45 protein-coding genes and 2 pseudogenes (1 of these 47 running past the window's edge) are annotated in these 56,987 nt (G+C 72.7%); 20 read left to right on the forward strand and 27 right to left on the reverse strand.

The window, feature by feature from the left end; all coding sequences use genetic code 11:
* Positions 1-683 (reverse strand): annotated as a pseudogene (locus ACIF6F_RS24445) (glutamine--fructose-6-phosphate aminotransferase); the annotation flags it as partial.
* Between the two features lie 53 nt (positions 684-736).
* The gene (locus tag ACIF6F_RS24450) at positions 737-1,012 is read right to left on the reverse strand and encodes a hypothetical protein (protein WP_399950237.1); all 276 of its coding nucleotides are present in this window, start codon (positions 1,010-1,012) and stop codon (positions 737-739) included.
* A gap of 151 nt (positions 1,013-1,163) precedes the next feature.
* On the opposite strand from ACIF6F_RS24450, the gene ACIF6F_RS24455 reads away from it, so the two are divergent.
* Positions 1,164-2,750, forward strand: a complete 1,587-nt coding sequence (locus ACIF6F_RS24455; RefSeq protein WP_399950240.1) for a beta-N-acetylhexosaminidase — start codon at positions 1,164-1,166, stop codon at positions 2,748-2,750.
* 114 nt (positions 2,751-2,864) lie between these two features.
* Here ACIF6F_RS24455 and ACIF6F_RS24460 read toward each other — a convergent pair whose 3' ends face one another.
* The 11 genes from ACIF6F_RS24460 to ACIF6F_RS24510 all read right to left on the reverse strand — a co-directional run bounded on the left by ACIF6F_RS24460 (position 2,865) and on the right by ACIF6F_RS24510 (position 18,098).
* The gene (locus ACIF6F_RS24460) at positions 2,865-4,646 is read right to left on the reverse strand and encodes an IucA/IucC family protein (RefSeq protein WP_399950243.1); all 1,782 of its coding nucleotides are present in this window, start codon (positions 4,644-4,646) and stop codon (positions 2,865-2,867) included.
* A complete protein-coding gene (locus ACIF6F_RS24465) occupies positions 4,643-5,233 on the reverse strand; it encodes a GNAT family N-acetyltransferase (RefSeq protein WP_399950246.1) in 591 nt (196 codons plus the stop codon). Before ACIF6F_RS24465 ends, ACIF6F_RS24460 begins: the two co-directional genes overlap by 4 nt.
* Positions 5,233-6,540, reverse strand: a complete 1,308-nt coding sequence (locus ACIF6F_RS24470; RefSeq protein WP_399950249.1) for a lysine N(6)-hydroxylase/L-ornithine N(5)-oxygenase family protein — start codon at positions 6,538-6,540, stop codon at positions 5,233-5,235. The genes ACIF6F_RS24465 and ACIF6F_RS24470 overlap by 1 nt, the downstream gene beginning before the upstream one ends.
* Positions 6,524-8,011 (reverse strand): pyridoxal phosphate-dependent decarboxylase family protein, encoded by a 1,488-nt coding sequence (locus ACIF6F_RS24475; RefSeq protein ID WP_399950783.1) that lies wholly within the window; start codon positions 8,009-8,011, stop codon positions 6,524-6,526. The genes ACIF6F_RS24470 and ACIF6F_RS24475 overlap by 17 nt, the downstream gene beginning before the upstream one ends.
* A gap of 160 nt (positions 8,012-8,171) precedes the next feature.
* A complete protein-coding gene (locus ACIF6F_RS24480; protein WP_399950252.1) occupies positions 8,172-9,038 on the reverse strand; it encodes a siderophore-interacting protein in 867 nt (288 codons plus the stop codon).
* A 27-nt stretch (positions 9,039-9,065) separates the two neighbouring features.
* A complete protein-coding gene (locus ACIF6F_RS24485) occupies positions 9,066-10,094 on the reverse strand; it encodes an ABC transporter substrate-binding protein (RefSeq protein ID WP_399950255.1) in 1,029 nt (342 codons plus the stop codon).
* A 184-nt stretch (positions 10,095-10,278) separates the two neighbouring features.
* Positions 10,279-12,180, reverse strand: a complete 1,902-nt coding sequence (locus ACIF6F_RS24490; protein WP_399950258.1) for a hypothetical protein — start codon at positions 12,178-12,180, stop codon at positions 10,279-10,281.
* A 164-nt stretch (positions 12,181-12,344) separates the two neighbouring features.
* Positions 12,345-13,505 carry an acyl-CoA dehydrogenase family protein gene (locus ACIF6F_RS24495; protein WP_399950261.1) on the reverse strand — a complete coding sequence of 387 codons (1,161 nt, stop codon included), beginning with the start codon at positions 13,503-13,505 and terminating at the stop codon, positions 12,345-12,347.
* A gap of 8 nt (positions 13,506-13,513) precedes the next feature.
* Positions 13,514-14,434, reverse strand: coding sequence for a hydroxymethylglutaryl-CoA lyase (locus ACIF6F_RS24500; protein WP_399950786.1), 921 nt, complete (start codon positions 14,432-14,434; stop codon positions 13,514-13,516).
* A 17-nt stretch (positions 14,435-14,451) separates the two neighbouring features.
* Positions 14,452-16,461: an acetyl-CoA carboxylase biotin carboxylase subunit gene (locus ACIF6F_RS24505; RefSeq protein ID WP_399950264.1), complete on the reverse strand. Its 2,010-nt coding sequence runs from the start codon at positions 16,459-16,461 to the stop codon at positions 14,452-14,454.
* Between the two features lie 20 nt (positions 16,462-16,481).
* Positions 16,482-18,098 carry a carboxyl transferase domain-containing protein gene (locus ACIF6F_RS24510; protein WP_399950267.1) on the reverse strand — a complete coding sequence of 539 codons (1,617 nt, stop codon included), beginning with the start codon at positions 18,096-18,098 and terminating at the stop codon, positions 16,482-16,484.
* A gap of 89 nt (positions 18,099-18,187) precedes the next feature.
* On the opposite strand from ACIF6F_RS24510, the gene ACIF6F_RS24515 reads away from it, so the two are divergent.
* The 4 genes from ACIF6F_RS24515 to ACIF6F_RS24530 all read left to right on the forward strand — a co-directional run bounded on the left by ACIF6F_RS24515 (position 18,188) and on the right by ACIF6F_RS24530 (position 20,402).
* A complete protein-coding gene (locus ACIF6F_RS24515; protein ID WP_399950270.1) occupies positions 18,188-18,766 on the forward strand; it encodes a TetR/AcrR family transcriptional regulator in 579 nt (192 codons plus the stop codon).
* Positions 18,767-18,897: 131 nt separating this feature from the next.
* The gene (locus ACIF6F_RS24520; protein WP_399950274.1) at positions 18,898-19,683 is read left to right on the forward strand and encodes a phosphatase; all 786 of its coding nucleotides are present in this window, start codon (positions 18,898-18,900) and stop codon (positions 19,681-19,683) included.
* Positions 19,684-19,773: 90 nt separating this feature from the next.
* Positions 19,774-19,983: a type II toxin-antitoxin system VapB family antitoxin gene (locus tag ACIF6F_RS24525; RefSeq protein WP_399950789.1), complete on the forward strand. Its 210-nt coding sequence runs from the start codon at positions 19,774-19,776 to the stop codon at positions 19,981-19,983.
* Positions 19,980-20,402, forward strand: coding sequence for a PIN domain nuclease (locus tag ACIF6F_RS24530; protein ID WP_399950277.1), 423 nt, complete (start codon positions 19,980-19,982; stop codon positions 20,400-20,402). Before ACIF6F_RS24525 ends, ACIF6F_RS24530 begins: the two co-directional genes overlap by 4 nt.
* Here ACIF6F_RS24530 and tesB read toward each other — a convergent pair whose 3' ends face one another.
* Positions 20,403-21,275, reverse strand: a complete 873-nt coding sequence (gene tesB, locus ACIF6F_RS24535; RefSeq protein ID WP_399950792.1) for an acyl-CoA thioesterase II — start codon at positions 21,273-21,275, stop codon at positions 20,403-20,405.
* A 20-nt stretch (positions 21,276-21,295) separates the two neighbouring features.
* Positions 21,296-22,453, reverse strand: a complete 1,158-nt coding sequence (locus ACIF6F_RS24540) for an acyl-CoA dehydrogenase family protein (RefSeq protein ID WP_399950280.1) — start codon at positions 22,451-22,453, stop codon at positions 21,296-21,298.
* Between the two features lie 296 nt (positions 22,454-22,749).
* Between ACIF6F_RS24540 and ACIF6F_RS24545 the strand changes: the two genes are divergently transcribed.
* Entirely contained in the window at positions 22,750-23,448 is a 699-nt protein-coding gene (locus ACIF6F_RS24545) for an IclR family transcriptional regulator (protein ID WP_399950283.1), read from the forward strand.
* Between the two features lie 39 nt (positions 23,449-23,487).
* Here the strand turns inward: ACIF6F_RS24545 and ACIF6F_RS24550 are convergent, their stop codons facing one another.
* On the reverse strand, positions 23,488-23,883 hold the full coding sequence (locus ACIF6F_RS24550) for a GNAT family N-acetyltransferase (RefSeq protein ID WP_399950286.1): 396 nt from the start codon (positions 23,881-23,883) through the stop codon (positions 23,488-23,490).
* A gap of 139 nt (positions 23,884-24,022) precedes the next feature.
* On the opposite strand from ACIF6F_RS24550, the gene ACIF6F_RS24555 reads away from it, so the two are divergent.
* A complete protein-coding gene (locus tag ACIF6F_RS24555) occupies positions 24,023-24,526 on the forward strand; it encodes a hypothetical protein (protein ID WP_399950289.1) in 504 nt (167 codons plus the stop codon).
* Positions 24,527-24,659: 133 nt separating this feature from the next.
* Here the strand turns inward: ACIF6F_RS24555 and ACIF6F_RS24560 are convergent, their stop codons facing one another.
* The gene (locus tag ACIF6F_RS24560; RefSeq protein WP_399950292.1) at positions 24,660-26,465 is read right to left on the reverse strand and encodes a helix-turn-helix domain-containing protein; all 1,806 of its coding nucleotides are present in this window, start codon (positions 26,463-26,465) and stop codon (positions 24,660-24,662) included.
* A 132-nt stretch (positions 26,466-26,597) separates the two neighbouring features.
* Here ACIF6F_RS24560 and speB point away from each other — a divergent pair, with 132 nt between their 5' ends.
* The 5 genes from speB to ACIF6F_RS24585 all read left to right on the forward strand — a co-directional run bounded on the left by speB (position 26,598) and on the right by ACIF6F_RS24585 (position 35,668).
* Positions 26,598-27,566: an agmatinase gene (gene speB / locus ACIF6F_RS24565; protein WP_399950295.1), complete on the forward strand. Its 969-nt coding sequence runs from the start codon at positions 26,598-26,600 to the stop codon at positions 27,564-27,566.
* A 24-nt stretch (positions 27,567-27,590) separates the two neighbouring features.
* A complete protein-coding gene (locus tag ACIF6F_RS24570; RefSeq protein WP_399950297.1) occupies positions 27,591-29,276 on the forward strand; it encodes a thiamine pyrophosphate-binding protein in 1,686 nt (561 codons plus the stop codon).
* Positions 29,277-29,708: 432 nt separating this feature from the next.
* Positions 29,709-33,587, forward strand: a complete 3,879-nt coding sequence (locus ACIF6F_RS24575; RefSeq protein ID WP_399950795.1) for an ABC transporter ATP-binding protein — start codon at positions 29,709-29,711, stop codon at positions 33,585-33,587.
* Positions 33,588-33,715: 128 nt separating this feature from the next.
* Entirely contained in the window at positions 33,716-34,111 is a 396-nt protein-coding gene (locus ACIF6F_RS24580; RefSeq protein WP_399950300.1) for a hypothetical protein, read from the forward strand.
* Between the two features lie 123 nt (positions 34,112-34,234).
* Positions 34,235-35,668 (forward strand): S28 family serine protease, encoded by a 1,434-nt coding sequence (locus ACIF6F_RS24585; RefSeq protein ID WP_399950303.1) that lies wholly within the window; start codon positions 34,235-34,237, stop codon positions 35,666-35,668.
* A 115-nt stretch (positions 35,669-35,783) separates the two neighbouring features.
* Here ACIF6F_RS24585 and ACIF6F_RS24590 read toward each other — a convergent pair whose 3' ends face one another.
* Both ACIF6F_RS24590 and ACIF6F_RS24595 read right to left on the reverse strand, forming a co-directional pair.
* The gene (locus tag ACIF6F_RS24590) at positions 35,784-37,574 is read right to left on the reverse strand and encodes a glycoside hydrolase family 3 protein (protein WP_399950306.1); all 1,791 of its coding nucleotides are present in this window, start codon (positions 37,572-37,574) and stop codon (positions 35,784-35,786) included.
* Positions 37,575-37,583: 9 nt separating this feature from the next.
* Positions 37,584-38,528, reverse strand: a complete 945-nt coding sequence (locus tag ACIF6F_RS24595) for a LysR substrate-binding domain-containing protein (protein WP_399950309.1) — start codon at positions 38,526-38,528, stop codon at positions 37,584-37,586.
* Positions 38,529-38,609: 81 nt separating this feature from the next.
* On the opposite strand from ACIF6F_RS24595, the gene ACIF6F_RS24600 reads away from it, so the two are divergent.
* Positions 38,610-39,563 carry an EamA family transporter gene (locus ACIF6F_RS24600; protein ID WP_399950312.1) on the forward strand — a complete coding sequence of 318 codons (954 nt, stop codon included), beginning with the start codon at positions 38,610-38,612 and terminating at the stop codon, positions 39,561-39,563.
* Here the strand turns inward: ACIF6F_RS24600 and ACIF6F_RS24605 are convergent.
* Both ACIF6F_RS24605 and ACIF6F_RS24610 read right to left on the reverse strand, forming a co-directional pair.
* Positions 39,475-39,975: pseudogene (locus ACIF6F_RS24605) on the reverse strand (GNAT family N-acetyltransferase); the annotation flags it as partial. The gene ACIF6F_RS24600 and the pseudogene ACIF6F_RS24605 overlap by 89 nt on opposite strands.
* 71 nt (positions 39,976-40,046) lie before the next feature.
* Positions 40,047-40,520: a DUF937 domain-containing protein gene (locus ACIF6F_RS24610; protein WP_399950314.1), complete on the reverse strand. Its 474-nt coding sequence runs from the start codon at positions 40,518-40,520 to the stop codon at positions 40,047-40,049.
* 292 nt (positions 40,521-40,812) lie between these two features.
* Between ACIF6F_RS24610 and ACIF6F_RS24615 the strand changes: the two genes are divergently transcribed.
* Both ACIF6F_RS24615 and ACIF6F_RS24620 read left to right on the forward strand, forming a co-directional pair.
* Positions 40,813-43,047, forward strand: coding sequence for an ATP-dependent RecD-like DNA helicase (locus ACIF6F_RS24615; RefSeq protein ID WP_399950317.1), 2,235 nt, complete (start codon positions 40,813-40,815; stop codon positions 43,045-43,047).
* Positions 43,048-43,225: 178 nt separating this feature from the next.
* Positions 43,226-44,515 (forward strand): citrate synthase, encoded by a 1,290-nt coding sequence (locus tag ACIF6F_RS24620; protein ID WP_399950320.1) that lies wholly within the window; start codon positions 43,226-43,228, stop codon positions 44,513-44,515.
* A gap of 377 nt (positions 44,516-44,892) precedes the next feature.
* On the opposite strand, the gene ACIF6F_RS24625 is transcribed toward ACIF6F_RS24620, so the two are convergent.
* Both ACIF6F_RS24625 and ACIF6F_RS24630 read right to left on the reverse strand, forming a co-directional pair.
* Positions 44,893-47,181 carry a heavy metal translocating P-type ATPase gene (locus tag ACIF6F_RS24625; protein ID WP_399950324.1) on the reverse strand — a complete coding sequence of 763 codons (2,289 nt, stop codon included), beginning with the start codon at positions 47,179-47,181 and terminating at the stop codon, positions 44,893-44,895.
* A 127-nt stretch (positions 47,182-47,308) separates the two neighbouring features.
* Positions 47,309-47,608 carry a heavy-metal-associated domain-containing protein gene (locus ACIF6F_RS24630; protein ID WP_399950327.1) on the reverse strand — a complete coding sequence of 100 codons (300 nt, stop codon included), beginning with the start codon at positions 47,606-47,608 and terminating at the stop codon, positions 47,309-47,311.
* 201 nt (positions 47,609-47,809) lie between these two features.
* On the opposite strand from ACIF6F_RS24630, the gene ACIF6F_RS24635 reads away from it, so the two are divergent.
* Complete coding sequence (locus tag ACIF6F_RS24635) at positions 47,810-49,024, forward strand: cation:proton antiporter (RefSeq protein WP_399950330.1); 1,215 nt, start codon at positions 47,810-47,812, stop codon at positions 49,022-49,024.
* 71 nt (positions 49,025-49,095) lie between these two features.
* On the opposite strand, the gene ACIF6F_RS24640 is transcribed toward ACIF6F_RS24635, so the two are convergent.
* The gene (locus ACIF6F_RS24640) at positions 49,096-49,755 is read right to left on the reverse strand and encodes a TetR/AcrR family transcriptional regulator (RefSeq protein ID WP_399950333.1); all 660 of its coding nucleotides are present in this window, start codon (positions 49,753-49,755) and stop codon (positions 49,096-49,098) included.
* A gap of 332 nt (positions 49,756-50,087) precedes the next feature.
* On the opposite strand from ACIF6F_RS24640, the gene ACIF6F_RS24645 reads away from it, so the two are divergent.
* A complete protein-coding gene (locus ACIF6F_RS24645; protein ID WP_399950336.1) occupies positions 50,088-52,301 on the forward strand; it encodes an MMPL family transporter in 2,214 nt (737 codons plus the stop codon).
* Positions 52,302-52,309: 8 nt separating this feature from the next.
* On the opposite strand, the gene ACIF6F_RS24650 is transcribed toward ACIF6F_RS24645, so the two are convergent.
* The 3 genes from ACIF6F_RS24650 to ACIF6F_RS24660 all read right to left on the reverse strand — a co-directional run bounded on the left by ACIF6F_RS24650 (position 52,310) and on the right by ACIF6F_RS24660 (position 54,737).
* Positions 52,310-52,510 (reverse strand): helix-turn-helix transcriptional regulator, encoded by a 201-nt coding sequence (locus ACIF6F_RS24650; protein WP_399950339.1) that lies wholly within the window; start codon positions 52,508-52,510, stop codon positions 52,310-52,312.
* A gap of 264 nt (positions 52,511-52,774) precedes the next feature.
* Positions 52,775-53,788 (reverse strand): Gfo/Idh/MocA family protein, encoded by a 1,014-nt coding sequence (locus ACIF6F_RS24655; protein WP_399950342.1) that lies wholly within the window; start codon positions 53,786-53,788, stop codon positions 52,775-52,777.
* A 34-nt stretch (positions 53,789-53,822) separates the two neighbouring features.
* Positions 53,823-54,737, reverse strand: coding sequence for a sugar phosphate isomerase/epimerase family protein (locus ACIF6F_RS24660; RefSeq protein WP_399950345.1), 915 nt, complete (start codon positions 54,735-54,737; stop codon positions 53,823-53,825).
* 28 nt (positions 54,738-54,765) lie between these two features.
* Here ACIF6F_RS24660 and iolC point away from each other — a divergent pair, with 28 nt between their 5' ends.
* The 3 genes from iolC to iolD form a co-directional block, all read left to right on the forward strand.
* Positions 54,766-55,737, forward strand: coding sequence for a 5-dehydro-2-deoxygluconokinase (gene iolC / locus ACIF6F_RS24665; RefSeq protein WP_399950348.1), 972 nt, complete (start codon positions 54,766-54,768; stop codon positions 55,735-55,737).
* A 391-nt stretch (positions 55,738-56,128) separates the two neighbouring features.
* Positions 56,129-56,983, forward strand: coding sequence for a 5-deoxy-glucuronate isomerase (iolB, locus tag ACIF6F_RS24670; RefSeq protein ID WP_399950798.1), 855 nt, complete (start codon positions 56,129-56,131; stop codon positions 56,981-56,983).
* Positions 56,980-56,987: the 5' portion of a 3D-(3,5/4)-trihydroxycyclohexane-1,2-dione acylhydrolase (decyclizing) gene (iolD, locus tag ACIF6F_RS24675; RefSeq protein ID WP_399950351.1), read on the forward strand. The gene runs 1,888 nt beyond the window's last position; the window shows 8 of its 1,896 coding nt (coding positions 1-8); it begins with the start codon at positions 56,980-56,982; the stop codon falls past the right edge of the window. Before iolB ends, iolD begins: the two co-directional genes overlap by 4 nt.

A 56,987-nucleotide genomic window follows, 5' to 3' on the forward strand; every position in this document is an offset into this window, starting at 1 on the left:
GTGCCGGAGGTCGTGTAGGTGCGGAAGTCGTCGGCCTTCAGGGTGGCCATCTCGCCGTCTTCGAGGGTGACGACCTGGCGGGTGTGGGCGATCAGTGCGGCCACGTCGGAGGCGACCAGCATCTCCTTCTCGCCGATGCCGAGGATGACGGGGGAGCCGTTGCGGGCCACGACGATGCGGTCGGCGAAGTCGGCGTGCATGACGGCGATGCCGTAGGTGCCCTCGATCTGCTTGACGGCCTCGCGGACCTTCTCCTCCAGGGAGTCGGCCGGGGAGCGGGCGATGAGGTGGGTGATGACCTCGGTGTCGGTCTCGGAGGCGAAGACCACGCCCTCGGACTCCAGCTTCGCGCGCAGCTCGGCGGCGTTGTCGACGATGCCGTTGTGGACGACGGCGACCTTGTTCTCCGGGTCCAGGTGCGGGTGGGAGTTGACGTCGCTGGGCGCGCCGTGGGTGGCCCAGCGGGTGTGTGCGATGCCGGTGGTGCCCGCGAACCGCTTGGGCACGCGGGACTCCAGCTCACGGACGCGGCCCTTGGCCTTGACGACCTTCAGGGCCGTCGCCTTGGGGCTGTTGACGACGATGCCCGCCGAGTCGTAGCCCCGGTACTCCAGCCGCTGCAGTCCTTCGAGCAGCAGCGGAGCCACGTCGCGCTTGCCGATGTAACCGACGATTCCGCACATGAAGTGTTAACCCCTCCGAAGTTCTGGGTGTGCCCGCTGGTGGCAGGGACGTTTCAGCCGTAGACGATGCGGCGCAGCTGCCGGAGCGACAGCTCCGGTGGCGCCACGGCGCGGTGTGGGAGCTCGCCCGCGATCCGTTCGAAGATCTCCGCGTTCACCGAGCCGCCGGCCTGCAGCTCGCGGTGGCGGCGGCGGACGAACTCCTCCGTCGTCTCGTCGAAGTACGCCAGCACGTCGAGCACCACCCGGGCGGCCTCCCCGCGCTGGAGCGCGGTGCTGCGCACCAGGTGGTCGACGAGGTCGTCATGCGACGGGCGGCGATCGAGCACCCGTAGATATTGGAGGCTGGAGGGGGTGGAACGCAATATTCCTGCCCGATTTCGGGCAGGGGGCGGCAGGTATGGACCAAGTGGATGGACTCGACGCGTCCGTCCGGGGTCCTTCCCGGGCACCGCGGGCCCGTGCCCTATACCTGGTCGGATGAGATTCCTGCGTGCCCTCGGCGCCCTGCTGGCCTGCGCGGCCCTGTCGGTCTCCTGCACGGATGCCCGGGCGGGCTCGGGGGCCGGGGCGCCGGGCCCGCCGGCCGAGCTGTCGGCGTACGAGCGGATCGTCCCGGCGCCGGCCCGTACCGCCCCCGGCGGCCCCGGGTACCGCCTGACCGCCGCCACCGTGATCCGCACCACCGCGGGCTCCCCCGAGGCGCGGGGCGTCGGGGAGCTGCTGGCCGCGGCGCTGCGGCCGGCGACCGGACTGCCCCTGCGGGTCAGCGGCACCGACGCGGCCGGGGCGGCCGGCGGGGTGCGGCTGCGGCTGGACCCGGGAGCGGGCGCGTACGGGGAGGAGGGGTACCGGCTCCAGGCGGACGGGGAGGGCGTGACCGTCAGCGCGTACCGGCCCGCCGGGCTGTTCCGCGGGGCGCAGACGCTGCGGCAGCTGGTGCCGGCCGAGGGGGCGCCGGTGGTGGCGGGCGGCTCGGTCTCGGACGCCCCGAGGTTCGGGTACCGGGGGGCGATGGTCGACATCGCGCGGCACTTCTTCACCGTCGCGCAGGTCAAGCGGTACGTGGACCAGCTGGCCCTGTACAAGATCAACGTCCTGCACCTGCACCTCACCGACGACCAGGGCTGGCGGCTGGCCGTCGACTCCTGGCCGCGGCTGGCCGCGTACGGCGGGGCCAGTGAGGTGGGCGGCGGCCCCGGCGGCCACTGGACCAAGGAGGAGTACCGGGACCTGGTCCGCTACGCGGGCGAGCGGTACATGGAGGTGGTCCCGGAGATCGACATGCCCGGCCACACGAACGCCGCCCTGGCCTCGTACGCCGAGCTGAACTGCTCCGGCGTCGCGCCCGCCCGCTACACCGGCATCAAGGTGGGCTTCAGCTCGCTCTGCGTCGGCAAGGAACGGACGTACGAGTTCGTGGCCGACGTGCTGCGCGAGGTGGCCGCCCTGACGCCCGGCCGCTGGCTGCACATCGGCGGCGACGAGGCCCACTCCACCCCGCACGACCAGTACGCGTCCTTCATGGCCCGGGCCCAGGCGGCCGTGGGGGACACCGGCAAGAAGGTGATGGCCTGGCACCAGCTGGCGGGCGCGGAGCCGGTGCAGGGCGCGGTGCTCCAGTGGTGGGGCACGGACAAGACGAAGGCCGCCGAGAAGGAGCAGGTCGCGGCCGCCGTGCGGAAGGGCGCGAAGCTCGTGGTCTCGCCCGCGGACCGCGCGTACCTCGACATCAAGTACGACGCCGCCACGAAGCCGGGACTGAGCTGGCCGGGCTACGTGCCGGTGAAGCGGGCGTACGAGTGGGACCCGGGCACGCACCTGCCGGGTGTGCCGGAGTCGGCGGTGCTGGGGGTGGAGGCCCCGCTGTGGACGGAGGTCATCGCGACCCCGGCCGAGCTGGACCACATGGCGTTCCCGCGGGTGATCGGGGTGGCGGAGCTGGGCTGGTCACCGGCCACCGCCCTCTCCTGGGACGCGTACCGCCTCCGCCTGGCCGCCCAGGGCCCCGCCCTGGCCAGGCTGGGCATCGCCTTCTACCGCTCGCCGGACGTGCCGTGGCTGTAGGGCGGGGCCGGTCCGGTCGTTCCCCGGGCCGGGGGACCGTACCCCGGCCCGGGCGACGCACGGGGGCGGGCCCGCGGAGAGGGCCGGTGGACTCCGCGGGCCCGCCCCCCGCTCTCAGCGGCGCGCGAAGGGCGCCACGGGGTTGGGCAGCGTGCCGACCAGCTGGAGCGCGGCCGACGGGTCGGACAGGTCGACCATCTGCTTGTTGTTGCGCAGCTGGAGGCGGTTGAGGCAGGAGAGCTGGAACTCCGCCGCGAAGAAGTCGTACCGCTCGAACTTCTCGGCCAGGGCCGGCACGGACTCCTGGTAGTCGTGGGCGCAGTCGGCCACGGCCCGCCAGAACGTCTCCTCGGTGCAGATTCCCTCGGTGACGAGGATCGAGGAGAGGAAGCGGAAGAAGCAGTCGAAGACGTCCGTGAAGATGGAGAGGAGCTTCATGTCCTCCGGGACGTCCGCGCGGATCCGCTCCACCTGCGGCGGCAGCACGGCCTCCGCGTCCATGACGACGATCTCCTCGGCTATGTCCTTGAAGATCGCCCGCTGCACCACGCCGTCCTTGATCACCAGGATGGTGTTCTCACCGTGCGGCATGTACGCGAGGTCGTACCGGTAGAAGCAGTGGACCAGCGGGAGGAGGTAGGCCCGCAGGTAGGGCTTCAGCCACTCCGCCGGGGTGAGGCCGGACTCCTCGATGAGGGCGCCGACGAAGGACCTGCCCTCCGAGTCGACGTGCAGCAGCGAGGCCATCGTGGCCAGCCGCTCGCCGTCCGCCAGCGAGTTCACGGGTGACTCGCGCCAGAGCGCGGCCAGCATCTTGCGGTACGGCGAGTAGCGGTCGGTGGCGCGCTCGTACTGGAGGTGCCGGTAGCCGATGGCGGCCCGCTCGCGGATGATCGAGAAGTCGACCGACCGCAGCACCTCGTCCGACTCGATCAGCGCGTGCAGCCAGTCGTTGATCGCCGGGGTGGCCTCCATGTAGGCCGCCGACAGGCCCCGCATGAAGCCCATGTTCAGGACGGAGATGGCCGTCTTGACGTAGTGCTTGGTGGGGGTGGTGGTGTTGAAGAAGGTACGGATCGACTGCTGCGGCAGGTACGCGTCCTCGCCCTCGCCCAGCAGGACCAGGCGGCGGTTGGCGATCTCCGCGGCGAAGGTGACCGTGGTCTTGTTCCACCACTGCCAGGGGTGTACCGGGAACAGGTGGTAGTCCGCCGGGTCGAGCCCCAGGGACGTCAGTTTCGCCGCGAACAGGTCCACCGCGGCGTCGCCCAGCTCCGCGCGCATGAAGCTGTCGTGCTCCAGGCCGGCGCCCGCGGTGAAGGTGGAGACGTCCTTGTGCGCCGCAGCCCAGATCAGGTGGACCGGGCTCGCGGCCTCCGGGGCGTACGAGTGGTACTCGTGCACGCCGAAGCCGAGCCGGCCGTTGTTGGCGACGAAGCAGGGGTGGCCCTCGGTCATGCCGGTCTCGATGTCCTGGAAGGAGGACTTGGCGAGGACGGTCGAGGAGACCTGCGGCTTGGCGTACTTGTAGGCGGAGCCGGCCAGGGTGGAGGAGATCTCCTCCAGGTAGACCGGGAGGACCTCCGCGCTCAGGCCAAGCGTCTGCTGGAACTCGATGTGGAAGTCGAGGGCGTCCAGCGGCTGCGGCTCGCCGTCGCGCAGGCGGGTGACCGTGGCCTCGTCCACCGCCCAGTGGTCCAGGGCCTGCCGGTCGGCCCGGAAGTGGTACTCGACCGTGCCGTCGTCGGAGACCACCGAGTAGCGGTCGTCTCCCAGGGACTCCGGGGTCAGCAGGCGCTCGTGGGAGAACTCGGCGAGGGCCTTGCGGACCAGGGCGCGGTTGGCGCGCAGCCACAGCTCGGGGGAGAGGTGGGTGATCGCGTCGGCGGGGCTCATCGGGACACCTCCGCGAAGATGCCGGTGGCGGACTCGAAGCGGGCGCGGGTGCAGAAGGACAGCAGGGCCGTCTTCTCCGGCTTCTCGACCTCGCGCTCGGGGACGAACCCGACCGCCTCGTTGAGGGCGTGGACGGCCTTGTTGCGGACGTCCGGCTCCACGACGACCCGGCGGGTGGCGGCGTCGTCGAAGAGGGCGGCCATGACCGTGGTGATGACGGCCCGCGTGAAGCCGGACCGCGGGGTGTCGGTCGGGGCGACGAGGAAGTGCATGCCGACGTCGCCGGGCTCGGCGTCGTACAGGCCGACCAGCTCCAGCTCGCTCGGGTCGTACCGCTCCATGAGGAAGGCCGGCTCGCCGTCGTGGAGGCCGATGAAGGCGTCGTGGTGCTCGGCCGCGGCGATCCGCATGTACTCGCGCTCGACGTCCGGCAGGGAGGAGTCCTGCATCATCCAGAACGCGGCCTTGGGGTGGGTGACCCAGCCGTGCAGCAGCTCGGCGTCCGCGAACGGGTCGAGCGGGCGGATCGAGAACGTGCCGAGGGCGTCGTCCGTCCGCGAGAAGAGGATCTCGGGGGTGGTGCTCATCAGAGGGTGCCTTCCGGGGCGGTGAACTGCTGGAACGCGATGGACTTCTCGACCTTGTAGTGCTCGCGGCCGAGCAGCTCTCCGACGATGTACGCGTTGCGGTACGCCGCCATGCCCAGGTCGGGCGAGGTGAGGGAGTGGTTGTGGGTGGTGCCGTTCTGCAGGTAGACGCCGCGGCCGGTGGTGTCCACGCTGTAGTTGCGGGCGGCGTCCAGGCGGCCGCGGCCGTCGAAGTTCAGGCGGTCCCGGACGGGGTCCAGGAACTCCGGGGTGGCGTACTTGTAGCCGGTGGCCAGCACCAGGCCCTCCGTGGCCAGGGAGAAGTCGCGCTCCTGCTCCTCCTGGCGCAGCCCCAGCGTGTACGTGCCCCTGGTGGTGTCGTACGCGGCGCTGTTGAGGGAGGTGTTGGTGAGCAGGGTCGTCGGGACGGGGCCCGGCATGGAGACCTTCTTCTGGTAGAGCAGGTCGAAGATCTCGTTGATGAGGTCGCCGTCGATGCCCTTGAAGAGGTTCTTCTGCTGGGTCTCCAGGCGGTAGCGGGTGTCCTCGGGGAGGGCGTGGAAGTAGTCCACGTACTCCGGGGAGGTCATCTCCAGGGTGAGCTTGGTGTACTCCAGCGGGAAGAACCGCGGGGACCGGGTCACCCAGTTGAGCTGGTAGCCGTGGGAGTCGATCTCCGAGAGGAGGTCGTAGTAGATCTCCGCCGCGCTCTGGCCCGAGCCGATCAGGGTGATCGACTTCTTCTTCTGGAGCTCCGCCTTGTTCTGGACGTAGACGGAGTTGTGGATGAAGTCGCCGCCCAGGCCCTCGCAGGCGTCGGGGACGTGCGGCGGGGTGCCGGTGCCGAGGACCAGGCGGCGGGCCGTGTAGGTGTCGCCCTGGTCCGTGTGGACCTCGTACAGCTCCGCGGCCTCGTCGTAGGTGACCTCGGTGACCGAGGTGGAGTACAGGACGTTGTCCAGGCGGTCGGCGGCCCAGCGGCAGTAGTCGTTGTACTCCGTGCGCAGCGGGTAGAAGTTCTCCCGGATGTAGAAGGAGTACAGCCGGTCCTTGTCCTTCAGGTAGTTGAGGAAGGAGAAGGGGGAGGTCGGGTCGGCCAGCGTGACCAGGTCCGACATGAACGGCGTCTGCAGGTGCGCGCCGTCCAGGAACATCCCGGCGTGCCACTCGAAGTGCGGCTTCGACTCGATGAACAGGCCGTTCAGCTCGTCGAGGGGAGCCGTCAGGCAGGCGAGGCCCAGGTTGAACGGGCCGAGGCCGATGCCGACGAAGTCGAGGGGCCGGCGGGGCTCACGAGGCGTGGACAAGGGATTCTCCCAGGTACTGCTCGGCGTGGGACGCGAGGAGGTCGAGGACGGCCGAGATGTCGGCCGTCGTGGTCTGCGGGTTGAGGAGGGTGAACTTCAGGTACTGGGCGCCGTCGACCTTGGTGCCGGCGACGACGGCCTCGCCGGAGGCGAACAGGGCCTTGCGGGCGTGCAGGTTGGCCTCGTCGATCTGCTCGGCGGTGAAGGCGCTGCGGTCGGCCGGCAGGTAGCGGTAGACCAGGGTGGACAGCTGGGGCCGTACGACGACCTCGAAGCGGGGGTCGGTGGCGAGCAGCTCGTAGCCCTCGGAGGCGAGCGAGACGACCTGGTCGAAGAGCTCGCCGACGCCGTCGGCGCCCATGGTGCGCAGGGTCATCCACAGCTTGAGGGCGTCGAACCGGCGGGTGGTCTGGATGGACTTGTCGACCTGGTTCGGGATCCGCTCCTCGGCCATGCGGCGCGGGTTGAGGTAGTCCGCGTAGAACGTGGCGTGCTGGAGGGTGTCGCGGTCGCGGACCAGCATCGCGCTGGAGGACACCGGCTGGAAGAAGGACTTGTGGTAGTCCACGGTGACCGAGTCGGCGAGCTCGATGCCGTCGAGGAGGTGCCGGCGGGTGGGGGAGACCAGCAGTCCGCAGCCGTACGCGGCGTCCACGTGCATCCAGGTGGCGTGCTCGGCGGCCAGGCGGGCGATCTCGGGGAGCGGGTCGATGGACCCGAAGTCGGTGGTGCCGGCGGTGGCGACGACGGCCATCGGGTACAGCCCGTCGCGGCGGCAGTTCTCCAGCTCCAGGGCGAGGGCCGCGGTGTTCATCCGCTTGTCGGCGTCGACCGGGACGGGGATGACGGCCTCGTAGCCCAGGCCGAGCATGGCGGCCGACTTCTTCACGCTGAAGTGGCTGACCTCGGAGGTGAAGATGCGCAGTTTCGGCAGCAGTTCCCCCTTGGGGAGCGGGACGTCGCTGTTCTGCATCGCGATCCGGCAGGCCTCGTCGCGGGCCAGCAGCAGGGCGTGGAAGTTGGACTGGCTGCCGCCGGAGGTGAACACGCCGTCGCCGGACGGGCCGAAGCCGATGCGGCCGGCGGTCCAGTCGATCAGGCGGCGCTCGATGAGCGTGCCGCCGATGGACTGGTCCCAGGTGTCCAGCGAGGAGTTGACGGCGGAGAGGATCGCCTCGCCGAGCACGGCGGGGATGACCACCGGGCAGTTGAGGTGGCCCAGGTAGCGCGGGTGGTGGAAGTACACCGCGTCCCGCAGGTAGACGTCCTCCAGCTCGTCCAGCACGGCGGCCGGGTCGGCGAGGGGGCGGTCCAGGTCGATGCCCGCGATGACCGGGGTGAGTTCGTCGACGGAGATGCCGGTGTGGGGCTTCTCGGTGGACGCGAGTTTCGCGGCCACGCGTTCGACGCCCTCGGTCACGGAACGCCGGTAGTCAGCGGCGGTCGTCTCGTTGAGCAGATGCTGGCGCATCGACATCGAACTGGTCCTCCGGGGCAGGGGGGCGGGGGCGGTGATGCGTGACTAAGGTTAGCCTAACCTTAGTTGTATGCAAAACACGCAGGGCCCCGGTGAAAACCGGGGCCCTGCGTGTGAACCGCCTTGGTGAGGTGGGGAGTTGCCGGGTCTTCTGCTACAGCGCGGACTCGGGGTCCTCGCTGGGTGCCTGGCCCGCGTAGGCCTCCGCCAGCAGCTGCTCCTCGCTCGCGCCGAGGCGCCAGTAGCCCGTGAAGCGCACGGACTTGCGGTCGACGGAACGTTCCTGCACGAAGTGCCGGCGGACCGACCGCACGGTGCCCGCCTCTCCGGCGAGCCAGACGTACGGCGTGCCCGCGGGGAGGTCGGCCTTCCGTGCCGCGGCCAGGACGTGCTCCGCGCGCCCGGAGCCCTGGTCCTCCCGCACCACCCAGGTGATCTCGGTGTCCGCGGGGGCGGGCAGCGCGAGCCGGTCGTCCTCGTGCGGGACCTCGAACCAGGCGCGCACGCGAACGTCCGCGGGCAGCCGCTCCAGGATGGCCGCGGCCGCCGGGAGGGCGGTCTCGTCGGCGTACATCAGCACCAGGTCCGCGTCCGCCGGGCGCTGGAAGCGCACCGACTTGTTCTCCGCGACCAGCGGCCCGATCGCCATGATCCGGCTGCCCGGCACGGCGCGGCCCGCCCAGTGGGAGGCGGGGGAGGAGTCCCCGTGGAGGACGAAGTCGATGTCGACCTCGTCCACGCCGTCGGGGGTGCGACGCTGCTCGCGCACCGTGTACGAGCGCATCACCGGCCGCTCCTCCTCCGGCATCCCGCGCCAGTCGCCGAACCAGGTGTCCTCGGCGGTGGAGGGGAGTTCGGTGTGCTCCCGGTGCGGCTGCGGGAGGAAGAGCGAGAGGCTCTGGTCGAAGCCCCCGGAGCGGAAGTCCCGGAGGGACTCACCGCCGAACGTGACGCGCAGGAACGAGTGTCCGAGCCTGCGCGTGCGCAGCACCTCGAACTCGAAGAAGCCGAAGTCGGTCATGGCGGTGGGTCCCCCTCAGAGCTCGGGTCAGCCGACCTTCTTGGACTTCTCGATCGCGGCGGCCAGGTCCTCCAGGATCGGGGCGCACTTGTCGTACGAGAAGATCGGCTCGGTCACGCGCGGGAAGACCTGGCCGGCCTTGACGGCGGGCAGCTGGGCCCAGGTGGGCTTGGCCTTCAGGTCGTTCGGCTGGAGGGTGCCGGTGCGGTTGTCCAGGATGATGATGTCGGCCTTGTACTTGCCGGCGTTCTCCCAGGACAGCTCCTCGAAGAAGCCCTCCTTGTTGACCTTCGGCTCGATGAAGGTCAGGCCCAGCTCCTGGAAGTAGCGGGTGTCGGCGTTCGGGCCGGCGGCCGAGACGTAGAACAGGTCGGCGCTGCCGGAACCGATGAGGATCTTCAGGCCGGGGTTGGCCTTGGCGGCGGAGCGCAGGCGCTCGGCGGCCTTCTCGAAGCGGGCCTTGGCGTCGGTGACGTTCTTGGCCTTCAGGTCGGCGCCCAGGCTGGCGGCGAGCTGCGCGTGGCGGTCGATGACCTTCGGGATGGTGGTGTCCGCGGCCCACAGGGCGACGCTCGGGGCCAGCTTGAGGATCTTGTCCTTGGACTCGTCCGGCACGTACCAGAGCTGGTCCTTGATCCACATGTTGGTGACGAGCAGCTCGGGCTTGAGGGCCGCGTACTTCTCGACGTTGAACTCGCCCCAGACGTTGCCCAGGATCTCGACCTTGGAGATGTCCATGGTGCCGGCCTGCACGTCGGGCTTGCCGTCGGCGGTCTTGGTCGGGCCGAAGACGCCCTTGACCTGGATGCCGAAGTCGTGGAGCGCGGCGGCGGTGCCGGTGAAGGCGACGATGTTCTTCGGGGTGGCCTTCGAGGTCACGTTCGTGCCGCGGTCGTCCTTAAAGGACCAGGGGCCCTTGTCGGACGTGGTGGCGCCGTTGCCCTTGTCCTTTTTGTCGCCGTCCCCGCATGCGGCCAGCACGGCACCGAGGCCGAGGACGCCGCCCGCGGCGAGGATGCCGCGGCGGGAGAGGTGAGCAGCTCGGGACTGGGGCATGTCGGTGTCCGCTTTCGTACGTGTCCTTGCGACCTGATGGCCGGTTCGGGACGTAGGTTAGCCTAACCTCAGCCGTTGTGGGTAAGGGGGGCCTAACTTTTTCGCGGAACGCGGAGAGGGCCCTCCACTCGGGGTGGAGGGCCCTCTCGCGGTTCAGCTCTTGAGGGTCGGGTTCCGGCCGGTACTACGGGTGGTCGATGACCTCGAGGGTCGAGTGCTCCGTGGCACACGGGCTGGCGGCCGGCTCGTGGTTGGCGTCACCGGAGTAGATGACGCGCCAGGCGTAGTCGCCGTCGTTGGCGGTGTCGATGCTGAACGTGGTGTTGTTCGTGGCCGCCTGACCGTTCACCAGCGGCACGTTCTCCTCCTCGTACGCCGGGACCGGCGCGGAGCAGGTGAGGTCGCCGGGGCCGAAGAGGCGGAAGGTGACCGTGCCGGTCGGCGTGCCGCCCGCGGAGGCGCTGACGGTGACCGAGTCCTGCGGGAAGAACTCCTGTGCGGTGGCGACGGTCGCGCCGGCGCGGCCCACGACGAGCTGCTCGGAGGCGCACAGGCTCATCGCGGCCTCGTTGTTGGCGTCACCGCTGTAGACGGCCTGCCAGTAGAAGGTGCCCACGGTGTTGAACTGCAGCGAGTTCGAGTCCGGGATGACGCCGTTGGTGACGTTCACGGTGCCGGCGGCACGGGCGCCCTGCGTGCACGCCATGTCCGTGTACACGGTGTAGGTGACGGTGCCGCCCGCGTTGGCGCTGGCGCCGTTCAGGGTGGCGGAGTCGGTCACCGAGTCGCCGATGGTGACCGTCTCGTCGGACAGCACGGTCGTGAGCGTCGGCCGGGCCTTGTCGACCACGCTGGTCTCGTTGGCGTCACCGCAGGAGGTGGCGGCCGGGGAGTTGTTGGCGTCGCCGCTGTACGAGGCGGTCCAGTAGTACGAGCCCACGGCGGTGGGGGTGAACTCCGGCGAGTGGTACGTGCCGGGGCCGTTCACCGTCTCCACGGAGCCGCCGGTGAAGACCTGGTTCGTGCACTGGGCGTCGCTGTAGGCGCGGAAGGTGAGGGTGCCGCCCGCGTTGGCGCTGACGCCGCCCAGGACGGCGGTGTCGCTGATCGCGCTGCCGACCGTCACGGGGCCCGAGGCGGTGGTGATCAGCGAGGCGCAGTTCGTGATCTGGACCGGGGTCGGGTCGATGAAGTCCTTCAGCTCGGAGTTGAAGGAGTCCGAGGAGCGGCTCTTCACGTACGCCGAACCGAAGGTGGTGCAGGCGCTGCCGGGGGGGAAGATCGCGTCGAACGAGATGGCCGCCTCACCGAAGGTGAAGGGGTCCAGCTGACCGAGGGATCCGGCCTGGTTCGCGGGGATCGTGCTGCTGTTGACGGAGCCCACCGCGAGGGGGTTCGAGCCACCGGTGATGACCGTCGGGCCGCCCCAGGCGGTGCCGCTCCAGGTCCGGATGGAGATGGTCGGGACCGTGCCGCCCTGGGAGAGGTCGTACGTGATCAGCTTGTCGCCCTGGGTGCGGACCGGGGTCGCGGTCTCGCTGGGCCCGTTGTTCGCGCAGTTGGTGGGCGTGGCGTTCGGGCTGCAGAACTTCTGGTTGAGCTCGAAGTCCATGTTCGTGGTGCCCTGGGGGCTGTTGATCCGGCGCCAGAACAGCTCCAGGAACTTCGGAGTCGTGTCCGCCTCCGTGAACACGCCGAAGTTCAGCAGGTCGCTCTTGTTGGGCGGGATCGAGCCGAAGACGATCGTCGGGTTCGGGTCGTCCTCCTTCGAACCCTGGCCGAACGAGTTGTCGTTGCGACCGCTGGGGCGGTCGTTCTTCACGATGACGCCGGACCGGAACGCGGTGCCGGTGCCGCCGCTGAGCCAGTCGATGCAGTTGGCGCCGTTGACGATGAGGTTGGCGTTGACGTCGATCTCGAAATGGCTCCCGGCGAGCACGTTCGCCGTCGTACAGGTCTGGAGCGCGGCCGCGTTGGCGGCCACCGTCGCGGGGACGGCGAAGGAGGTGAAGAGGGAGGCGGCGACTACCGCGGTCCTGAGCCGGTTCCTGCGGGGGGACCGGGACGGCAGCACGGATCTGATCACTACGGGTTCTCCTCGGATGTGAGGCCGGTGCGCGCCGAGGAACGTAGCAAGTCAAAACCCCCAAATCGCGTGACACACTACGGTCACGAAATGGCGATATTGGTCATTGATATGCAGAAACGGCCCGTGTGGGGGACACGGGCCGTTCCGGAGAGCGGGCGGGATCAGGCGGTGAAGCCCAGCTCCCGGGCGATCAGCATGCGCTGCACCTCACTGGTGCCCTCGCCGATCTCCAGGATCTTCGAGTCGCGCCACATGCGGGCCACCGGGTACTCGTTCATGAAGCCGTAGCCGCCGTGGATCTGCGTGGCGTCCCGGGCGTTGTCCACGGCGACCGTGGAGGAGTACAGCTTCGCGATGGCCGCCTCCTTCTTGAACGGCTCGCCGGCCACCAGCCGGGAGGCCGCGTCACGCCAGCCGATGCGGGCCATGTGGGCGCGCATCTCCATGTCGGCCAGCTTGAACTGGATGGCCTGGTTGTCGCCGATCGGCTTGCCGAAGGCGTGCCGCTCCTTGGCGTACTTCACCGACTCGTCGACGCAGCCCTGCGCCAGACCGGTGGCCAGCGCCGCGATGGCGATCCGGCCCTCGTCGAGGATGCGCAGGAACTGGGCGTAGCCGCGGCCCTCCTCGCCCACCAGGTTGGCCACCGGCACCCGGACGTCGTCGAAGGACAGCTCACGGGTGTCCGAGGCGTTCCAGCCGACCTTCGAGTACGGGGCCGCGACGGTGAAGCCCGGGGTGCCGGACGGGACGATGATCGAGGAGATCAGCGGGCGGCCGTCGGGCTTCCGGCCGGTCACCGCGGTGACCGTCACCAGGCCCGTGATGTCCGTGCCGGAGTTGGTGATGAAGCACTTCGAGCCGTTGATGACCCACTCGTCGCCGTCCCGGACGGCGGTGGTGCGGGTGCCGCCCGCGTCGCTGCCCGCGCCGGGCTCGGTCAGGCCGAACGCGCCCAGTGCCTCACCGGAGCACAGCTTCGGCAGCCACTCGCGCTTCTGCTCGTCCGTGCCGAAGAGGTAGAGGGGCATGGCGCCCAGCGAGACGCCGGCCTCCAGCGTGATGGCGACCGAGGAGTCGACCCGGGCCAGCTCCTCCAGGGCGATGCCCAGCGCGAGGTAGTCGCCGCCCATGCCGCCGTACTCCTCCGGGAAGGGCAGGCCGAACAGGCCCATGCGCCCCATCTCGCGGACGATCTCGTACGGGAACTCGTGGCGCTCGTAGAAGTCGCCGATCTTGGGGGCGACGACGTCGTGGGCGAACTCCTCCACCGTGCGGCGGAGTTCCTCGTGCTCGGGGGTGAGCCGGTGATCGAGGGACATGGCGTGGGTCACTCCTTGTGGGAGAGGGCGCGGACGGTACGGGAGGGGCTGGGCCGGCCCAGCCGGTCTGCCATCCACACGCTCGTGGCGGTGAGCTTGGCGAGGTCGACACCGGTCTCGACGCCGAGGCCGTCGAGCATCCAGACCAGGTCCTCGGTCGCGAGGTTCCCGGTCGCGCTCTTCGCGTACGGGCAGCCGCCCAGGCCGCCCGCGGAGGAGTCGACCGTGGTGACGCCGTGCTGGAGGGCGGCGAGGGTGTTCGACAGGGCCTGGCCGTAGGTGTCGTGGAAGTGCACACCGATGCGCTCGGTGCCGACGCCGGCCGCGTTGAGCTCCCCGAGGAGGGCGCGTACGTGGCCGGGGGTGGCGACGCCGATGGTGTCGCCCAGGCTCAGCTCGTCGCAGCCCAGGTCGAGCAGGGCCTTGGCGACGCGGACGACCTGCGGGACGGGCACGGCGCCCTCCCAGGGGTCGCCGAAGCACATCGAGAGGTACCCGCGGACGTGCATCCCGTCGGCCTTGGCCCGGCTGACGACGGGCTCGAACATGGCCAGGGAGTCCGCGACGGTGCGGTTGAGGTTGCGCTGCGCGAAGGTCTCCGTGGCCGAGCCGAAGACCGCGATGCGGGTGGCGCCCAGTTCGCGGGCGCGGTCCAGGCCGCGCTCGTTGGGCACCAGCACCGGCAGGGCCACGCCGTCGAGGTCCGCGAGCTGCGGGAACAGCTGCTCGGCGTCGGCCAGCTGGGGCACCCACTTGGGGTGCACGAAGCTGGTGGCCTCGACGGTGGTCAGCCCCGCGTCGGCGAGCCGGCGGATGAACTCCGCCTTCACCTCCGTGGGGACGGTGCCCTTCTCGTTCTGCAGCCCGTCCCGGGCGCCGACCTCGTGGATCCGCACCCGCGGGGGCAGGCCGGGGTCCGGCACGGCCATGGGCAGTCCGGTGGCGGTCACCGCTCCTCCTCCGCCTCGTCGGGGGTGACCACGGCCAGGACCTGGTCCATGGCGACCGTGGTGCCGGGCGTGACGTCCAGTTCGGTGACGGTTCCGGCGTGCGGGGCGGAGATGGCGTGCTCCATCTTCATCGCCTCGACGACCAGCAGGGTCTGGCCGGCGGCCACCTGGTCGCCGACGGCGACCTTGACCACCGTGACCGTGCCGGGCATGGGGGCGGCCAGGGTGTCGGCGCCCGCGTGGGCACGGCCGCTGAGGCTCGCCTCGACCGGGTCGTGGGCGATGAGGTGCCAGGAGTCGCCGTCGCGGCCGAGCCACGTCCCCTCGGGGGAGGCGGCGTACGCGAACCTGTGCGTGACGCCGTCCAGTTCCAGGGTGACGTGGTCCGGGGCGAGTCGGACGGTGCGGGCGGTGACCGGAGCGGCGTCCGGCAGGAGGACCTCGGTGCCGCCGGACGCGGACGGGCGGGTGCGGACCTCGGCCGGGTCCTGGCCCGGGATGCGGAAGTGGCGGACGGTCCAGGCGGGGGTGCCGCCCATCCGCCAGCCGTTGGCCGTGCCGAACGGGTCGACCCAGCCCGTGCCGTCCTGCCGGGAGGCCTCGCCGCTCAGCAGGGCCGCGGCCGCGTACACCTCCGGCGGGACGCCCTCCGGCAGGAGCCCCGACAGGTCGCGCTCCACCAGGCCGGTGTCCATGTCGCCCGAGACCACCGACGGGTGGGCCAGCAGGCGGCGCAGGAAGCCGGTGTTCGTCGGGACGCCCAGGATGACCGTTTCCGCGAGTGCGGCCCGCAGCGAGCGGATGGCCGCGGCGCGGTCCGCGCCCCAGGCGATCACCTTGGAGAGCATCGGGTCGTACGTGCTGCCCACGTCCACCCCGGCCGTCAGGCCGGAGTCGGTACGGACCGTGCCGCCCGAGGGCTCGGCCAGCGAGAGCACCCGGCCGCCCGACGGGAGGAAGCCCCGGGAGGGGTCCTCCGCGCAGACCCGGGCCTCGATGGCGTGGCCGGTGAGGACCACCTCGTCCTGGGTGAGGCCGAGCCGCCCGCCCGCCGCCACCCGGAGCTGCTGCTCGACCAGGTCGAGGCCGGTGACCAGCTCGGTGACAGGGTGCTCGACCTGGAGACGGGTGTTCATCTCCATGAAGTAGTACGAGGAGGGGTCCCCGCCCGGGACGATGAACTCCACCGTGCCCGCGCCGACGTACCCGCAGGAGCGGGCCGCGGAGACCGCCGCCTCGCCCATCGCGGCCCGGATCTCCGGGGTCAGCAGCACCGAGGGCGCCTCCTCGACCACCTTCTGGTGCCGGCGCTGCAGCGAGCACTCGCGCTCGCCGAGGTGCACCACGTTCCCGTGGCCGTCGGCCAGCACCTGGATCTCGATGTGCCGGGGGCGGTCGATCCACCGCTCGACCAGCAGCGTGTCGTCCCCGAAGGAGGAGCGGGCCTCGCGGCGCGCCGCGGCGATCTCCTCGCCCAGCACCGCCTCGTCCCGCACCAGCCGCATGCCCTTGCCGCCGCCGCCCGCTGAGGGCTTGAGCAGCACCGGCATGCCGATCTCCCGCGCGGCGTCGGTCAGTTCGGCGTCGGTGAGCCCGCTGCCCGAGGAGCCGGGCACCACGGGGACGCCCGCGGCCTTCACCGTCTCCTTGGCCCGGATCTTGTCGCCCATCAGGGAGATCGCCTCGGCCGGCGGCCCGATGAAGGCGAGGCCCGCCTCGGCGCAGGCCGCCGCGAAGACGGCGTTCTCCGCGAGGAAGCCGTACCCCGGGTGGACCGCCTGGGCGCCCGTACGCCGGGCCGCGTCGATCAGCTTCGGGACCGAGAGGTAGCTCTCGGCGGCCGCGGCCGGGCCGATGCGGACGGCCGTGTCGGCCTCGCGCACGTGCTTCGCGTCGGCGTCGGCGTCGCTGAACACGGCCACCGACCGCACGCCCAGCTCCCGCAGGGTGCGGATGACGCGGACGGCGATCTCGCCGCGGTTGGCGACGAGAACGGTGGAAAACATGCTGCTCGTGGTCACGGTCCTCACATCCGGAAGATGCCGAAGCCGGGCTCACCCAGCGGGGCGTTGGCGCAGGCGGTCAGGGCGAGTCCCAGCACCTGCCGGGTCTCCATGGGGTCGATCACGCCGTCGTCCCACAGGCGGGCGGTGGCGTAGTAGGCGTTGCCCTGCTCCTCGTACTGGGCGCGGACGGGGTCCTTGAAGGTCTCCTCGTCGTCCTGCGACCAGTACTCGCCGCGGGCCTCCAGCTGGTCGCGCTTGACCGTGGCCAGCACGGACGCGGCCTGCTCGCCGCCCATCACGGAGATCTTGGCGTTGGGCCACATCCACAGGAAGCGGGGCGAGTACGCGCGGCCGCACATCGAGTAGTTGCCCGCGCCGTAGGAGCCGCCGACGACGACCGTCAGCTTCGGCACGCGGGTGCAGGCCACGGCCGTCACCATCTTGGCGCCGTGCTTGGCGATGCCGCCCGCCTCGTAGTCGCGGCCGACCATGAATCCGGAGATGTTCTGGAGGAACAGCAGCGGGATGCCGCGCTGGTCGCACAGCTCGATGAAGTGCGCGCCCTTCTGGGCGGACTCGGAGAACAGGATGCCGTTGTTCGCGACGATGCCGACCGGGTGGCCGTGGATCCGGGCGAAGCCGGTGACCAGGGTCTGGCCGTACTCGGCCTTGAACTCCTGGAAGCGGGAGCCGTCCACGATCCGCGCGATGATCTCGCGGGCGTCGTACGGGGTGCGGGAGTCCACCGGAACCGCGCCGTACAGCCCGGCCGGGTCGACCTTCGGCTCCTCGGGGGTCTCGACCGGCCAGGGCAGCGGGCCGCGCTCGGGGAGGGTGGCCACGATGTTGCGCACGATCCGCAGCGCGTGGGCGTCGTCCTCGGCCAGGTGGTCGGTGACGCCGGAGGTGCGCGAGTGGACCTCGCCGCCGCCCAGCTCCTCGGCCGTGACCACCTCGCCGGTGGCGGCCTTCACCAGCGGCGGGCCGCCCAGGAAGATCGTGCCCTGGTTGCGGACGATCACGGCCTCGTCGCTCATGGCCGGGACGTACGCGCCGCCCGCGGTGCAGGAGCCGAGCACGGCCGCGATCTGCGGGATGCCGGCGCCGGACATGCGGGCCTGGTTGTAGAAGATCCGCCCGAAGTGCTCGCGGTCCGGGAAGACCTCGTCCTGCATGGGCAGGAAGGCGCCGCCGGAGTCGACGAGGTAGAGGCAGGGCAGCCGGTTCTCCAGCGCCACCTCCTGCGCGCGCAGGTGCTTCTTGACGGTCATCGGGTAGTACGTGCCGCCCTTGACCGTGGCGTCGTTCGCGACGATCACGCACTCGCGGCCGCTGACCCGCCCGATGCCGGCGATCACGCCGGCGGCCGGGGCGGCCCCGCCGTACATCTCCTCGGCGGCCAGCGGGGCCAGCTCCAGGAAGGGCGAACCGGGGTCGAGGAGGGTGTCCACCCGGTCGCGCGGCAGGAGCTTCCCGCGCGCGGTGTGCTTGGCGCGGGCCTTCTCGCCGCCGCCTTCCCTGGCGGCCGCGAGCCGGGCCCGCAGGCCCTCCGTCAGCTCCTGGTGGGCGGCCTCGTTGGTCCGCCAGGCTTCGGACGCCGGATCGGCGGCGCTCGCCAGCACTGGTGCCTGCTGCATCCCTCGAGCTCCCTTGCTCGGTTAATGAGCGTTAACGCGTTTCCCCAAAGGTTAACGAGCGCTAACAGCCCTGTCTAGAATGAATTCCCATGAGCACCCGAGCCGCCGCCCCGACCCGTCGCGAGCAGATCCTCAAAGAGGCCGCTCGCCTCTTCGCCGAGCGCGGGTTCCACGGCGTCGGCGTGGACGAGATAGGGGCCGCCGTGGGCATCTCCGGCCCCGGCCTCTACCGCCACTTCGCGGGCAAGGACGCGATGCTCGCCGAGCTGCTGGTGGGCATCAGCGAGCGGCTGCTGACCGGCGGCCGCTACCGGGTGGCCGAGGCGGACGGGGACCCGGGCCTCGTACTCGCCTCCCTCATCGACGGGCACATCGACTTCGCACTCGACGACCGGCCGCTGATCACCCTGCACGACCGGGAGCTGGACCGGCTGCGCGACACCGACCGCAAGCTGGTCCGCCAGCTCCAGCGCCAGTACGTCGAGCTGTGGGTCGAGGTCGTCAGCAAGCTGCACCCCCAGGTCGCCGAGGCGGAGGTCCGGGTGGCCGTCCACGCCGTCTTCGGCCTGCTGAACTCCACGCCCCACCTGGGGCCGCTCGGCCGCGAGGCGACCGAATCGCTGCTGCGCCGGCTCGCGCACGGGGCCTTCGCCGCACTGTCCGGCTGACGTCGCCGGGCACCGCGTCCTGCGCACGGGGCCGCCGTCGCACCGTTCGGCCGCCCCGGCCGGCAGCGGCGCCCGTCCGCCTGGCGGAACTCCGCCCGCGCGGGCGCCCCGGCGGCGGCAGAATGATCCCCATGCCGATACCCAGCCGAGCCGAACTCGTCGACCACCTCGTCCGCACGCGGATCGCCGGTGACGTCGCCACGCCCCGCGACAACAACCTCAGCCACTACCGCAAGCTCGCCAACGGCGACCGCCACTACTGGCTGGGCCTGGAGCTGGGGGACCGCTGGACGGACGAGCAGGACGTACTGGCCGTGATGGCGGAGCGGTGCGGCGTCGTCGACGACCCCGGGCACCGGTACGGGCAGGACACCATCGACCCCGAGCTGACCGTCGACGCCCTCGACCGGCTGGCCGCGCGGCTGCGCAAGGCCGCCGTCGACCGGCAGAGCGTCCTGCTCGCCACCGGGCACCCCGGCGGCCTGCTCGACGTCCACCGGGCCACGGCCGCCGCGCTGCGCGCCGCGGGCTGCGAGATCGTGGTGATCCCCTCGGGGCTGCACGCGGACGAGGCGCAGGTGTGGCAGTTCGCCGACGTCGCGGTCCTGGAGCGCGGGGCCACCCTGTGGCACACCCACTCGCCGGAGCCGATGGCCGCGATCCTCGACGGCCTGGCCGCCGAGGGGCGCCCGCAGCCGGACCTGGTCGTCGCGGACCACGGCTGGGCGGGCTGCGCGGGACAGCGCGGGCTCGACTCCGTCGGGTACGCGGACTGCAACGACCCGGCGCTCTTCCTCGGCGAGGCGGAGGGCACCCTCCAGGTCGTGGTCCCCCTGGACGACCACGTGCGCGACCCGCGCTACTACGACCCGATGGTGGCGTACCTCCTGGACGTGGCGGGGCTGTCGGAGGCGTAGCCCGTCCGGGTGGAGGCGCTTGTCCCCCGCTTCGGCGCCGCCATATCCTTCATATGGAGATGCCTCAAGGAGGATATGGCGATGCCGAAGATGTCCAACCTTTACGTGGAGGTCGACGACGAAGCGCTGAGCGAGGCCGCCTCGATACTGGGGACCAAGACGAAGAAGGACACCGTCAACGCCGCCCTGCGCGAGGTGGCCAAGCGCCACCGACGGCTCCGGGCTCTCGAGCGGCTGGTGGAGATGGGCGAGCGGGGCGACTTCGACGTCCTCCTGGACAAGAGGAACTACCGGCGGTGAGTCCGGTCACGTATCTGGTCGACACCTCCGCGGCGGCCCGCCTCATGACCAACAAGCAGGCGAGAGCCGAATGGAGCGATCACCTCGCGGAGGGCGTCGTCGCGCTGTGCGACATCACTGAGCTTGAGCTCCTGTTTTCGGCGCGGTCCCTTGGCGACCGGTTGGAGAAGGAGGAACTCCTGGGTGAGCTCTTCAACTGGGTGCCCATACAAGACGAAGTGTTCCGGCGTGCCAAACGCGTCCAGAGGTTGCTCACGGATCGGGGAGAGCACCGCAGCGCCGGGCCCGTCGATCTCCTCGTGGCAGCTGCCGCGGAGCTGAACGGTCTCACCGTGCTGCACTACGACGCCGACTTCGAGACGGTGGCCCGGGCCACCGGGCAGCCCACCATGTGGGTCGCGCCGCCCGGCAGCCTCTAGTCAGCGCGGGACGCGGACGACGCCCTCCTGGATGACCGTGACGGCCAGCTGCCCGTCCTGGGTGTAGATGCGGGCCTGGCCCAGGCCGCGGCCGCCGTGGGCCGAGGGCGACTCCTGGTCGTAGAGCAGCCACTCGTCGGCCCGGAACGGCCGGTGGAACCACATCGCGTGGTCCAGCGAGGCCCCGACCACGTCGCCGACGGCCCAGCCGCCGCGGCCGTGCGCGAGCAGCACCGAGTCGAGCAGCGTCATGTCCGACACGTAGGTGGCCAGGCAGATGTGCAGCATCGGGTCGTCCGCCAGCTTGCCGGCCGTGCGGAACCACACCTGGGAGTGCGGGTCGAGGGGTTCGCCGACGGTGCCCCAGGGCGGGGTGGTCGCGTACCGGAGGTCCACCGCGCCGCGCGCCTCCAGCAGCCGCTCCACCGTGCCGGAGTCGCGGAAGACCTCGCGGTAGTGCGGGAGCGCCTCGGCGGCCGTGGGCAGGGTCTCCGGATCCGGGGCGGGCGGCATCGGCGCCTGGTGCTCCAGCCCCTCCTCGTACGTCTGGAAGGACGCGGAGAGGTGGAAGATCGGGTTGCCGTGCTGGACGGCGACCACCCGGCGGGTGGTGAAGGACCGCCCGTCACGGATCCGGTCCACCGAGTAGACGATGGGCGCGCCGGGGTCGCCGGGGCGCAGGAAGTACGAGTGCAGCGAGTGCGCCGTACGGTCGGCGGGCACCGTGCGGCCGGCCGCGACCAGCGCCTGCGCCGCGACCTGGCCGCCGAACACGCGCGGCACCAGGGAGGTCCGGCTGGTGCCGCGGAAGATGTTCTCCTCGATCTGCTCGAGGTCGAGCAGATCGAGGAGATCGGCGAGTGCCGCGTTCATATCGGACTCGGCCAAGTGGGTTACAGGCCCATCGACTTGGCGATGATCGACTTCATGATCTCGCTGGTGCCGCCGTAGATGCGGTTGACGCGGTTGTCGGCGTACAGGCGGGCGATCGGGTACTCGTTCATGTAGCCGTAGCCGCCGTGCAGCTGGAGGCAGCGGTCGATGACGCGGTGCGCGACCTCGGTGCAGAACAGCTTGGCGGAGGCGGCCTCGGCCGGGGTCAGCTCGTGGGCGTCCAGCGCCTCCAGGGCGCGGTCGGCGACGGCCTGGGCGGCGTCCGCCTCGGCCTGGCAGGCGGCCAGCTCGAACTTGGTGTTCTGGAAGTGGGCGACCGGCTTGCCGAAGACGGTGCGGTCGGTCACGTACTGCTGGGCGAACCGGATGGCGGCCTGGGCCTGGGCGTAGGCGCCGAAGGCGATGCCCCAGCGCTCGGAGGCCAGGTTGTGGCCGAGGTAGTAGAAGCCCTTGCCTTCCTCGCCGAGCAGGTCCTCGACCGGGACCTTGACGTCGACGAAGGCCAGCTCGGCGGTGTCGGAGGTGCGCAGGCCGAGCTTGTCGAGCTTGCGGCCGATCGAGTAGCCCTCGGACTTGGTGTCCACGGCGAAGAGGGAGATGCCGAAGCGGCGGTCGTCCTCGCGCGGGGCGGAGGTGCGGGCGCAGACGATCACGCGGTCGGCGTGGACGCCACCGGTGATGAAGGTCTTGGCGCCGTTGAGGACGTAGTGCGTGCCGTCCTCGGAGAGCTTGGCGGTGGTCTTCATGCCCGCGACGTCGGAGCCGGTGCCCGGCTCGGTCATCGCGAGGGCCCACATCTCCTCGCCGGAGACGAAGTTCGGCAGGTAGCGCTTCTTCTGCTCGTCGGAGGCGAGCATCTTGATGTACGGGAGGGCGAGCAGCACGTGCACGCCGGAGCCGCCGAAGTTCACGCCCGCGCGGGCGGTCTCCTCGTACAGGACGGCCTCGAACTTGTGGGTGTCCAGGCCCGCGCCGCCGAACTCCTCGGGGACGTTGATGCCGAAGATGCCGAGCTCGCCGAGCTTGTAGTAGAAGTCGCGCGGCGCCTGGCCGGCCGCGAACCACTCGTCGTAGACCGGGACGACCTCGGCCTCGATGAAGGCCCGGATGGTCTCCCGGAATGCCTCGTGGTCCTCGTTGAACACCGTACGGCGCACGGCCGCCTCCCTCCGTCGGGGCGGTCCGCCGCCCGTGGCTAAGCGCTTGCTCAGATCCTCAGATTAAGTTACCGGCGAGTTGTCCGCCCTGTCCAGAGCCGCGCCGGGAGGGGCCGGCGGGGCGGGACGTGACGTGCGGTACAGGCGGGCCGGCGGGGGGAGGCACCGGATCCGCATGGCTTCCGGGACACGGCCCGAAAGCTTTCGCCGCCGGGCGGGGGGCCCGGCATCCTGCTGCGGTGCCTGCGGGCCGGGGGCCCGGGGGCGAGCCGTACGACGTGATCGGGGGGACTGACATGGGGACGGACACGGTGGGCAGAGCCGGCACCTCCACGCCGGGCCGCGGGGTGCTGGAGGGGGCGTTCGCGCTGCTGGAGGCGCTGCGCCTGCACGGGGACGAGGCCGGGGTGACGGAGCTGGCGGTGACCTGCGGGGTGCCGAAGGGCACCGTGCACCGGCTGCTGGACCAGCTGGTGGCGGTCGGCGCGGTGGAGCGGCGGGGTGCGCGGTACCGGGTGGGGCCGCAGATGTTCCGGCTCGGGCAGGGGTGGCAGCCGCACCCGGGCCTGCGGGCCGCCGCGCGGCTGCCGCTGCACCGGCTGCGCGGCGCGACGGGGGCGAGCGCGGTGCTGGCCGTGATGCGGGACGACCTGGCGCTGACCGTCAGCTCGGTGCCTGGGGAGGTGGAGCCTCTGGTGCCGGTACGGGACGGGGTGAGCTTCCTGCTGGACACCGCCGCCGGGAAGGCCCTGCGCGGCCCGCGGAGCACCGGTCCGGTGCTGGACCGGGAGGACGTCATGGACGAGGTGGTCTGCGCGGCGGTGCCGGTACGGGCGCCCGACGGCCGCCCCGTCGCGGCACTGGCCGGCCTGGTCCGGGCCGGCCGCTCCCTCGACGCCCTGGCCCACGCGGTGGCCGAAGCGGGCCTGGCGATCACCCGGGCCCTGTCCCGGGGCCCGGGCGCGGTCCGCCTCCCGCCGGTGGCGCGGCTCTGAGGGCGCCGGCGCGCCGGCCCGCGTACCGGGTGGGCGGGGCTACAGGGCCAGTAGGCCGGCCGGTGTTTCCCGGAAGCCGCAGGCGGCCAGGTAGAACGGGCGCAGGTGGGGCTCGAAGTCGACGTGCAGCCATGCGCAGCCGGCCGTGCGGGCTCCGTCGGCGGCGGCCCGGAGCAGGGCTGCGCCGATGCCGCGCGACCGGTGGCGGCCGGAGACCACGGTGTCGAGGACGAACGCGTGGGCGCCGCCGTCCCAGGCGACGTTGACGAAGCCAACCAGCGCGCCGTCCTCCCGTGCGCACACCCAGCCGAGGCTGTGCCGCAGCAGGCGTTCGCGCCATTCCGTGCGGTCGACGGGGTGGCCGAAGCCGTCGGCGTGCAGGGCGTTCAGCGCGGCGTCGTCGACCTCGCCCCGCCACTCGTACGTGATCTTCACGCCGCGATCGTACGGCCGTCCCGGGAGCGCGTTCCGCTCAGCGGAACGCGCGTAGAGCCGGGGGCGTCCGGGCGGGCAACGTAAGGGTCGTGCCGGGGAGCGCCCCGGTGCGAAGGAACCGAAAACGGGGGAGTACGACATGAACACGAGCACGCAGCGCACCGCGATGACCCGCCGCGCGATGAAGGGGGCCGCGCGGGTGGCCGCCGCCGCGTGGCTGGGCCTGGGGGCCCTGGCCGTCGGGGCCGGGACCGCGCAGGCCGAGCCGATCGACTACGTGCGCATCGAGCTGCTGCAGCTCACCTGCCACCAGCAGAGCGAGGGCGACCACGACGAGGCGTACCTGAAGATCACCGACGCCAACGGCAACCAGGTGAAGGTCTGGCCGGGCACCGCCAAGTACCAGACCATGGGCACGAACTACGTCCGCTCGCTGACCGACGGCAACGGCAACGCGGCGCTGGTCCTCGGCAAGGAGCAGGCCCGCACGATGACCCTGTGGGACTACGACTCGACCAGCGGCGACGACAAGCTCGGCGCCACCCTGGCCACCGGCAGCGAGGCCGGCGCGGAGATCCAGTACCGCTCGCTGGAGGGCTCCGGCGGGGTCTACACGATCGCGTACCGCGTGATCGACATCTGAGGCCGGTGGGGCGCGAGCACCTCGGTACGGGCCTGCCCCACGGGCCGACTCGGAGCCGGTCGACCGTGTGGGTGCCCGTGCCCCGGCCGGAAGGCGCAGAGCGCCGGTCTGCTCCGCGCCTCCGTCGGCCGGCCTAAGGGCTTCCGGCGCCGTCGGCCCCGCCGGCGTCCCGGGCGCCGGCTTCGAGGTGGCCGCCCACCCCCGACGCCGTGCGCAGGGCGAACCACAGCTCCATCCGGGTGTCCGCGTCGTCCAGGTCCCGGCCCAGCAGCGCGGCGGCCCGGGACACGCGCTGGCGGACCGTGTTGCGGTGCACGCCCAGGGCGGCGGCCGTGCGGTCCCAGCTGCCGTGATGGGCCAGCCAGCCGCGCAGCGTGTCGCGCAGCGCGGGGCTCAGGGGGCCGAGGAGTGCCTCGGCGTGTGCGCGGGCCTCGGCGGCGCCGACCAGGCCGGCCAGGCCGGTGTCGGTGTGCCGGGCCAGGGGGGTACGGGCGCTCTCGGCCCGTTCCAGGGCGCGGGCGGCCTGGGCCTCCGCGACGGCCAGCGCGTCCGGCCCGGCGGGGGCGCTGACGCCGAGCCGCCAGCCCGGCTGCGGGGCCGGCGGCTGATCGGTGAGCAGGCGTACGTACGGGCCGTCGGCAGCGTAGAGCGCGGTGCCGAGGGCACGGGCGAGGGCGGCCGGGTCGCCGGCGCCGTGCGCGTGGACGACGGTCCGGGCACCGGGGCCGAGGGCGTCCGCGGCACTTGCGCCGAGCAGCAGCCGGACGAGGGCCGCGGCCTCGGCCCCGCCGGTCGCGGGCCGCGCGGTCAGCAGCGTGAGCAGTACGGCCGCGACCCCGGCGATGGTGTGGTCCCCGGCCCGCCGCCGCGGGGAGGCGATCGCGAGCACCGCCCGCGGGGCGCCGGCGCCGCGACCGGTACGCGCCTCCGGCGCCGCGGACCCGGCACCACCCGGGCTGCCCAGCGCGTACGCGGCCAGGTGCGCACCGGCGACGGTCTCGCCGGCGGTCGCCACGGCCCCGGACGCCACCCGCGCGACCAGTACCTCCAGGGCCGCCACCACCTCGTCCCCGGGCACGTTCCCGGCACCGTGCACGGCCCGGCCGTACCGCCCGCCGCCGGGGCGGAACCCCGAAGCCGCGGGCGCGCCGCCCGGGCTGCCGGCCGTGCCGGAGGCGTCCGGGAGGGCGGAGACGCCGGGCCCGGGCCCGGGCCCGGCCGGGACGCCCGCGCCGCCCCGGGTGCCCGGTACGCCCGGGGGCTCCGGTGTGCCGGTACCGGCCGGCTGCGGTCCCTCCGGGAGGTACACCGCGGACCAGCCGTCCAGCGTCGCCGACAGGCGGCGGAGCACCGACGGGACCGGGTCCGGGCGGGCGGCGGCGGAGGCCAGGGCCTGCTGGGCCTCCGTGACCCGGCGCAGCTCCCGCGTCCGGGCCTCGGCCATCAGCCGCCACACCGCGCGGGCCACGGCGGTGAAGGGCGTGCCGGCCGGCACCTCCACCAGCGGCAGCCCCTGCTCGGCGCAGGCCCGTACGAGTCCCTCGGGCACCACCTCGTGCACCGGCGCCACGCCGAAGCCGAGCGCCGCCACGCCCGCCGCGGCCAGCCGGGCGACGTACCCGGCGTAGGCGCCGGGGCCCGGGCCCAGCTCCTGGCCCGCGGTGAGCAGCAGTTCCCCGCCCAGGAGGTACGGGGAGGGGTCGGCCATCTCGGAGGCGTGGACGCCGTACACCTCCGCCCCCGTGCCGCCGGCCGCGTGCCGCAGCCCGAGCCCCTGGTCCCCGAGCAGGGCCGCCAGGGCCACCGGCGTTCCCTCACCGCCGGGCCCCGGCCCCGGGTGCGCCTCGTCCCCGGCCCGTTGGCCGGTCGCCTGGTGGCCGGCCGCCAGGCGGCCGGTAGCGGTCTCCGGGCGGCGGGGTCGCGGGTCGGTGGAGGGCATGGAGGGTCCGTACATTTCCGGAGGAGGGTATGGAGGAAACGTACACTTCGCGCCCTTCCCGGGGCCACCTACCCTCGGAAGTGGACCCGGGCGGCACCCCCGACCGGGCGGCACAGAGAAGGGCACCCCCACATGAGCACCGAGCAGACGCCGCGCGGACCCGTCGACTCCTCCCGGATCCCGCGCTACGCGGGCCCCGCGACCTTCGCCCGCCTGCCCCGCCTGGACGAGGTCGGCTCCGCCGACGTCGCCGTCGTCGGCGTGCCCTTCGACTCCGGCGTCTCCTACCGCCCCGGCGCCCGCTTCGGCGGCAACGCCATCCGTGAGGCCTCCCGCCTGCTGCGCCCGTACAACCCGGCCCAGGACGCCTCCCCCTTCGCGCTCGCGCAGGTCGCCGACGCCGGTGACATCGCCGTGAACCCCTTCAACATCAACGAGGCCGTCGAGACGGTCGAGGCCGCCGCCGACGAGCTCCTCGGGGGCGGCTCCCGCCTGATGACCCTCGGCGGCGACCACACCATCGCGCTGCCCCTCCTGCGCTCGGTCGCGAAGAAGCACGGCCCCGTCGCCCTGCTCCACTTCGACGCCCACCTCGACACCTGGGACACCTACTTCGGCGCCGAGTACACCCACGGCACGCCGTTCCGCCGCGCCGTCGAGGAGGGCATCCTCGACACCGAGGCCCTGTCCCACGTCGGCACCCGCGGCCCGCTCTACGGCAAGCAGGACCTCGACGACGACGCCAAGATGGGCTTCGGCATCGTGACGTCCGCCGACGTCTACCGCCGCGGCGCCGACGAGATCGCCGACCAGCTGCGCCAGCGCATCGGCGACCGCCCGCTGTACATCTCCATCGACATCGACGTGCTCGACCCGGCCCACGCGCCCGGCACCGGCACCCCCGAGGCGGGCGGCATGACCTCCCGCGAGCTGCTGGAGATCATCCGCGGCCTGTCGTCCTGCAACCTCGTCTCCGCGGACGTGGTCGAGGTCGCCCCGGCGTACGATCACGCCGAGATCACCTCCGTCGCGGCCTCCCACACCGCGTACGAGCTGACCACGATCATGAGCCGCCAGATCGCGGCCTCGAAGGGCAACTAGCCGAGCAAGGAAGGCGCGCAGCGCGTGACGCACGACCACGACCTGGTACTCCGTCCCACCGAGGCCCAGAAGGCGGCGGCCCTGGCGCCGCCGCCCGGCCGGACGGGCGGGGACCTGGTCGTGGAGACGCTCCAGGGGCTCGGGGCGACCACCGTCTTCGGCCTCCCGGGGCAGCACGCGCTGGGCGTCTTCGACGCCGTACGCCGTTCGGACCTGCGCCTGGTCACCCTGCGGGTGGAGAACAACGCCGGCTTCGCCGCCGACGCGTACGGACGGATCACCGGCGAGGCCGCGCCCCTGCTGCTCTCCACCGGCCCCGGCGCGCTCACCTCGCTGCCCGCCCTCCAGGAGGCCGCCGCGGCCTCCGCGCCCGTGGTCGCCATCTGTTCCCAGGTGCCGTCCGCCGGCCTCGGCGGCGGGCGCCGCGGCCACCTGCACGAACTGCGGGACCAGCAGGCCTCGTTCCGCGAGATCGTGAAGTCCGTGCACGTCGCGCGGACCCAGTCCCAGATCCCCTCCGCCATCGCGGCGGCCTGGGAGTCGGCCCTGACCGCCCCGCCCGGGCCCGTCTGGGTCGAGATCCCCGAGGACACCATCCGCGCCGAGACGGTGATCCCGCAGGTCACCGGCGTGGACGCGACCCCGCACGAGCTGGCACCGCGCCCCGAGCTGACCGCGCTCGCCGCCCACTGGCTGGAGACCGCCTCCCGCCCCGTGATCGTCGCGGGCGGCGGCGTCGTGCGCGCCGACGCCGCCGGCAAGCTGAAGCAGCTCGCCGAGCGCCTCAACGCCCCCGTCGTCACCACCTTCGGCGGCAAGGGCGCCTTCCCCTGGAACCACCCGCTCTCCCTCCAGTCCTGGCTGGAGGACCGCCACACGACCGGCTTCCTGGAGGACGCGGACGTCCTCCTCGTCGTCGGATCGGGCCTGGGCGAGCTGTCCTCGAACTACCACACCTTCCTTCCCGGCGGCCGGGTCGTGCAGATCGAGGCCGACCTCGGCAAGCTGGAGTCCAACCACCCCGCCCTCGGCATCCACGCCGACGCCCGGCTCGCCCTGACGGCCCTGCTGGAGACCGTCGGCGAGCGCGAGGACCCCTACGCGCCCGAGCGCGTGAAGATGCTGCTGGCCGAGGTCGCGGGCCGGATCGCCGCCCAGGAGCTCACCCTGGAGCAGGAGGCGCTGGCCGCGGTGCGCGCGGCCCTGCCGGCCAGGTCGCCGTCCTTCTGGGACATGACGATCCTGTCGTACTGGGCCTGGTCCGCCTTCGACCCCAAGCACCCCAACACCATGCACTCGGCCCAGGGCGCGGGCGGCCTCGGCTACGCCTTCCCCGCCGCCCTCGGCGCGGCCGTCGCCGAACCGGGCACGCCCGTCCTGGCGGTCTCCGGCGACGGCGGCGCGATGTACTCGATCGCGGAGCTGGCCACGGCCCGCCAGTACGACCTGGACGTCACCTGGCTGATCGTCGACGACGGCGGCTACGGCATCCTCCGCGAGTACATGACCGACGCCTTCGGCGCCACCGCCGGCACCGAGCTCACCCGGCCGGACTTCGTCGCGCTGGCCGCCTCCTTCGGCGTACCGGCCGTCGCGACCACTCCCGAGCGGCTCCGCGCCGACCTCGCGGAGGCCCTGGCCGCCCCCGGCCCGTCGGTCGTGGTGCTGCCGGCGGTGCTCCGGATGTTCGCCCCGACCCACCTCGACTGACCGCCGTCGGGCCCGTACGCCCGACTGCCCGTCCACCGCACGCCCGTACCGCCGTGGCGCCCGTACCGCCGCGACCGTCCGTACCGCCGTGGCGCCCGTACCGCCGCGACCGTCCGTACCGCCGTGGCGCCCGTACGTCCGCGACCGCCCACACGCACGCCACCCGCGCGCCCCCGTTCCGCGCCCCCCGGCCACCCCGCGGATTGTTGCGGCGGGATGAAATCCGCAGCTCGGGGTGTTGGGCCTTCCGGCAGAACAGGACGAACGGGGAGGCTCCACGTGGCGGCGGCAGAGACGGCCGGGGCAGGGAAAGCCGGTCCGGATACGGACCCGGGAACGCACACGGACACGGGCGGCGGCACGGGAGGGGACCCGGCGCCGCAGGCGGCCGGCTGGGCGCGCAGGCTCGCGGGCTACACCTGGCGGTACCGCCTGAACGTCCTGCTGGCCCTCGGCTCGTCCCTCGGCGGCATGGCCGTCATGGCCCTGGTCCCGCTGGTCACCAAGGTGATCATCGACGACGTCATCGGCGACCACACCAGGCCGATGGGCCCCTGGGCCGCCCTGCTCGTCGGTGCGGCCGTGCTCGTCTACGTCCTCACGTACGTGCGCCGGTACTACGGCGGCCGCCTCGCCCTCGACGTGCAGCACGACCTGCGCACCGAGATGTACGGCACCATCGCCCGGCTCGACGGCCGCCGCCAGGACGAGCTGTCCACCGGCCAGGTCGTCGGGCGCGCCACCAGCGACCTCCAGCTGATCCAGGGGCTGCTCTTCATGCTCCCGATGACCATCGGGAACTTCATGCTGTTCGGCATATCCCTGGCCGTCATGCTGTGGCTCTCGCCGCTGCTGACGGTCATCGCGCTCGCCATCGCTCCCGCCCTCTGGTTCATCGCCAAGCGCAGCCGGGCGAAGCTCTTCCCGGCCACCTGGTGGGCCCAGGGCCAGGCCGCCGCCGTCGCCACCGTGGTCGACGGCGCCGTCACCGGCGTCCGCGTGGTGAAGGGCTTCGGCCAGGAGGAGCAGGAGACCGGCAAGCTCCGGGAGGCGAGCCGCCGCCTGTTCGCCGGCCGCCTGCGCACCATCCGGCTGAACTCGCGCTACAACCCCGCGCTCCAGGCCGTGCCCGCACTCGGCCAGGTCGCGATGCTCGCCGTCGGCGGCTGGATGGCCACCCGCGGCCAGGTCACCCTGGGCACCTTCGTGGCCTTCTCGACCTACCTGGCGCAGCTGGTCGGCCCGGTCCGGATGCTCGCCATGGTCCTCACCGTCGGCCAGCAGGCCCGGGCGGGCGTCGAGCGCGTGCTGGAGCTGATCGACACCGAGCCGGCGATCCAGGACGGCACGCGGGAACTCCCGGCGGACGCGCCCGCCACCGTCGAGTTCGACGACGTGTCCTTCGGGTACGACCCGGAGCGGCCGGTCCTCGACGGCTTCTCCCTCTCCATCGCCCCCGGCGAGACCGTGGCCGTGGTCGGCGCCTCCGGCAGCGGCAAGTCCACCGTCTCGCTGCTGCTGCCGCGCTTCTACGACGTCACCGGCGGCGCCGTGCTGGTCGGCGGCCACGACGTGCGGGAGCTGACCCAGGACTCGCTGCGGGCCGCCATCGGCCTCGTACCGGAGGACAGCTTCCTCTTCTCCGACACGGTCCGCGCCAACATCGCGTACGGCCGCCCCGACGCCGACGAGGAGCAGATCCGCGCCGCGGCCCGGGCCGCCCAGGCCGAGGGGTTCATCGAGGCCCTGCCCGAGGGGTACGACACCAAGGTCGGCGAGCACGGCCTGACCCTCTCCGGCGGCCAGCGCCAGCGCCTCGCCCTGGCCCGCGCCATCCTGACCGACCCGCGGCTGCTGCTGCTCGACGACGCCACCTCGGCCGTCGACGCCCGCATCGAGCACGAGATCCACGAGGCCCTGCGCTCGGTGATGGCCGGCCGCACCACGCTGCTGATCGCGCACCGCCGCTCGACCCTCGCACTGGCCGACCGGATCGCCGTACTGGACCGGGGCCGCCTCTCGGCCATCGGCACCCACGAGGAGCTGGAGGCCGGCTCCGAGCTGTACCGGCGGCTGCTGACCGACCCCGACGCGCTGGCCGGCGGCTCGCCGGACCCGGCGGGCGCGGTCGCGGCCCGGAGCCGGGACGAGGCGGCCGCCGAGGCCGCCACGCTCGCCGAGCTGGAACTGGAACTGGACATCGAGGCCGAGGCCGAGATCGACGCCGAGCCGGTGAACGCCAAGCGCCGGGTCGCCGACGACGTCACCCCGGAGCTGTGGCGCCGCGCGGAGGAGAACGAGGAGTACGGGGCCGGCGCCCACGCCCACGCCAAGGGCCCCGGCAGGAGCACCAAGGACGCCGCCGCCCCGGCCAAGGCCCCCACCGCGGGCGCCCCCATGGCAGGCCCGGGCGGCCACTCCATGGGCGCCGCGGTCGCCGGCATGCCGGCCACCCCCGAACTGCTCGCGCAGGTGGCCGCGCTGCCGCCGGCCACCGACGCCCCCGAGGTGGACGAGGCGGCCGCCGCCGCCCCCGAGGAGAGCTACGGCCTGCGGCGCCTGCTGCGCGGCTTCTGGGCGCCCCTCGCGGTCAGCCTCGGCCTGGTGGCCGTGGACGCGGGTGCCGGACTGCTGCTGCCCGTGCTGATCCGCCACGGCATCGACGAGGGCGTCACGCGCCTCGCCCTGAGTGCCGTCTGGGCGGCGGCCGGGCTGGCCCTGCTCGTCGTCCTGGCCCAGTGGGCGGCCCAGGTGGCCGAGATCCGGATGACCGGCCGGACGGGCGAGCGCGTGCTGTACTCGCTGCGCGTCAAGATCTTCGCCCAGCTCCAGCGGCTCGGCCTGGACTACTACGAGCGCGAGCTGACCGGCCGCATCATGACCCGGATGACCACGGACGTGGACGCGCTCAGCACGTTCCTCCAGACCGGCCTGGTCACCGCCCTCGTCTCGGTCCTGACCTTCTTCGGCATCCTCGTCGCACTGCTCGTCATCGACGTCGGGCTGGCCCTGATCGTGTTCGCCACGCTGCCGGTGCTGGTCGTCGGCACCATCGTGTTCCGCCGCAGGTCGGTCAAGGCGTACGAGCTGGCCCGCGACCGCGTCTCGGTCGTCAACGCCGACCTCCAGGAGTCCGTCTCCGGGCTGCGGATCGTGCAGGCCTTCCGCCGCGAGCGGGCCGGCGCCGACCGGTTCGCCGCGCGCAGCGACTCGTACCGCGAGGCCCGGGTGCGCGGCCAGTGGCTGATCTCGGTCTACTTCCCCTTCGTGCAGCTGCTCTCCTCGCTCGCCGCGGCGGCCGTCCTGATCGTGGGCGCCGGGCGGGCGGAGGCCGGGACGCTGACCACCGGCGCGCTGGTGGCGTACCTCCTCTACATCGACCTGTTCTTCGCGCCCGTGCAGCAGCTCTCCCAGGTCTTCGACGGCTACCAGCAGGCCACCGTCTCGCTGCGCCGGATCCAGGAGCTGCTGCGCGAGCCCACCCGCACCCCGCTCGCCGAGCGGCCGCGGGAGGCGGGCGAGCTGCGTGGCGAGATCGCCTTCGAGGACGTGCACTTCCGCTACGGGACCGGCGAGGAGGACGGCGGCCAGGGCGCGGCGGTGGAGCGCAAGGGCGAGGCCCTGGCCGGCATCGAGCTGCGCATACCGGCCGGGCAGACGGTCGCGTTCGTCGGCGAGACCGGCGCGGGCAAGTCCACGCTGGTGAAGCTGGTCGCGCGGTTCTACGACCCGACCTCGGGCCGGGTCACCGTCGACGGCACCGACCTCCGCGAGCTGGACCTCACCGGCTACCGGCACCGGCTCGGGGTGGTCCCGCAGGAGTCGTACCTCTTCCCGGGGACGGTCCGCGACGCGATCGCGTACGGGCGCCCGGAGGCGAGCGACGCGGAGGTCGAGGCCGCCGCGCACGCCGTCGGCGCCCACGACATGATCGCCACGCTGGACGGCGGCTACCTGCACACCGTGGCCGAGCGGGGCAGGAACCTCTCGGCAGGCCAGCGCCAGCTGATCGCGCTGGCCCGGGCCGAGCTGGTCGACCCGGACGTGCTGCTGCTCGACGAGGCCACCGCCGCCCTGGACCTGGCCACCGAGGCCGTGGTCAACCAGGCCACCGACCGGCTCGTCGGCAAGCGGACCACGCTGGTGGTGGCGCACCGGCTCACCACGGCCGCCCGCGCGGACCGGGTGGTCGTGATGGACCGGGGCCGGGTCGTCGAGGACGGCACCCACGCCGAACTGCTGGCACGGGGCGGCCGGTACGCCGAGCTGTGGCGGACCTTCATCGGCGAGGACGAGCACGCCGCCGCCTAGAGGTGTTGTCCGGAACCTTTCGCCACCGGCGGAGCGCGAGGGGCCCTGCGCAACCAACGGGGCCGCTCGCGCGTCCGACGTAGGTACGTGCGTTCGGTACGTACGTCCGGAGTGTGAGGGGACGACGGGTGTTTTCTTCGAGGGGCGGGACCCGGCGCGCGCTGGTGCGCACCGCCGGCGTGACGATATCCGGGGCGGCGCTGCTGGTCGGCGCCCTCTCCGTGCCGGCCCAGGCCGCGTCCGGCTGCGGCGGACGGCTGATGAAGTCCCTGCCGTTCAGCACCGGGACCACGTACGTCTACAAGACCCGCACCCATGCCTGCGCCGTCACCCTCCCCAAGCGCCCGGGCGGCCGGCAGCAGATGTCCGTCAGCATCCAGGCCCGCGGCGGCGTGCCCGTCCGCGACAGCGGCCGCTTCTACCAACTGGCCGGTCCGGTCACCGTGTACGCGGTCACCCGCTGCGTCTTCGTGCGCGGGTCCGTGGGCGGCGGATCGGTGGCCTCGGGCTGGATCCTCTGCTGACCGCGGCCGGATTCCGCCCGTCCCCTTCGGCCGAGATCCGACGACCGGCCCAACCGGGTCTGGTCAGCCGCGTGTTGACCCCGTAGGTTCACGGCGTCCGCAGTGAACTCAAGGGGAGGGTGAATGCGCAAGGCGCTCAGATGGCTGCTGTCACTCGTGGTGCTGATCGGCACCATGGGTGCGGCCGGAGTGACGGCCGGGGCGGCCACCGCCGCCGGGCCGGAAGCCGGCACAGACATCAAGGACCAGGTCCTCGCGATACCGGGGATGAGCCTCGTCGAGGAGAAGCCGTACCCCGGCTACCGCTTCTTCGTACTGAACTACAAGCAGCCGGTCGACCACCGGCAGCCGTGGAAGGGCACCTTCGACCAGCGGTTCACCCTGCTGCACAAGGACACGTCCCGCCCCACGGTGTTCTTCACCTCTGGCTACAACGTCAACACCAACCCGCGCCGCAGCGAGCCGACGACCATCGTCGACGGCAACCAGGTGTCGATGGAGTATCGATTCTTCACCCCGTCGCGCCCGGCGCCCGCCGACTGGTCGAAGCTGGACATCTGGCAGGCCGCCAGCGACCAGCACCGCCTCTTCAAGGCGCTGAAGCCGCTGTACACCAAGCGCTGGATCGCCACCGGCGGCAGCAAGGGCGGCATGACCGCGACGTACTACGAGCGCTTCTACCCGCGTGACATGGACGGCGTCGTCGCGTACGTCGCCCCCAACGACGTGGTCAACAAGGAGGACTCGGCCTACGACCGGTTCTTCGACCGCGTCGGCACCAAGGAGTGCCGCGACCGGCTGAACGCCGTCCAGCGCGAGGCCCTCGTGCGCCGCGACGCCCTGGAGGCCAAGTACGCCGCGTACGCCGCGGAGAACGGGTACACCTTCACCACCGTCGGCAGCCTGGACAAGGCCTTCGAGGCCGTCGTCCTGGACTACGTGTGGGCCTTCTGGCAGTACAGCCTGCTGGCCGACTGCGGCTCGATCCCCGTCGCGGCGACCGCCACCGACCAGGAGATCTGGGACTCGGTCGACGCCATCTCCGGCTTCTCGGCCTACGCCGACCAGGGCCTGGAGACGTACACCCCGTACTACTACCAGGCGGGCACGCAGCTCGGTTCGCCCGACATCAAGCAGCGCCACCTGGCCGGTCTGAGCCGCTACGGCTACCAGCCGCCGCGCAACTTCGTGCCGGCGTCCATCCCCATGCAGTTCCAGCCGTGGGTGATGCGTGACGTCGACACCTGGGTCCGCAACAACGCCCGTCACATGCTCTTCGTGTACGGGCAGAACGACCCGTGGGGCGCCGAGCCGTTCCACCTCGGCTACGGCTCCCGCGACAGCTACGTGATGACCGCCCCCGGCGCGAACCACGGAGCCCGCGTGTCCATGCTGAAGGACGACGAGAAGGCCCTCGCCACGGCCCGCATCCTGGAGTGGGCCGGCGTCGCCCCGGCGGCCGTCAAGGCCGACGCGGCCAAGGCCCGCCCGCTGGCGAAGCCGGACGCGAAGCTGGACCGCAAGGACGTCGAGCGCCGCCAGACGCTGCGCCCGTAGTCCCTGTAGTACCCGTAGTACCCGTAGTACCCAAGCGGCAAGAGGCCCTTGCGGGCGGCGTACACCCGCCGCCCGCAAGGGCCTCCGCGCGTCTTCGGTGTGACGGCCTCAAGCCTCAGTACGACAGGCCGTGGCCGACCGGGTAGCGGCCCGGCACCGGGACGGGCAGCCGGCCCGCCGGCCGCACCGCGCCCGCGACCACCCGGGCCGCGGCCCGCAGTTCCACGTCCGTCCACGAGTACGCCGCCAGGCTCGCGGCGCACTCCGGCAGCCGGGCCGCGTCGTACGGGTTGCGCACGGCGAGCGCGACCACCGGCACCCCGGTGTCCACCAGGGCCTGGACCAGGGCCCGCTGCGGGCTGCCGTCCGCCACGTTGTACGTGCACACGAGCACCGCGTCGGCCTCCCGCGCCGCCGCGACCGCGCGCCGTACCGCGTCCGTGTCGGGCGTCAGCCCGGTCGGCACCGCACCGGCGGTGAACCCGAGGGCGGTCAGCTCCCGGGCCAGGGTGGCCGTCGGCGGCCCGGTCGTCCCGGTGGGCGACACCGGATCGGCCCCGGTGACCAGCAGCCTCGGGGTCCTGGCCGGCGAAAGGGGCAGCAGGCCGGCGGAGTTGGCGAGCAGCGTGGTCCCCGCGGCCGCGATGGTGTCGGCCGCGGCGCGGTGCTCCGCGGCACCCACCGTGGCCTGCACGCGCGCCGGATCCGTGAACGGGGCGCCGAACAGCCCCAGCCGCGCCTTGAGCCGGAGGATCCGCAGCACGGACTCCTCGATCCGCGCCTCGGTCAGCTCACCGCTCCGGACGGCCGCGATGACGCTCCGGTGGGCCAGGTCCAGGTCGGGCGGGTTGAGCAGCTGGTCGCAGCCCGCCTTCAGGGCCAGCACCGGCACCCGGTCGTTGCCGTACTTCTGCCGGACCCCCGCCATGTCGAGGGCGTCGGTGACCACGACGCCCGTGAACCCCAGCCGCCGGCGCAGGATGCCGGTCACGATGGGCTCCGAGAGGGTGGCCGGGTCGCCGGAGGGGTCGAGCGCGGGGAAGACGATGTGGGCGGTCATCACCGCGTCCACCCCGGCGGCGATCGCCGCCCGGAAGGGCGGCGCGTCCAGCCGCTCCCACTCCTCCCGGCTGTGCCCCATCCGGGGCAGCCCGTAGTGGCTGTCGGTCTCGGTGTCCCCGTGGCCGGGGAAGTGCTTGGCGGTCGCCGCGACGCCGGCCGCCCGGTAGCCCCGCACCTGGGCCGCGACCAGCTCCGCCACCGGGCCGGGGTCCGAGCCGAAGGACCGTACCCCGATCACCGGGTTGGCCGGGTTGACGTTCACGTCGGCCACCGGCGCGTAGTCCTGGGCCACGCCCAGCGCCGCCAGCTCCGCGCCCGCGATCTCCGCGGCCCGCCGCGCGTGCTCGGCCGAACCGGCCGCACCGAGCGCCATCGCGCCGGGCAGCAGCGTGAGCGGCCGGCCGATCCGGGCGATGATCCCGTGCTCCTGGTCGGTGGAGACCAGCAGCGGCACGGGGTGGGGCCCGGCCAGCGCGGCCCGCTGGAGGCCGTCGGACAGCCCCGCGATCTGCGCCGGCTCCCGGGTGTTGTGCGCCCAGGCGAAGTAGACGACCCCGCCCAGGTGGTACCGGCGGACCACCTCGGCCGCGGTCCGCACCCCGAACTGGGCCAGGTTCTTCTCGGCGTCGGCGGGCTCGGGATCGGTGGCGGAATGCCCGTACACCCGGCTGACGAACAACTGTCCGACCTTCTCGGCCAGGCTCATCCGCGCGACGAGCCGCAGCAGCCAGGGATGCGGCACGGCCGCGCCCCGGGTACTGGCCGAGGCCGAGGCCCCGGCAGCCGTCACGGCAGCCGCCGCGGCCGCGGCGAGCAACGTACGTCGAGAGGTCGCGTTCACCACGCGCGCACGCTACTGCGGACCGCCGCCGGGGGCGGGGGGACACGCCAGAGCGCTGCCCGGGGGCGGCCAGTGGGAGCGGAGGGTGGTGATGGTTTCCGTGATGGCCGGGCGGCGGGTGGCGGCGGTGCGCCAGAGGGCGTACAGGCGGCGGACCGGGGCCGGTTCGAGGGGGAGGGCGGTCACGCCCGCGGGGAGGGGGCCGGTGCCCAGGGTGGGGACGACCGCGATGCCGAGGCCCGCCGCGACCAGGGCGACGATGGTGTGGTTCTCCTCGGCCATGTGCACGATCTCCGGCTCGTGGCCCGCCGTGCGCAGCGTCCGCATCAGCCAGTCGTGGCAGACCCGGCCCGGGGGCTGGCAGATCCAGCGCTGGCCGGCGAGGTCCTCGTGGCGCACCACGGCGCGCCCCGCGAAGTCGTGGTCCGCCGGGACGAGGAGGTCGCAGCGCTCCTCGCCGATGCGGGTCTGCTCCACGCCCTCGGGAGCCGGCAGCGGGGCGATGTCCCAGTCGTGCGCGACCGCGAGGTCGGTCACCCCGCGGGCCACCAGGTCCACCGACAGGTGCGGGTCCACCTCGGTCATCCGCACGTCCAGCGCGGGGTGACGGCGCGCCAGGTCGGCCAGGACCGCCGGCATCAGCCCGCGGGCCGCCGAGGCGAAGGCGGCGACGGTCAGGCGGCCGCCCGGCAGGCCCCGGCGCTCCTCCAGCGTGGTCTCGGCCTGCTCCATGATCGCGAGCAGCCGCTCGGCCGTGTCGGCCAGGTGGCGGGCCTCCTCGGTCAGGGCCACGCCCCGGCCCCGGCGCTCCAGGAGCGTGGTGCGGGTCTCGCGCTCCAGCTTGGTGATCTGCTGGGAGACGGCCGAGGGGGTGTAGCCCAGGGCGGCGGCCGCGGCGGCGACCGAGCCGTGGACGGAGACGGCGTGCAGGGCGCGGAGGCGGGCGAGGTCCAGCATGCCTCCAGTTAAGCACTGCTTAATCCGGGGCGGTAGAGATGCGCGCTGGTGCTTCATCTTGCCGGCGCGGATGCTCGACACATGCGTCCCGTACACACCGCGCTCGCCGTGCTCGTCGCCGCCGTCTGGGGCTTCAACTTCGTCGTCATCGAGATCGGCCTCGACCACTTTCCGCCGCTGCTGCTCTCCGCGCTGCGGTTCCTCGTCGCGGCGCTGCCCGCGGTGTTCCTCGTCGGGCGGCCCACCGTCGCCTGGAAGTGGATCGTCGGGGTCGGACTCGCCCTCGGGGTCGCCAAGTTCGGGCTGCTGTTCACCGGCATGGACGCCGGGATGCCGGCCGGGCTGTCCTCCCTCGTGCTCCAGGTCCAGGCCGTGTTCACCGCGGTGTTCGCGGCGCTGGTGCTGGGGGAGCGGCCGGGCCGGGTGAGGTTGGCGGGCATGGCGGTGGCCTTCGCGGGGATCGCCGTGGCCGCCGTGGAGCAGGGGGCATCGGGGCCGGTGCTCGGCCTCGCGCTGGTGGTCGCCGCGGCCGCGTGCTGGGGCGTGTCGAACGTGCTGACCCGCCGGGCGGCCCCGCCCGACGCCCTGAACTTCATGATCTGGGTGTGCACCGTGCCGGTGCTGCCGCTGTTCGCCCTCTCGCTGCTGCTGGAGGGGCCCGAGCGGGACCTCGCCGCGCTGCGGGCGCTCGACTGGGGCGGGGCCGGGGTGCTGGTGTACGTGGCCTGGGTCTCCACGGTGTTCGGCTTCGGGGCCTGGGGGTACCTGCTGCGGCGCTACCCGGCCTCCTCGGTGGCGCCCTTCTCGCTGCTGGTGCCCGCCTTCGGGATGAGCTCGGCGGCGCTGGTGCTGGGCGAGCCGGTGAGCGGGCTCCGGTGGGCGGCGGCGGTGCTGCTGGTCGGCGGGGTGGCGCTGACCTCCTTCGGCCGCGGCCCCCGCCGTACCGTCAGCGCGGCGAGCGCTCCTGGAGGTCCAGCCGCCAGTCCTGTCCCACCAGGTCCACGCCGAACGACCGGTGCGGCTTCTCGGCGATGAGGGTGAAACCGGCGCGCCGGTAGATGCCGGCCGCCGAGGTCAGCACGTCGTTGGTCCACAGGGCCAGCTCGCGGTAGCCCACCTCGCGGGCGAAGGCGACGACCGCGTCGACCAGGCGCGCGCCGATGCCGTGGCCGCGCCCCTCGGGGTCCACCAGCAGCAGGCGCAGCCGGGCGGTGCCGGGCGCGTCGTCCCGTACGCACATCACCGAGCCCACCGGGCGGCCGTCCAGCTCGGCGATCCAGACCCGCTCCAGGTGCGGGTCGTGGTCCTGGGCGAAGTCCGCGACGATCCGGGCGACCAGGCCCTCGAAGTCGGCGTTCCAGCCGAACTCGGCGGCGTACAGGGCGCCGTGGCGCTGCACGATCCAGCCCAGGTCGCCGGGCTCGGGGTCACGGAGGCGTACGTCCTGCTCGGGCCGGTCGGTGTCCATGGCGCCAAAAATAGCGCGGCGGGTGAGAGCCCGGCAGCGGTGTCGGACCCTCACCCGGACGGGTGAGACGGGCTACTTCCGGCCGCCGCCGAGGCGCCCTTGCCGGCCGCGCGCTTGGCGAAGACCGCCAGGACGACGGGGATGAGCAGCTCGATCACACGGCTGACGGTCGCGGCCGGGAGGCCCGTCTTCTTCGCGACCGCGTTGGCGACCGGCTTGCTCACCTTGGCCAGCACGCCCGCCATCAGGCCGCCGCCCAGCAGCCCGCCGCCGAGCGTGGCGACGCCCTGGAGGGGCGGTTCGGCCACTTCCGCGAAGGCCTGGCGCACCTCGTCGCCGTCGTCGTCCTCGTCGTTGTCGACGGCCGAGGCCTTCTGCTCCAGCCCGCCCGTCAGTTCGCCGACGGTGGTCGCGACGGTGGCGCGGGCGCCCTCGTCGTCGGTGCCGAGCAGGCCGGCGATCTCGGTCAGCTTGTCGTCGCCGAGTTCGGCGAGCACGTCGTCCTGGAAAGAGGGTTCGCTCATGCCGGAAACGCTACGTCCGTCCCTATTTGCCGGCACGTTGGGTGGGCCGAAGGTAACGGAAAGATAAATCTCGGATTCCCGTGCAACCGTCCGGCCGGGTCGACGGTCGTACATGGCGTCGGAACTTCCGGGAGGGGATCTGGGGGGATCGGGAAGGACCGACGAGGGTGGGGAACCCACGCGAGGGGGTTCCGGCCGCGAGGCCGGACCCCCTTCGCTGTTTTCCGGCCCGGGCCGACCGGTTGTCCACAGGCGCCCGCGGGGTGTCGGCGCCTGACGGTAGTTTCGGGGCATGTCGAATCTCGCGGTGTTGGAAGGGGTGCTGGAGCGGATCACGTACGCCAACGAGGAGACCGGCTACACGGTCGCCCGGGTCGACACCGGCCGGGGCGGCGGGGACCTCCTCACGGTCGTCGGATCGCTGCTCGGCGCGCAGCCCGGCGAATCCCTGCGCATGGAGGGCCGTTGGGGCTCCCATCCGCAGTACGGCAGGCAGTTCGCCGTGGAGAACTACTCCACCGTCCTGCCCGCCACCATCCAGGGCATCCGCCGCTACCTCGGCTCCGGGCTGATCAAGGGCATCGGGCCCCGCATCGCCGACCGGATCGTCGAGCACTTCGGCACCGACACGCTCGACGTCATCGAGCGGGAGCCGAAGCGGCTGGTCGAGGTGCCCGGGCTGGGTCCCAAGCGGACGAAGATGATCGGCGCCGCCTGGGAGGAGCAGAAGGCCATCAAGGAGGTCATGGTCTTCCTCCAGGGCGTCGGCGTCTCCACCTCCATCGCGGTGCGCATCTACAAGAAGTACGGCGACGCCTCGATCTCCGTGGTGCGCAACCAGCCCTACCGCCTCGCCGCGGACGTCTGGGGCATCGGCTTCCTCACCGCCGACCGCATCGCCCAGGCCGTCGGCATCCCCCACGACAGCCCGGAGCGGGTCAAGGCCGGGCTCCAGTACGCCCTGTCGCAGTCCACCGACCAGGGCCACTGCTTCCTGCCCGAGGAGCGGCTGATCTCCGACGCGGTCAAGCTCCTCCAGGTCGACACCGGCCTCGTCATCGAGTGCCTGGCCGAGCTGGCCGGCGAGGAGGGGGGCGTGGTCCGCGAGTCCGTCCCCGACCCCGAGGGCGGCGACCCGGTCCGGGCCGTCTACCTGGTGCCGTTCCACCGGGCGGAGTTGTCGCTGACGGGTCAGCTGCGGCGGCTGCTGGCGGCCGAGGACGACCGGATGCCCGCCTTCCGCGACGTGGACTGGGAGAAGGCCCTCGGCTGGCTGGCCGGCCGTACCGGCGCCGATCTCGCCACCGAGCAGCGGGAGGCCGTACGGCTGGCGCTGACCCGGAAGGTCGCGGTGCTCACCGGCGGGCCCGGCTGCGGCAAGTCCTTCACCGTCCGGTCGATCGTGGAGCTGGCCCGGGCCAAGCGGTACAAGGTGGTGCTGGCCGCGCCGACCGGCCGGGCCGCGAAGCGGCTGGCCGAGCTGACCGGGGCCGAGGCCTCCACGGTCCACCGGCTGCTGGAGCTGAAGCCGGGCGGGGACGCCGCGTACGACCGGGATCGGCCGCTCGACGCCGACCTGGTCGTCGTCGACGAGGCCTCCATGCTGGACCTGCTGCTGGCGAACAAGCTGGTCAAGGCGGTGGCGCCGGGGGCCCACCTGCTGCTGGTGGGCGACGTCGACCAGCTGCCGTCGGTGGGCGCCGGCGAGGTGCTGCGGGACCTGCTGGCCGAGGGCGGGCCGGTCCCCGCCGTACGGCTGACGCGCATCTTCCGGCAGGCCCAGGAGTCGGGGGTGGTCACCAACGCCCACCGGATCAACACCGGGGTCCCCCCGATCACGCAGGGACTGCCGGACTTCTTCCTGTTCGCCGAGGAGGACACCGAGGCCGCGGGACTGCTGGCGGTCGACGTGGCCGCCCGCCGGATCCCGGCCAGGTTCGGGCTCGACCCGCGGTGCGACGTCCAGGTGCTGGCCCCCATGCACCGGGGCCCGGCCGGGGCGGGGAACCTCAACGGCCTGCTCCAGCAGGCCGTCACGCCCGCCCGCCCCGACCTGCCCGAGAAGCGCTTCGGCGGCCGGGTCTTCCGGGTGGGCGACAAGGTCACCCAGATCCGCAACAACTACGAGAAGGGCGCCAACGGCGTCTTCAACGGCACGGTGGGCGTGGTCACCTCGCTCAGCCTCGACGACCAGCGGCTCACCGTCCGCACCGACGAGGACGAGGAGGTCGCGTACGAGTTCGACGAACTCGACGAACTCGCCCACGCGTACGCCGTCACCATTCACAGGTCCCAGGGGAGTGAATACCCGGCGGTCGTGATCCCGGTCACCACGGGGGCCTGGATGATGCTCCAGCGGAACCTGCTCTATACGGCGGTCACCCGGGCGAAGAAACTGGTCGTGCTGGTGGGTTCCCGCAAGGCTCTCGGACAGGCGGTGCGTACCGTTTCCGCAGGCAGGAGGTACACGGCGGTGGCCGCCAGGCTGTCCGGCCGCATACCGGTGGGAAACATCACCCAAGAATGATCGATCATTGGGGTTTCCTCCCCCGGTGCGGAGGGGGCAGTATGTGCAGGTTGACGGCACTCAGTGCCGCCAAAGGGCCCAAAGGCCGACCCCGAGTGCACTCTCCTGCGCCAAATGGGGGAAGGTAGAGGCAGTCAGGGCACCTCGAAGAAGAGGCACTACGTCGGTGAGGGATGACGTGAGCGACAACTCTGTAGTACTGCGGTACGCGGACGGTGAATACACCTACCCGGTGGTCGAGAGCACCGTCGGTGACAAGGGCTTCGACATCTCGAAGCTCCGCGCCCAGACCGGTCTGGTCACCCTGGACAGCGGCTACGGGAACACCGCTGCCTATAAATCCGCGATCACCTACCTCGACGGCGAGCAGGGGATCCTCCGCTACCGCGGCTACCCGATCGAGCAGCTGGCCGAGAAGTCGACCTTCATCGAGGTCGCCTACCTGCTGATCAACGGGGAGCTGCCGACCGTCGACCAGCTCGCGTCGTTCCGCAACGAGATCACCCAGCACACGCTGCTGCACGAGGACGTCAAGCGCTTCTACGACGGCTTCCCGCGCGACGCGCACCCGATGGCCATGCTGTCCTCCGTGGTCAGCGCGCTGTCGACGTTCTACCAGGACAGCCACAACCCGTTCGACGAGAAGCAGCGCCACATCTCGACGATCCGGCTGCTGGCCAAGCTCCCGACGATCGCCGCGTACGCGTACAAGAAGTCGGTCGGCCACCCGGTCGTCTACCCGCGCAACGACCTCGGCTACGTCGAGAACTTCCTGCGCATGACGTTCTCCGTGCCGGCCCAGGAGTACGAGCTGGACCCGGTCGTGGTCTCCGCGCTCGACAAGCTCCTCATCCTGCACGCGGACCACGAGCAGAACTGCTCCACCTCCACCGTCCGCCTGGTCGGCTCCTCGCAGGCGAACATGTTCGCCTCGATCTCCGCGGGCATCAGCGCCCTGTGGGGCCCGCTGCACGGTGGCGCCAACCAGTCCGTGCTGGAGATGCTGGAGGGCATCCAGGCCAACGGCGGCGACGTGGACTCCTTCATCCGCAAGGTGAAGAACAAGGAGGACGGCGTCCGCCTCATGGGCTTCGGCCACCGCGTCTACAAGAGCTTCGACCCCCGGGCGAAGATCATCAAGGCGGCGGCGCACGACGTCCTCTCGGCGCTCGGCAAGTCCGACGAGCTGCTCGACATCGCGCTCAAGCTGGAGGAGCACGCGCTCTCCGACGACTACTTCGTCTCGCGCAACCTCTACCCGAACGTGGACTTCTACACGGGCCTCATCTACCGCGCGATGGGCTTCCCGACCGAGATGTTCACCGTGCTGTTCGCGCTCGGCCGCCTTCCCGGCTGGATCGCCCAGTGGCACGAGATGATCAAGGAGCCGGGTTCCCGCATCGGCCGCCCGCGCCAGATCTACACCGGCGTCGTCGAGCGCGACTTCGTCCCGGTCGAGTCCCGCTGACGCCCAGTACGTAGGACAGCGAAAAGCGCCCCGCCGTCGATCCCCCCACGGGTCGAAGACGGGGCGCTTTCCATACCCCGGTGCGGATTCCCCCCACGGGACCCGTGCCGGGTGTCGGCGAGGGGCCGGAGCCCCTGGTGGGTCTGCCGGGACCCGTGGTGGTCGGGAGGGCCGCTCAAAGCTCCCCGGCCGCACGTGCCCCGGCGTGGCAGATGCATGGACGTCCCCCAAGACGCCCGCCCAACGTCCCCCAAAGACGTTCTCGGCATCGCCTCATTAGACTCGCGTCACCCCCGGATGGTTACGTACGCATCCCTGTGATCTCTGTCTCGATCTTGTGCCTCGCGTGAAGGAACTGTGCCCGAGATGCGAAGAGGCTACCTGAAGGACCGCAGCCGCAGGCTGTTTGTCACAACGAAGACCGACGAGAAGGCCATCGCGGCCCCCGCGATCATCGGGTTGAGCAGTCCGGCGGCCGCCAGCGGCAGCGCCGCCACGTTGTAGCCGAAGGCCCAGAAGAGGTTGCCCTTGATGGTGGCCAGGGTGCGCCGGGACAGCCGGATGGCGTCGGCGGCGACGCGCAGGTCCCCGCGTACGAGCGTCAGGTCGCCGGCCTCGATGGCGGCGTCGGTGCCGGTGCCCATGGCCAGGCCCAGGTCGGCCTGGGCGAGCGCGGCGGCGTCGTTGACCCCGTCGCCGACCATGGCGACCGTACGGCCCTCGCCCTGGAGGCGCTTGACCTCCGCCACCTTGTCCTGCGGCAGCACCTCGGCGACCACCTCGTCGATGCCCACCTCGCGGGCCACGGCCTCGGCCACCGCCCGGTTGTCGCCGGTGAGCAGCACCGGGGTGAGGCCCAGGGCGCGCAGCCGGGACACGGCCTCGGCGCTGGTCTCCTTCACCGCGTCCGCCACCGTCAGCACGCCGCGCGCCGCACCGTCCCAGGCGACCACGACCGCGGTACGGCCGGCCGCCTCGGCCTCGGCCTTGGCGGCCGCCAGCTCCGCCGGGAGCGTGATCGCCCACTCTGCCAGCAGCCGCTCGCGGCCCACCAGCACCGCGTGCCCGTCGACCATGCCCTGGACGCCGAGCCCGGCGACGTTCTCGAAGCCCTCCGGCACCGGCAGCGCGCCCACCCGCTCGGCCGCACCGGTCGCGATGGCACGGGCCACCGGGTGCTCCGAGGCGTGCTCCAGGGAGCCCGCCAGGCGCAGCAGCTCCGCCTCGTCGGTGCCGTCGGCGGCGGTGACGCCGAGCAGGGTCATCCGGCCGGTGGTGACGGTGCCGGTCTTGTCCAGGACCACGGTGTCCACGCGGCGGGTGGACTCCAGCACCTCGGGGCCCTTGATGAGGATGCCGAGCTGCGCGCCGCGCCCGGTGCCGACCATCAGCGCGGTCGGGGTGGCCAGGCCCAGGGCGCAGGGACAGGCGATGATCAGCACGGCCACGGCGGCGGTGAAGGCCGCGGTGGCGTCGCCGGTGACGAACAGCCAGGTCAGCAGGGTGCCGAGGGCGAGGACCAGGACGACCGGCACGAAGACCGCGGAGATCCGGTCGGCCAGCCGCTGGACCTCGGCCTTGCCGTTCTGGGCGTCCTCGACCAGCCTGGCCATCCGGGAGAGCTGGGTGTCGGAGCCGACCCGGGTGGCCTGGACGACCAGCCGCCCGGCGGTGTTGACGGTCGCTCCGGTGACGGCGTCGCCGGTGGTCACGTCCACGGGCACCGACTCCCCGGTGAGCATCGAGGCGTCGACGGCGGAGCTGCCCTCGACCACGGTGCCGTCGGTGGCGATCTTCTCGCCGGGGCGGACGACGAAGCGGTCGCCGACGGCCAGGGCGTCGACGGGGATCCGTACCTCCGTGCCGCCGCGCAGCACGGACACGTCCTTGGCGCCGAGTTCCATCAGGGCCTTGAGGGCCGCGCCGGCCTTCCGCTTGGAGCGGGCCTCCAGATAGCGGCCGAGCAGGATGAAGGTGACGACCCCGGCCGCGACCTCCAGGTAGATGGTGGAGGCGCCGTCGGCGCGGGAGACCGTCAGGTCGAAGCCGTGCCGCATGCCGGGCATGCCGGCGTGGCCGAAGAACAGGGCCCACAGCGACCAGCCGAAGGCGGCCAGCGTGCCCACGGAGACCAGGGTGTCCATGGTGGCGGCGCCGTGCCGGGCGTTCGTCCAGGCGGCCTTGTGGAAGGGGTACGCGCCCCAGACGACGACCGGGGCGGCCAGGGTGAGCGAGAGCCACTGCCAGTTGTCGAACTGGAGGGCGGGGACCATGGCCAGCAGGACCACGGGGGCGGCCAGCAGGGCCGAGACGACGAGCCGCCCGCGCAGCTCCGCGAGCGCCGGGTCCATGCCGGCGTCGGCGCCGGGCGCCTCGGGGGCCTCCGGGGAGGTGGTGGGCTCGGGGGCCGGCGGCGGGGGCTCCTCGGCGGTGTAGCCGGTCTTCACGACGGTCGCGATCAGGTCGGCGACCTCGATGCCCTCTGCGTACGTGACCCGCGCCTTCTCGGTGGCGTAGTTGACCGTCGCCGTGACGCCGTCCATGCGGTTGAGCTTCTTCTCGATGCGGGCGGCGCACGAGGCACAGGTCATGCCGCCGATGGAGAGCTCGACCTCGGCGGCCGCGGCGGTGGGCGCTATCGGGTCGTCGTGCAGGGTGCTGCTCATGTCCGGCTCCAGGGGGAGGGCCGGACCGTGCGGGACCGGTATCAGCCGGCCGGCACGGTCCGGCGGGAAGTCCTGCGTGAGGAGTGCGGCCCCCGGACCCCGCGGGGCCCGGGCGCCGTGCGGCGGCTCAGGCCAGGCCGGCGAGCTCGTAGCCCGCCTCGTCCACGGCGGCGCGGACGGCCTCCAGGTCCAGCGGGGCCTCCGAGATCACGGTGACCTCGCCGGTGGCGGCCACGGCCTTGACCGAGGAGACGCCGGCCAGGGCGGAGACCTCGGCGGTCACGGCGCCCTCGCAGTGGCCGCAGGTCATGCCGGTGACGCGGTAGACCGCGGTGACGCCCGCAGCGGCGGCGGTGCCGTCCTGGCAGGCGCTGCTGCCGCCGCAGCAGGAGCCGGTGGTGGTCTGGGTGTCCGTCTCGGCGGTCATGTCGTTCTCCTCTTCGGGACGTGCGAAGTCAGGGGGCCGGGTGCCCGTGGATCCCTCCACGGTCTCCCGACAGTGAGAACACTATACCCCTAGGGGGTATTCCGCGACTCCCTCCTTCGACGCGTCGCGATCGAGGGCAGGGGCGCGGAACGGATCGCTCCCGGTTGGCGGATCCCGTCGGAGCGTAGATAAATGGGGCGTATGTCGCATTCGGGGACGCTCGTTCTGATCATGGCCATCGCCGTCCTCGCACCCCTGCTGGCCTACGGAGTCTCCCGCTGGCTCCCGGTGCCGCTGGTCATCTTCGAGATCCTGCTGGGCATCCTGGTCGGCCCCGACGTGCTCGGCTGGGCCGAATCCGGGGGTGTGATCGACACGCTCTCCCAGCTCGGCCTGGCCATGCTGATCTTCCTGGCGGGGTACGAGATCCAGTTCGACAGGGTGCGCGGGGACACGCTCAGGCGCTCGGTGTGGGCCTGGATCGCGGCGCTCGCGCTCGGGCTCGCCCTCGGCGTGCTGCTCGCGCACGGCGGTGGGTTCGCCAAGGGCGTCTACATCGGCACCGCGCTGACCAGCACCGCGCTCGGCACGATCCTGCCGGTGCTGCGGGACGCCGGTGACCTGGGGACCCGGTTCGGCACCGTGATGATGGCCTTCGGCTCGGTCGGCGAGTTCGGGCCGATCATCGCCATGGCGCTGCTGCTCAGCGGGCGGGCGCCGGCCACCTCGGCGGCCACCCTGATCGCCTTCGCGGTGCTCACGGCGCTGGCCGTGCTCTGGGCGATGCGGCCCAAGCCGCCCTGGTTCTCCCGGGTCATCGCCAAGACCCTGCACAGCAGCGGGCAGTTCGCGGTGCGGCTGGTGGTCTTCCTCCTCGTGGTGATGCTGGGGCTCACCGAGGTGCTGGGCCTGGACGTGCTGCTCGGTGCCTTCGCGGCCGGGATGGTCACGCGGCTGGTGCTCCAGGGGGCCGTCCCGGAGAGCAGCGGGCTGGTCCTCTCGAAGGTGGAGGCCATGGGGTTCGGCTTCCTGGTGCCGGTGTTCTTCGTCGTCACCGGCATCGAGTTCGACCTCGACTCGTTGCTGGAGGGCGGGTGGGAGCTGCTCCTGCTGCCCCTGTTCCTGCTGCTCTTCCTCGTGGTGCGGGGGCTGCCCATCTGGTTCCTGGCCCCGCGTGACCTGGTCCGGCGTGACCGGGCGGCGCTGGTCCTCTTCGGGTCCACCGCGCTGCCGCTGGTCGTCGCCATCACCACGCTGGGCGTCGAGGACGGGGTGCTGGGCGCGGGGGAGGCGGCGGCCCTGGTCGGGGCCGCCATGGTCTCCGTACTGGTCTTCCCGCTGCTCGCCCTCAAGTGCCGGGCCGGCGCCGGGGAGTCCCTGCCGCGCGGCGAGCGGGTCGGGGAGGAGTCCTGGTGACGGGGCCCCGGTGAGGGGGCCTGGCGAGGGGTCCCGGTGAGAGCCGCCTGCCGCGGGGCCCGGCGCGCCGGTTACCGCGTGGGGGTCCCGGGTGCCGCCGTCCGGTCCCCGATCAGCGGGTCCAGGTAGCGGAAGAGCAACGTCTTCAGCTCGGCGACGTACGCCTCGCGCTCGGCGCCCTCGCTGGCGAGGATCAGGTCGAGCCCCGCCTTGAAGGCTGCGAGCGTCATGTGTGCGGTCCGGGACAGCTCGGCCGGCGGCGCGTCGGGCAGGAACGTGGCCAGGATGCCCTCGACCCGGGTCTGGAGGCCCTGGTGGAGCGCCTCGTGCTCGTCGTTGATGTGGCCGGGGATGCCGGAGCCGTGCATCAGTGCCCAGAAGGCCGGGTTCTCGCAGTTGAACGCGATGACCGGGTCGAGGACGGCGTCCAGCAGCTCCGGCAGCGGGAGGTGCAGGTTCTCCGGCAGGAAGGCCTGGCCGTGCATCACGTTCGCCTTGTGCAGCAGTTGGCCTCCCAGCTCGATCGCGATGGCCTCCTTGTTCGGGAAGAACTGGTACAGCGTCCCCGGGGAGACGCCGGCCTCGCGGGCGATGGCGTTGGTGCTGGCCGCCGCGTAGCCGCTGCGGCAGAACACGCCGGCCGCGGCCTCCAGGAGCTGGGCCACGCGGCGCTCGCCGCGGGCCTGGCGGCGGCGCGGTTTGGCGGTCTCGGCGGGGTTGGCCTCCGGCACGGTGATTCCTCTGCTTTCCAGGTACTCCCCAGGAGTGATTGACAAACACGAGTGCCCGCTCGCATTCTTGAGAAACGCGAGCGACGTCTCGTGTTTGCCAGTCTACGGGTCTGGGCTTGGTTCTGGTCTGGTCTTGGGCAATGGGGGCGACCCGTATCGGCGGGTCATGGTGAAGGGGACACCGAGGTATGTCCGAAGTCAAGAAGGCCCTGGCCACGAAGGATCCCGCGACCGGCGGGGGCGGCGGGAGCGGCAGAGGCGGCGGGTCCGGAGGGGCCGGCGGCTCCCGGAAGGGCGGCGGGTCGCGAGGCGCCGGGGGAGCCGCCGCTGCGGTGACCGGCGCAGGCGCGGGCGGCTGGACGCGGTTCGTCACCGCGCGGCCGCGGCTGTCGCTGCTGCTCGCCCTCGTCGTCACCGCGCTCGCCGTGTTCGCGGGCGGCGGGGTGGCCGACCGGATGGGCAGCGGCGGCTGGGAGGACCCGGACGCCCGGTCCACGTACGCCGCCGAGGTCCTGGAGCGCGAGTTCCCGGCCTCCCAGCCCAACCTGCTGCTGCTCCTCGACGCCGGGCAGGGCCGGGTGGACGACCCGGCCGTCGCGGCCGAGGCGGAGCGGCTGACCGCGGTCCTGGCCGCGGAGCCCGGCGTCACGGGCGTCGGCTCGTACTGGCGGACCAAGGCGCCGCTACTGCGCTCCGAGGACGGCCGGCAGGCACTGATCGCAGCCCGGGTCCAGGGCGACGACAAGACGGCCACCGCGACGCTGGACCGCATCGCGCCCCGCTTCGAGGGCGCCCGGGGACCGGTCTCGGTCTCCATCGGCGGGCCCGTGGCCGTCCAGCGCGAGGTGACCACCACCATCCAGGAGGACCTGCTCAGGGCCGAGCTGATCGCCCTGCCGGTCACCCTCGTCCTGCTGGTCCTCGTCTTCGGCAGCGCCGTCGCCGCGCTGCTCCCGCTCGGCGTCGGCATCGTCGCCATCCTGGGCACCAACGCCGTCCTGCGCGGACTCACCGAGATCACCGAGGTCTCCGTCTTCGCCCAGAACCTCACCACCGCGCTCGGACTGGGCCTGGCCATCGACTACGCCCTCTTCATCGTGCGCCGGTACCGCGAGGAGCTGGCCGCCGGGAAGGACCCGGCCGCGGCCGTGGCCACCACCCTGCGCACCGCGGGGCGGACCGTGCTCTTCTCCGCGCTCACCGTCGCCGTCGCCCTGTCCGGGATGCTCTTCTTCCCGATGTACTTCCTGCGCTCCTTCGCCTACGCCGGGGTCGCGGTGGTGCTGCTGGCGGCCGCAGCCGCACTGATCCTGCTGCCCGCGGCGCTGGTGCTGCTCGGGGACCGGGTCAACGCCCTGGACCTCAGGCGTCTCTGGCGGCGCGGCCGGGCGGCCGGCCGGCCCGACGGGTCCGGCCGCGGGTGGGCCCGGAGCACCGCGCTGGTGATGCGCCGGGCGCCGGTCTTCGCGGTGGCGACCACTGCCGGGCTGCTGCTGCTCGGACTGCCCTTCCTCGGCGTGAAGTTCGGCACCGTGGACGACCGGCAGCTGCCCTCCACCGCAGCCTCCCACATCGTCCAGCAGCAGATCAGGGACGGATTCCCCGGCAGCCCGGGCGCCGGACTCGTGGTGCTGGCCGAGGGGCCGGCCGACGACGCCGCCTACGCCGCGTACCGGGGCCGGATCGCGGAGCTGCCCGGCGTGCTGCGGGCCGACGGGCCGGTCAGGTCCGGCGAGTACGCGTACTTCTCCGTGCTGGCCGAAGGGGAGGCCGTGGGCCAGAAGGCCCAGGACCTCGTCGGCGAGGTGCGCGCGGTCGACGCACCCTTCACGACCTCGGTGACCGGCCAGGCGGCCGTGCTCGTGGACGCACAGGACGCGATCGCGGAACAACTGCCCAAGGCGGGTGTGCTGATCGCTGCGGCCACGCTGCTGCTGGTGTTCCTGATGACCGGCAGCCTGCTGATCCCGCTCCAGGCGGTGCTGCTCAACGCCCTCAGTCTGACGGCCATGTTCGGCGCCGTGGTGTGGGTGTTCCAGGAGGGCCACCTGTCCGGGCTGCTCGGATTCACCGCGACCGGGGACATCGAGACGACGCTGCCGGTGCTGATGTTCTGCATCGCCTTCGGCCTCTCCATGGACTACGGGGTGTTCCTCATATCCCGCATCAAGGAGGAGTACGAGCGGACCGGCGACCACGAGGGTGCCGTGCGGGCCGGGCTCGCCAAGACGGGCGGGCTGATCACCGCGGCCGCCGTGATCCTCGCGGTGGTGATGGTGGCCATCGGCAGCTCGCGGGTGACCAACACCAAGATGCTGGGCCTGGGGATCGCGCTGGCGGTGCTGATGGACGCGATGGTCGTCCGGGGGCTGCTCGTGCCGGCGGTGATGAAGCTGACCGGCCGGGCCACCTGGTGGGCGCCGCGCCCGCTCCGGGCGCTGCACGACCGCTTCGGGCTGAGCGAGGGGGAGCGCGCCGTGCCGCCGCCCCCCGTGGGACGGGCGGCGGAGGAGGCCGCCGCACCGGTTCCCGAGCGCGTGGGGTAGGAGGGCCCTCAGTCGTCCCGGCGGCCCCGGTTGCCGGGACGGCGGGCCACCCAGTCCCGGATGGTGTCCGCGTACCAGTAGGGCTTGCCGGCCTCGACGTGGTCCGGGGGCGGCAGCAGCCCGTGCTTGCGGTACGACCGCACGGTGTCGGGCTGGACCCGGATGTGTGCGGCGATCTCCTTGTACGACCACAGCTTTCGGTCGGTCATCTGCGGCACCTCCTTGTCCGTGCCGCCGGGCGGCCGGGAGGCCGTCGGGGGAAGCGGGGCACGGACGCTGACGATCACTCAGCCTTGTGCCCCGAGAACGACGGCTCTCGGGGCGGGGAGAGGGGCTGTCGACCGCCTGTGACGGAAGACCCGCGTAACGCGGACATCCGTCACGGGGTGCCGAACGCTGTGACCGGCACGGGACAGCGCGACGCAGCCGCCCTCCCGCCGTGGGACCGGCGACAGGGAGGCACGGGAGGACGTTCAGGCGTACAGAGCGGGCTTCGGCGCGAGGGACACCTCGGTGCGGACCCCGGTGAGCTGGGCGGTGACACCGGCCTCGCTGACGGCCGCTGCCGCGTAGCCGTCCCAGGCGCCGGGGCCCGTCACCCCGCCCCGCCGGATGGCCTCCACCCAGCGGCGGACCTGGCGGTCGTAGGCGTCCGCGAAGCGCACGGTGTAGTCCTGGGTGATCTCGCCGCCCCAGCGCCCCCGGGACTGCACGAGCACCGACTGGCCGTCGCCGATGCGGGCGCTGCCGGACTCGCCGACGGCCTCGCACACCACCTGGTAGCCGAAGCCGCAGTTGACGAAGATCTCCACGTCCACCAGGGCCCCGCCGGAGGTCTCCAGCAGGATGAACTGGGGGTCGCGCAGTCCCTCGGGAGCCGCCGCGGACGAGGCGGGCGAAAGCACCGTCACCGCGGTGACCTCCTGCCCGAGCAGCCAGCGGGCCGCGTCCACCTCGTGCACCACCGAGTCGTTCACGAGCATCTCGGTCGTGAAGAAGGAAGGGGACGAGGCGTTGCGGTGCCGGCAGTGCAGGAAGAGCGGCCGGCCCAGCTCCCCGGCGTCCAGCAGGGCCTTGAGCCGCTCGTACTCGGCGTCGTGCCGGCGCATGAAGCCGACCTGCACCAGCCGCCGGCCCAGCCGCTCTTCCGCCTCCATGATCCGCAGCGCGCCCCCGGGGTCCGGGGTGAGCGGCTTCTCACAGAGCACCGGGAGCTCTCTGCCGAGCGCCTCCAGCACCGTGGCCTCGTGGGCCGGGCCGGGCGAGGCGATCAGCACGGCGTCGACGCCCGGCGCGGCGAGGGCCGCCGACGGGTCCGTGAAGGCGGCGCAGCCCTCGACGCCGGCGGCGATCTCCTTCACCCGGTCCCCGTCCGGGTCGGCGACGGCGGCCACCCGGGCCCCGCTGATCACGCGGTCGATGCGCCGTACGTGGTCGGCGCCCATCCGGCCCGTGCCGATCACCGCGATGCCGAGCGTGCCGCTCATCGTTCCCCCTCGCTGCTGGTGTGGGCGGACTGCGTCAGCGCAGGCCGCAGGACCGAAGATAGGCGCGGGTGCGGCGGGCGATGGGCAGCGGGCGGTCGGGCGGACAGGGGTACATGTCCTGCTCGACGATCGCGAAGAGCGGCGTGTCCAGCCGCTCGGCCGCCGCCAGCACCGGTGCCAGGTCCGGCACCCCCTGGGGCGGTTCGCACATCACCCCGCGGGCCACCGCTGGCCCGAACGGCACCTGCTCCGCCCGCACTTCGGCCAGTACGGCCGGGTCGACCTGCTTGAGGTGCAGGTAGCCGATGCGCTCGCCGAAGGTCTCGATGAGCTCCACGCTGTCGCCGCCGCAGTAGGCGTAGTGCCCGGTGTCCAGGCAGAGCGAGACGGCGTCCGGGTCGGTGGCGTCCAGGAAGCGGGCCACGTTCTCCGGGGTGTCGATGTGGGTGTCGGCGTGCGGGTGCACCACGATCCGCAGCCCGTAGCGGTCCCGGACCTCGCGGCCCAGGCGCTCGGTCTGGCGGGCCAGTTCCCGCCACTGGCCGGCGTCGAGCTCCGCGTCCTCCAGGACGGCGCCGGTCTTGTCGTCGCGCCAGAAGGACGGGATGACCACCAGGTGGCCGGCGCCCATGGCCTGGGCCAGCTCCGCGATCCGCGACACGTGCTCCCAGGTCGCGTCCCAGACGGCGGGCCCGTGATGGAGTCCGGTGAAGACGGTGCCGGCCGAGACCCGCAGGCCGCGCCGACCCGTCTCGTCCTTCAGCCGTACCGGATCCGTGGGGAGGTAGCCGTACGGGCCGAGCTCGATCCACTCGTAACCGGCGTCCGCGACCTCGTCCAGGAAGCGGTCCCAGGGCGTCTGCTCCGGGTCTTCGGGGAACCACACCCCCCAGGAGTCCGGAGCCGAACCGAGCCGAATGCGGGTCAACGCGGGCGGGGAGGAAGCCATACGGCCAGCTTAGGCAGAAGGCGCGGGGATGTTCGGAGGATTGCCATTGACCAGCGACCGGTTTGACGTGATCACGATGGGGCGGATCGGGGTGGACCTGTACCCGCTCAAGACGGGCGTGCCGCTCGGGGAGGCCGACACGTTCGGCCGGTTCCTCGGCGGCTCGCCGGCGAACGTGGCGGTCGCCGCCGCCCGGCTCGGCCGGCGGGTGGCGATGGTGACGCGGACGGGCGCGGACCCCTTCGGCGCGTACCTGCGGGCGGAGCTGCGGAGCTTCGGGGTGGACGACCGGTACGTGGCCGAGGTCGCCGCGTACCCGACGCCGATCACCTTCTGCGAGGTCTTCCCGCCGGACCGGTTCCCGCTGTACTTCTACCGGCTGCCCAAGGCGCCGGACCTGGAGATCCGTGAGGACGAGCTGGACCTCGGCGCGATCCGGGCGGCACGGGTCTTCTGGACGACCGGGACCGGGCTGAGCGCGGAGCCCAGCCGGGGCGCGACGCTGGCCGCGCTGGAGGCCCGGGCGAAGTCCGGGACCACCGTCTTCGACCTGGACTGGCGGCCGACGCTGTGGTCGGAGCCGCCGGGCGAGCACTACGCGCGGGCGCTGTCGCTGGCCACGGTGGCCGTGGGCAACGAGGAGGAGTGCGCGGTGGCCACCGGCGAGCGGGACCCCCTGGCGGCGGGGCGGGCGCTGCTGACGGCCGGGGTGGAGCTGGCGGTGGTGAAGCGCGGTCCGGAGGGGGTGCTGGCGATGCACCGGGACGGGCGGGTCGCCGAGGTGCCGCCGGTACCGGTGGAGGTGGTCAACGGGCTGGGTGCGGGCGACGCGTTCGGGGGTGCGCTGTGCCACGGGCTGCTGGCGGGGTGGGAGCCGGAGCGGGTGCTGCGGTACGGGAACGCGGCGGGGGCCATCGTCGCCTCGCGGCTGGCGTGTTCGTCCGCCATGCCGGTGGCTGCGGAGATCGAGGAGGTGCTGGGGCGTGCCGGTGAGCGGTGAGTGGGGGATGGAGTACGCGCGGCTGCGCGTGCTCTCCCTGGAGGCGGGCGAGGCGTACGTGCACGAGGCGGGGGAGTGCGAGTGGATCGTGCTGCCGTTGTCGGGTGGGTGCGAGGTCCGCTGCGCGGAGCCGCTGCCCGCCCCCGTGGCTCCGCCCCCGGCCACCGCCGGGGGGACCCCCGGCACCTCAGGCGCCGGCGGGGCCGGCACGACCCCGGGGGCTCCGCCCCCAGGCCCCCGCGCCTCAAACGCCGGCGGGGCTGGAGATGTGGTGGGGGCCGGGTCCGCGGGGCTCGGGGCCGCGGGTGCCGGTGGCGCTGGAAGTGCGGTGGGGGCCGGGTCTGCGGGGGCCGCGGGCGCCGGCGGGGCGCCTCCGGCCGCCGGGAAGGCGGTGGAGGTCGGGCCTTCGGGGGTCGGCGCGGCGAGTGCCGGTGGGGCTGGAAGTGCGGTGGAGGTCGGGCCCGCAGGGGTCGGCGCTGCGAGCGCCGGCGGGGGTGCAGGCGTGGTGGAGGCCGGGTCCGCGGGGGGCGGCGGCGGGCGGGTCGTTGTGTTCGAACTTCGGGGCCGGGACGGGGTGTTCGGCGGGCCCAGTGACTTCGCGTATCTGCCGCGGGGGAGCGTCAGTGAGCTTCGGTCCGCTGCCGGTGGGCGGTTTGCGTTGGCCGGGGCCGTGTGCGAGGCCGTGCTGCCCGCGCGGTACGGGGCGGCCGGGGACGTGCCGGTCGAGATCCGCGGCGCAGGGGTGTGCTCCCGGCAGGTCAACAACTTCGCCGCCGCCGACGCGTTCGCCTGCGACCGGCTGATCGCCGTCGAGGTGCTCACCCCCGGCGGCAACTGGTCCTCGTACCCGCCCCACAAGCACGACGAGCACCACCCCGGGCACGAGTCCCGGCTGGAGGAGGTCTACTACTACGAGATCGCCCCGCACGGGGACACGGCCGGCGTCGGCTACCAGCGGGTGAGCCCGTCGCCGGCCGGCAAGACCGACGTGCTCGCCGAGGTCCGCACCGGCGACGCCGTGCTGATCCCCGACGGCTGGCACGGGCCTTCCATCGCCGCGCCCGGCCACGACATGTACTACCTCAACGTGATGGCGGGGCCCGGCCCCGAGCGGGAGTGGCTGATCCGCGACCATCCCGATCACGCGTGGGTTCGCGCGTCCTGGGCGGGGCAGGAAGCCGATCCCAGGCTGCCGGTCACCGGACCGCCGCCCCATCCCGCCCCGGACCCCGAGGAGGCCCTGTGACCGC

Source organism: Streptomyces sp. NPDC086023 (assembly GCF_044540325.1).
Taxonomy (GTDB): Bacteria; Actinomycetota; Actinomycetes; order Streptomycetales; family Streptomycetaceae; genus Streptomyces.

Bases quoted from the DNA above. Each gene is read 5' to 3' on its own strand.
- ACIF6F_RS24635 (WP_399950330.1), top strand. From the start codon at position 47,810: ATGTCGCATTCGGGGACGCTCGTTCTGATCATGGCCATCGCCGTCCTC.
- ACIF6F_RS24650 (WP_399950339.1), bottom strand. From the start codon at position 52,510: ATGACCGACCGAAAGCTGTGGTCGTACAAGGAGATCGCCGCACACATC.
- tesB (WP_399950792.1), bottom strand. From the start codon at position 21,275: ATGAACGCGGCACTCGCCGATCTCCTCGATCTGCTCGACCTCGAGCAG.
- ACIF6F_RS24610 (WP_399950314.1), bottom strand. From the start codon at position 40,520: ATGAGCGAACCCTCTTTCCAGGACGACGTGCTCGCCGAACTCGGCGAC.
- ACIF6F_RS24485 (WP_399950255.1), bottom strand. From the start codon at position 10,094: ATGCCCCAGTCCCGAGCTGCTCACCTCTCCCGCCGCGGCATCCTCGCC.
- speB (WP_399950295.1), top strand. From the start codon at position 26,598: ATGAGCACCGAGCAGACGCCGCGCGGACCCGTCGACTCCTCCCGGATC.
- ACIF6F_RS24660 (WP_399950345.1), bottom strand. From the start codon at position 54,737: ATGGCTTCCTCCCCGCCCGCGTTGACCCGCATTCGGCTCGGTTCGGCT.
- ACIF6F_RS24520 (WP_399950274.1), top strand. From the start codon at position 18,898: ATGCCGATACCCAGCCGAGCCGAACTCGTCGACCACCTCGTCCGCACG.
- ACIF6F_RS24475 (WP_399950783.1), bottom strand. From the start codon at position 8,011: ATGCGCCAGCATCTGCTCAACGAGACGACCGCCGCTGACTACCGGCGT.
- ACIF6F_RS24480 (WP_399950252.1), bottom strand. From the start codon at position 9,038: ATGACCGACTTCGGCTTCTTCGAGTTCGAGGTGCTGCGCACGCGCAGG.
- ACIF6F_RS24630 (WP_399950327.1), bottom strand. From the start codon at position 47,608: ATGACCGCCGAGACGGACACCCAGACCACCACCGGCTCCTGCTGCGGC.
- ACIF6F_RS24600 (WP_399950312.1), top strand. From the start codon at position 38,610: ATGCGTCCCGTACACACCGCGCTCGCCGTGCTCGTCGCCGCCGTCTGG.
- ACIF6F_RS24585 (WP_399950303.1), top strand. From the start codon at position 34,235: ATGCGCAAGGCGCTCAGATGGCTGCTGTCACTCGTGGTGCTGATCGGC.
- ACIF6F_RS24465 (WP_399950246.1), bottom strand. From the start codon at position 5,233: ATGAGCACCACCCCCGAGATCCTCTTCTCGCGGACGGACGACGCCCTC.
- ACIF6F_RS24655 (WP_399950342.1), bottom strand. From the start codon at position 53,788: ATGAGCGGCACGCTCGGCATCGCGGTGATCGGCACGGGCCGGATGGGC.
- ACIF6F_RS24560 (WP_399950292.1), bottom strand. From the start codon at position 26,465: ATGCCCTCCACCGACCCGCGACCCCGCCGCCCGGAGACCGCTACCGGC.
- ACIF6F_RS24495 (WP_399950261.1), bottom strand. From the start codon at position 13,505: ATGTCCCTCGATCACCGGCTCACCCCCGAGCACGAGGAACTCCGCCGC.
- ACIF6F_RS24505 (WP_399950264.1), bottom strand. From the start codon at position 16,461: ATGTTTTCCACCGTTCTCGTCGCCAACCGCGGCGAGATCGCCGTCCGC.
- iolC (WP_399950348.1), top strand. From the start codon at position 54,766: ATGTTCGGAGGATTGCCATTGACCAGCGACCGGTTTGACGTGATCACG.
- ACIF6F_RS24455 (WP_399950240.1), top strand. From the start codon at position 1,164: ATGAGATTCCTGCGTGCCCTCGGCGCCCTGCTGGCCTGCGCGGCCCTG.
- ACIF6F_RS24510 (WP_399950267.1), bottom strand. From the start codon at position 18,098: ATGCAGCAGGCACCAGTGCTGGCGAGCGCCGCCGATCCGGCGTCCGAA.
- ACIF6F_RS24525 (WP_399950789.1), top strand. From the start codon at position 19,774: ATGTCCAACCTTTACGTGGAGGTCGACGACGAAGCGCTGAGCGAGGCC.
- ACIF6F_RS24625 (WP_399950324.1), bottom strand. From the start codon at position 47,181: ATGAGCAGCACCCTGCACGACGACCCGATAGCGCCCACCGCCGCGGCC.
- ACIF6F_RS24545 (WP_399950283.1), top strand. From the start codon at position 22,750: ATGGGGACGGACACGGTGGGCAGAGCCGGCACCTCCACGCCGGGCCGC.
- ACIF6F_RS24555 (WP_399950289.1), top strand. From the start codon at position 24,023: ATGAACACGAGCACGCAGCGCACCGCGATGACCCGCCGCGCGATGAAG.
- ACIF6F_RS24460 (WP_399950243.1), bottom strand. From the start codon at position 4,646: ATGAGCCCCGCCGACGCGATCACCCACCTCTCCCCCGAGCTGTGGCTG.
- ACIF6F_RS24615 (WP_399950317.1), top strand. From the start codon at position 40,813: ATGTCGAATCTCGCGGTGTTGGAAGGGGTGCTGGAGCGGATCACGTAC.
- ACIF6F_RS24500 (WP_399950786.1), bottom strand. From the start codon at position 14,434: ATGGCCGTGCCGGACCCCGGCCTGCCCCCGCGGGTGCGGATCCACGAG.
- ACIF6F_RS24595 (WP_399950309.1), bottom strand. From the start codon at position 38,528: ATGCTGGACCTCGCCCGCCTCCGCGCCCTGCACGCCGTCTCCGTCCAC.
- ACIF6F_RS24515 (WP_399950270.1), top strand. From the start codon at position 18,188: ATGAGCACCCGAGCCGCCGCCCCGACCCGTCGCGAGCAGATCCTCAAA.